The organism is Solirubrobacter deserti, assembly GCF_027587175.1.
GTDB lineage: Bacteria > Actinomycetota > Thermoleophilia > Solirubrobacterales > Solirubrobacteraceae > Solirubrobacter > Solirubrobacter deserti.
The window spans coordinates 110,952-167,191 of record NZ_JAPCID010000008.1; the positions used below are offsets into that span (position 1 = coordinate 110,952).

Genomic DNA, 56,240 nt, shown 5'->3' on the forward strand with positions numbered 1-56,240 from the left:
GCTGTCCGCGGTGATCACGAGTTGGTATGTGCGGGGCGGCTTGCCGATGTAGCCGTCGCCGAGATACCAACCCAAGAGGTAGGCGTAGGCCTCCCGATCAGCCGGCTCCCATGGCACGAACGTATGTTCGCTCGAGCCTCGGACGGATCGACGGCGCGGCGGTCACTACAATGATCGCCCGGCCGGCCCTGGGGGACTGGTGTAACGGGAACATAGGGGTCTCCAAAACCCTTGCTCGAGGTTCGATTCCTCGGTCCCCCGCTCTTCCGGCGCACCTGCGCCACCTTCGCGCACCCTGGCCGTTACGACAGGGTGCATGCTGTTCCAGGACCCGCGGTCGATATACCTCTCGCCGATGGGTGAACTGGAGCCCGGCAGCGTCTTCGCCGGCCACAGGATCGAGATGGTGGCGGGGCGGGGCGGGATGGGCGTCGTCTATCGCGCCACCCAGCTGGCGCTCGATCGCACGGTCGCGCTGAAGGTCATCGCCGCCGGGCTGCTCGAGGACCAGACGGTCCGCGCCCGCTTCGTGCGCGAGTCGAAGATCGCGGCGAGCATCGATCACCCGAACGTGATCCCGATCTACTACGCGGGCGAGGAGCAGGGCATCGCCTACATCGCGATGCGCTACGTCGCCGGGGACGACGTCCGCAGCCTCGTCCGGCGCGAAGGCCCGCTCGCCTCGCAGCGCGCCGCCCACATGGTGGCCCAGACGGCCAGCGCGCTCGACGCCGCGCACGCCGCCGGCCTCGTGCACCGCGACGTCAAGCCCGCGAACGTCCTGCTCGGCCCCGAGGACCACGTCTACCTCACGGACTTCGGCCTCACCAAGCACGCGCTCAGCATCGCCGGCACGACGAAGCCCGGCCACTGGGTCGGGACGCTGGACTACGTCGCGCCCGAGCAGATCCGCGGGGAGCGCGTCGACGCCCGCGCAGACGTCTACGCCCTCGGCTGCCTGCTGCACTACACGCTGACCGGCGAGGTCCCGTACAAGCGCGAGGGGGACGAGGCCCGCCTGTGGGCCCACCTCAACGATCCGCCGCCCAAGCCGTCGGCGCACGGGGCGCCCGCCGCCTTCGACGAGGTCATCGCCAGAGCCCTCGCCAAGGACCCCGAAGCCCGCTACCCGTCCGCCGGGGATCTCGGCCGGGCAGCGAGAGCCGCGGCGGTCAACGACAGACCGCAGGAGAAGGAGCGGCTGGTCGCCAAGGGCGCCGCCGCGCCGGTCGAGTCGCCCACGGTGAGCGCCGCGCGGCCTGCCCCTCAGGCTCAAGACGAGGCTGAGACTCACGTCCAGGACCGCTCCAACCCCGGCGTCAAGCGCCGCCGCGCGCTGCTCGTCACCGCGCTGTTCGCCGCGGCGGGGGCGGGCATCGCGGCCGCGGTCGCGCTCGGCCTCGGCGACGGGGACGGCCCGGTTGCGCGGGCCACGCCGACCCCCACGCCGACCGCGACCCCCACGCCCGCCGGCGACGAGCCGCGCGTCGCGAAGGAGATCACGATCGGCCGTCGCCCGAACGTCGTCCGCGCCTACGGCGACAACGTCTACGTCGGCTCGTTCCGACAGGACCGCATCCGCATCGTCTCGGCCAAGACGGGCCAGGTGCGTTCCTATGCGCCGAAGGTCGGCATCGGCGTCAACGACGGTGCGTTCGGCTTCGGCTCGCTATGGCTGGCGATCGGCCGCGACAACCGGGTGGTGCGGCTCGACCAGCGCACCGGCCGCCCGGACGGCGCCCCCATCAGCGTCCCCGGCCCGCCCGGCGCGGTGGCGACCTCCAAGAACGCCGTCTGGGTCGCGCTCGTCCCGGGCGAGGGCGCGCCGGACCGGCTGCTCAAGCTCAACCCGCGGACCGGCGCGACCGAGGCGAGCGTCGAGTACCCGTACGGGATCGGGTCGCTCGCGGCGAGCCCGAGCGCGCTGTGGGTCGCCGCCCGCCGGCGCGCGCGGGTCCAGCGCGTGAGCCTGGACACCGGCCGGGTCGTCAAGACGATCCGCGTCGGCAACAACCGCAGCGAGGACCTTGCCTACCGCGACGGCGCGCTATGGGCCGCCGTGCCCAAGGACAACGCCGTCTACAAGATGACGACCGCGACCGGCGACCGGATCCCGATCAGCGTCGGCCAGCAGCCGCGCCAGCTCGCGCTCGGCGACGGCGTCGTCTACGTCACCAACTACAGCTCCAGCGACCTCTACACGATCGACGAGCGGAGCTCGCGCGTGGTCGGCGACCCGCTGCGGCTGTCCGTGAACCCGTTTTCGCTGGCGGTCGACGAAGACACGCTGTGGGTCTCCAGCCAGCCCGAGAACAAGCTCAGCCGCGTGGTCACAGGTCGCGGCGGGTGATCACGCCGGTCCGCATCGCCTGAAGCGCGAGCGAGGCGCGCTTCTGGTTCTGCGGCAGCGCGTCCACGCCGAAGACCTCGAACAGCGCCCGCAGCGTCGACTTGACGGCGTCGACCGAGACGACCAGTTCGTCCGCGATCTGCTGGTTGGTCGCGGGCGTGGCGTACGTCGAGTCCTTGAACGGCCGGCACAGCGCGATCAGCACCCGTCGCTGCGCGGGGGTGAGCAGCTCGCCGACGTGCGGACCCATCGCCGTGACGGTGGGCCGTGACACCGACTCGCCCGCGGGCGTGCGGAAGGCGAGCGTCACGCCGCCCACCGCGAGCACGTCTCCGTCCTTGAGCCGCTGCCGCGACGTCACCCGCGTCCCGTTGAGATAGGTGCCGTTGTGCGAGAGGCCGTCGTCGACCACGGTCCAGTCCGCGCCGATCCGCTCCAGCGCCGCGTGCACGCGCGAGATCTCGCTGTCCCAGTCGAGCACGACGTCGTTCGACGGGCGGCGGCCGATCGTCACCTGCTCGGTCCCGGGCGCGAGCTCGACGATCACCTGCAGGTCGTCCGCGTCCCGGTAGACCAGGAACGGCGTGCCGCGCCGCTCGGCGGCGATCCGCTCCTTGAGGTCCTGCGGGGTGGCGACGTGGGCGTCCAGCGGGGAGTCGGGCACGCGTGCAGCGTAAACGGGACGGCGGCGCGCGTGGGGGCCACCAAGGGGTGAATCCGAGCTCCACCTCGGGGGTGGGCGCTTCCACCCTTGGCGAATAGGCACGCCCCCGGGCTTCCGGGATCGTCTGGGTCACTCCCCAGGAAAGGCCCCAACTTGATTCGCTCCCTCTTGGCCGCCCTCGTGGCGGTCCTGCTCCTCGCTGCGCCCGCGTCGGCCATGGACGACGCCGGCTACTTCCGCGTCGCCGACGAACTCCAGCAGACCTTGAACTCCCGCTGGGATGGCGACGCCGGCTACTACAAGCTCGGTGGTGGTGGTGTCGAGCCGATGGCGAACTCGATGCTGCTGCTCACCCACTCGGTCGCGGCGATGAAGGGCTGGACCGGGCCCTCGAGGAACGACGCGCGAGCGCGCGCCCTCGCCGCCCGGCTCGTCAGACCCGGCGGCCCGTACGTGACCAAGCCCGCGGCCGGCCAGGCCCACGCGCCCGGGTGGGTGAACTCGATGAGCGGCCGCGGCGGGCAGCACCTGGTGTTCGACGCGGAGGTCGTCGACGGCCTCGTGTACGCCTATCGCGCGCGGCAGGAGCTCGACCTGCCCGCTTCGACCGTGCAGGGCATCCGCGAGGCGATCCACCGCACCGTGCGCGGGCCGTTCTGGCGCTGGCCGACCATTCGCTTGAATCAGGTCAACTGGTACTCGCTGATGTACGCGGCGGACGCGACCGTGACCGGCGACCGCACCCTGCTGCGGAGGGACATGTCGCTGCAGCTGCGGCGCTTCTTCGCCCAGGCCCGTGCGGGCGGCGCCGGCTCGAGGATCGGCAACTTCGGCCCCGGCATGCGCTTCCACTACCTGCCGCACATGCCGCTCAACGTCGACAAGAACGTCGACAGCGCCGAGTACGCGAACATCGTCCTCACCTTCACGCGCTTCTACGACCAGGCCCGGCGCGCCGGCATGCCGCAGCTGCCCGCCTCCTCGCGCGCGCTCGCGCAGCAGTGGATCAAGCGCGTGATCAGCGGCTACTGGACCCACAGCGGGTACATGAACTGGGACTCCGGCCTCGGCTTCGACCGCTGGCACCAGGGCAAGAAGTTCGGGCTCACGCAGGAGGCGCTGATCGGCGTCGCGACCGGCGCGCAGTCCCTGCTCCCCGGTGCCGAATGGGCGCGCTACGCCAAGTACATGCTCGACCGCGGGCTGGAGTTCTACGTGCGCGAGTCCGAGCGCGCCGGCGGCGTCCCCGACCCGCTGTTCTTCGATGTCAACACGGTGCCGCAGGGCGAGGGCTCCGCCCGGCTCGCCGTCGCTCGCGTGATGGCCAACGCCGCGCGGGCCGTGGACGCCGGCATGGGCGCGATGCGCGCGCAGGAGCCGCCGTCGCTCTACGCGTTCGACCCGGACATCGGCCGCCTCGCCGTGACGACGCCCAAGTACAACACCGCGATCGTCGCCGTCAACCAGAAGGCCTTCCCGTACGGCGGACTGGACCTCGCGCGGCTGTTCGACGGTGAGCAGGACGTGGTGTCCAACATCGGTGGCCGTCCGCCGGCCTCCTTCGGCCTGATGGTCCGCGACGTCGCCGGCCGTCGCGTGACCGCCTCGCAGGTCGGACGGTCGCGCGTGTCGGCCGGCGTGCGACCCCTGACGCTGTTGCGCGCGCCGTCCGGTGCCGGTGCCGTGTCCTCGGCGTCGGTGGGCCGCGCCTACGCCGGTGCGTTCCGCGACCTGCGCGTGACCGGCGCCGTGAGCGCACGCGGTCTGCTGACGCGGGTCACCCACCGCTTCACCCGGGACTGGATCCAGACGTCCTGGACCGCGACCCGCCGCAGCGGCACCGCCCGCTACACCGCCGACGTGCTGTTCCCCTCGTGGGGAGGACGGGACGCCCGAGTGACCGCCGTGCTGCGCGACGGCTCGAAGGTCACGGTGGGCTCACGCCTGGTCCGGCTCACGTCCGTGAAGTACCTGTGGGTGCAGAGCGAGCGGTCAGGCTACGTCGTCGTGCCCGTCGGCACGCGGCCCGCCGGCGCCGGCGTGCACACGTTGCGCGTGAGCGCCCAGAGCTCCGACCCCCGCCCCGGCCCCACCGCCGCGATCCAGATCGCCCGCGCCAAGCGCTTCAGCCGCGCCGCCCTGACCGTCCGCCTCGCCCCCGTCCAGGACGAGGCTGAGGCGGCCGCCACGGCAGCGCAGCTCGGATGACCCGAATGATGGTGCGAAAGCTCCCGTAGACCCTGCCCGGACGTGCCGGTCGTCGTCCCCCTCCTCCCACGGAGGGCGGCGACGGCGTCCGCTCAGCGCTGCGGTGGCTCGACGAGAACCAGCTTCCCCCGGTTCAGCATCTGCGCGATTGCACAGGCCTTCTCGATCTGCGAGTAGGTGTACCGAACGGGGTTATGCAGGGTCTCGATGTGGACGCCAGGGATCTGCATGGACCCATGATTCCCCGAAAGCCCTCCTTCCCAACACGCGCGGCGATATCATGGCGCCCGAGTCGGCCCGCGGGCGAAGTGTTGTGGTTGCACAGGAGCCTTCCAAGCTCTTAGGGCGGGTTCGATTCCCGTCGCCCGCTTCGCTAGGGTCGGCGAACACACATCGGGGAGTGGCGCAGTCTGGTAGCGCACCCGGCTGGGGGCCGGGCGGTCGCAGGTTCAAATCCTGTCTCCCCGACTTGACGAAGGCCGCGCAACCGCGGCCTTTCGGCGTGTCAGAGCCGGTCGCCGACACGGCCGCTGCAAACTGGGTGCAATTGCTGCTCCTCGCCCCTATAAGGGCCATGCCACAACAACACGGCGCCGTCCGTATCGCTTCAAAGAGACCTCGCGTAGCACGCGCGCGCATCGAGGCGTCGAAGAGCTCGTGCTGGTTGCCGCCGGACTCCTTGGCCCGGTGCATGGCAGTGTCCGCATCGCGAATGACATCCTCGGCCGCCGCCGCGCCGTCGGCTGTCAGCGCGATGCCGATGCTGGCGCTGATCGTGAAGGTTCCGGACTCGAGCAGAATCGGCGCCTCGCGCGCGCGGAGCAGCCGGCGTGCGAGATGGACTGCCTCGAGCTCTTGGCCGAGGTCCTCGCACAACACGACGAACGCGTCGCCGCCGAGTCGCGCCAGCGTGTCGCTGCCGCGGGGCGCGGGACTGCAGCCTTTGGGACGACCGCCTCGAGGAGGTCGTCGCCGGCGGCATGGCCGAAGCCGTCGTTGACCGCTTTGAAGCGATAGAGATCCAGCACGAATACACGTGTCGCTCAAGGCGACGCCGGACCGAGGTGCGTCAAGGCGGGCTGACGTCTGTTTACACATGGCGGCGGGCGGGGTAGGTCGTGAGGGTCGAGGGCAGTGAGGTCGACACTCGAACCAAGCGAGTGTCGAACCGTTGACTTCGTCGGACCGATGGCGCCGCACGCTCCGTCCCGCGTCCGCGACTTGCGCTCTCGCCATCCGGCCGGACCGAGTCGCCGGCCCGTAATTGCTGCGACCGCGCGGTCCGCCCCTCGCGACTTTCTTCTCCGTGCCGCATCAGCGACGCGTGTCCGATGTCGCGACGACAACGAAACCCAGGAGGCCGACATGGCCGCAGCACCCGCATCCGAGCGAACCCACACGCGCTCAGACTCCACTTCGGTCCGGCGCAGCACCGAGACCAAGGCCGCGTTCAAGACCACCGAGCTGATCGCGTACGTCGCGGCCGTCGTCGCCGTGCTGATCGCCGCGATGGTGGTCGATGAGAGCAACGCCGGCGGCTTCGGCGCTCAGCAGGCGTGGCTGTACGTGACGCTGCTGACCGTGGGCTACATGATCAGCCGCGGGCTGGCGAAGTCCGGCAGCCGTGACCCGTACACCGCCGACCGCGACCACTAAGCCATGACGGTCACCGACTCGCTGGCCAACGGCACGCGCGCTGCGCACGACGTCGGTCTCGCGGCCTGGCTGGGCGGCGCGATGTTCGGCAAGTTCGCGCACAACCCGTCGCTCGTGAACATCGCGAGCCACACGGAGCGCGGGAGCGTGTCCAACGCGGCGTGGAACGGCTACAACGCGATCAACTCCGCTGGGCTCGGGGCCGCAGCCATCGGTTGGACGGCCGCGCGCCTCACTGAGACCCGGCCGACGAACCTGTCCGCGACCGAACGGACGCTCTCGTCGGCCAAGGACGGCCTGATGGCCGCCGCCGTGCTGACCGGCGTGGCCAGCGGCGTGCAGGGCGCGCGCCTGGCGCGCCAGGCGCCCGACGGTGCGGTGCCGGTCGAGACGGGCACCAAGCCGGCGGCCGAGACGCCGGAGAAGGCCGCGCGCATTCAGCGCAGCCTGGGCGTCCTGGGCTCGGCCAACATCGTCACGGGCGTGGCACTCGTCGCCGTCAACGCGGTCCTAGCGCAGATCAACCACAGCCACCCGGCGAAGAAGCGGGCGTTCTCGCGATCGTCCTCGCCCCGGGGCTCGAACAGCCCCCTATGGGTCGGCGCGGCCGTAAGCTCGGCGGCCGCGGCGCTCGACCAGGCCCGCCGCCGGCGCGCCTGAGCCGGCGCGCATTACCCGGCCCGACGACCGTCGGCCCGTCGCGAATTTCAAGCACAAGGAGGCCACCATGGCCACCACCCAGAACGACGTCCTCAGCTGGCGCGGACAGACCCTGATCGACGCCCATGACGACAAGATCGGCACGATCGAGGACATCTACCTCGACGCCGACAGCAACGAGCCCGAGTGGGCGCTGGTCACCACCGGGCTGTTCGGCACCAAGCAGTCGTTCGTTCCGATCCAGGACGCGAGCGAACGCGACGGCGGCATCCGCGTCCCGTTCGAGAAGGCGACCGTCAAGGACGCCCCGAAGATCGAGCCCGACGGCGCCCTCTCCCCGCAGGAGGAGAGCAACCTGTTCCGCCACTACGGCCGCGAGCAGGACGACGCGTCCACGCGTGCCGGGCGCCCCCTCGACACGGGTGAGCGCGGCGGTCCGGGCCGGGACACGAGCGGCCCGAACACCGACGACGCCATGACGCTGTCCGAGGAAGAGCTCCGCGTCGGCACGACCGAGCGCGAAGCGGGCCGCGTGCGGCTCAAGAAGTACATCGTCGAGGACCAGGTGACCCAAACGGTCCCGGTGCGGCGCGAGGAAGTGCGGATCGAGCGCGAGCCGATCACGGACGCCAATCGCGGCGACGCGCTCGACGGTCCTGACCTCTCCGAGGAGGAGCACGAGGTCGTCCTGCACGCCGAGGAGGCCGTCGTCGACAAGAAGACGGTCCCCAAGGAGCGCGTGCGCCTCGACAAGGACGTCACGACCACGGACGAGACCCTCTCCGACACGGTGCGCTCTGAGCGCGTCGACGTCGACGACTCGCGCCGCTGAGTGAGCATCCGCTCTGACTGGCTGAAGCCAGTCAGAGCTCGCTCGCCCAGGCGATCCGACGAGGGAGCTCGCACCGATGAGGCGATCAGCGTCGCGTCAGCGCGCCGTGCGCCGGCGCTTGACGTCGGTCTCGAATCGGTCGGCCGCCTATGGCACGTGGACGAGCACGCCGGGATCGAGGTCCGACGGACCCAGAACTCGCCTTCCCAGCTGCCGGCGTGGCGCACGCAGCTCATGATCCGCTCGGCGACGTCCGCGTCCTCTGGGCCGACGGTCAGCTCGGCGATCGAGCGGCCCAGGACCTCGGGCCGTATCCAACCGTACAGCCGCTCCGCCGCGAGGTTCCAGCCCGGACGATTCCCTCGAGGTCGGTTCCGATCATGGCGACCGCAACCTCGGGTGGCGCCGACCTCTCCGCCTCCGGAGCGGAACCGGTGTCCGCCGCCAGATACGCGCCCCAGTCGCGCGGCACGTCGAGCAGTTGCGCGGCCTGGTGGCGCACATGTAGGAGAGGCGCGGCGGAGCGACCCTTCGCGGCAGCCCGGCGAGTGCGAATGGCGCGGGCGCGGGCGGCCTGCGCCCCGGCCGCATCGCCCCGACGTTCGGCGCGCTCGGCCAGGCCGGCCACGCCGGCGGCGATGGTCACGGCGCGGTGATACAGCGCGACCAACCCATCCACGGGCAGCACCGCCCGGTCTGACTCGTGGCTCAGGGTTGCTTGCGCTGTTCCGTGCGACGATTCTCACAGGCTTCCCTTTGGGTGACTCGATGGCCGCAGGCATCGTCGGTGCCCTGAGCGCGATCCGCCGTCCTGCGATGCGCTCCACTTCGACGGTTCCGGTCCGTTTGGGGCGAGAGTACTCCGCACAGGTCCTTCTCCACGCGCCCGAGAGCCGTCCCGTGGACTCTTCGCCTCACGTCCTCCACCAGCGCTTGGGCGTCGGCGAGCCTCCCGTGCTGGCGCGCGGCGCCACGCGTGTGCGATAGAACTCGTGCCATGGCTGGTTCGGTTCGCCGCCATGAAGACGCGGCCGCTCGTCACGAGCAGGCGGCCGACAGGCATTGGCGGACGAATCGCGATGAACATGCGCGAATCCGAGCCGCATGCGCCGAACACGTTGCAGGTTGAGTGCGACGCCGCATCGCGTGCTCATGTCTGCCCAGTTGCCAAGCAAATCGCCGCCGGAGCCGTCCGGCCCCAAGTACAACGCGCGGGTTGCGCTGAGTTGCCTGTCCGGCCACGCTCCCGGGCCCGTGCTGCACGCGCTTCAGCAATTGCGTTCGGTAATCGACGACCGACTACGCGAGGAGCTCGGCTCGCGCTATGACCGCCATAGCGCCCAGTCGGTGGGTACCGACAAGCTGACGGTCATCTTCACGCTTCGTGCGGCGTCGTCTGCGGCGGCCATCCGCGCGGCGGGAGTCGCCGCGGCCGCGCTCGTCGAGTTGCTCACCGACAGCGGAGCCGCCATCGACCTCTCAGGCATCGCCCTCGTGGTCCGCGCGCAGTAGCGCACAGGCAACGGTCGAAGCCTCCGAGGCCATGACGTCGGCTGACGGCTGGTGGGCGAGGCTCTGCACCGTACGCTGTTGGCGATGGCGAGCCCAGGCTCAGCACGACTGGATTTCCGCAGCTGATCGCGGCCATCGAGGATGCACCGCCGGTCGCTGCCGTCGACGTCCTCGCGGCGCAGCTGAGAGAAGCGATAGGGGCAGGCGCGGTGTCATTCCTGATCGCTGACTTCAGCGGCCAAGCGTTGGTTCGGCTCGGTCACGCCTCCAGTGAGGCGGCGGACCGGACACAAGGTCGCGAGACCGCTGAACGTTTGCCTCTGACGGGCAGTCGGCAGGGGCGAGCCATGGCCACTCAGGCGACCGAGGTGGTGAGCGGTGGGCGCGAGACCCGCGTGTTCGCTCCCGTGACCATCGAGGCGAAGCGATGGGGGTACTGGAAGTAGCCCTCGCCGAGACCCCTGACGCGGGGACCGTGGCGTTGATCGCCTCCGCCGCGCACGCGCTGGCGTACGTGGTGATCGCCAACCGTCGGTTCACCGACTTGTTCGCCTGGGCCAGCGCTCGGTGCCGTTGTCGTTGGCGGCCGAGATCCAGCATCGTCTGTTGCCCGGGTCCTATACGTGCGAGGCGGGGCAGTTCACCCTTGCGGCGTGGCTCGAACCAACCGGCAACGCGGGCGGCGACACATTCGACTTCGCGCTCGAGCGCGACACGCTGCATCTGTCCATGACCGACGCCATGGGGCACGAGGTCGAGGCCGCCGTGCTCGCGACCGTGCTGGTCGGAGGGCTTCGCAACGCGCGCCGCGCCGGAGCCGGGCTGGCCGCGCAGGCAGCCGCCGCCAATTCGGGGCTTGCGGACTTCGCGCGCAGTGGCGGCTTTGTCACCGGCCAGCTCGCGCGAGTGGATCTGCCTTCCCAGACGGCCACCGTCGTCAACGCCGGCCATCCCCCTCCGCTACGACTGCGTGACGGGCGTGTCGATCGCCTGCAGCTCGCGGCCGACCCGCCGTTCGGGATCGTCGTCGGCCACGAGTACCGCGTGCAAACGCTGCCACTCCAGCCCGGCGACCGGCTCCTGTTGCTCACCGACGGCATGCTCGAGCGCAACGCCGCAGCGTCGACGTCGCCGCGATCCTCGTCGCCGATCGCGACATGCATCCGCGGGAAGCCGTGCAGCATCGGTCCCAGGTGGTCCTCCAAGCCACCGACGGCGAGCTCAGCGACGATGCCACAGCGCTGTGCCTTGACTGGCACGGCGGGCCTTGCCAGCAGAGAACAAGCAACTCCGGCGCCGACGGCTGACCGTTTCGGGTCACCTGCATCCAACCGCACCTCCGACGGAGGCCTCAAGCGGTACGGCACCGTGGCCGGCGCCCCGATGGCCGGACGGGTTCGTGGCGTGACCGCCGCCAGCGCGTTGCGATTCGCTGGACGGGGCAGTACGTCCGTCGATGAGCTGTTCCGATGGTCACGGCCACACGGATCTTGCGGGCGGCGGCGCCGGTCTTGGACAGGAGCTGTTCGAGATGAGCGGGAGCGAAGGCGGCTGTGGCTGAGCGCGGCGCTCGTCCGCGGGTGCCCGCGGTGCGTCGCCGGCTGTTGCGGGCGGCGCGTGTGTTCTTCACGCCGTTGCTGCCCGACGACTACCTGGAGTTGATCGATCCGCTGTGGTCGAGCCGGGAGCTCCGCGGGCGCATCGAGGCGATCACGCGCGAGACGGCCGACTCTGTGACGGTGACGATCCGGCCCGGGTGGGTGTGGGAGGGGCATGAGCCGGGGCAGTACCTGCGCGTCGGGGTGATCGTCGACGGCGTTCATCACTGGCGCGCCTATTCGATCACCTCGGATCCCGGTCGCGCGGATGGCTTCATCTCGATCACCCCGAAGCTCGTTGAGACGGGCAAGGTGACGCCGTATCTGGTCCGGAAGGCGCGCCCGGGCACGATCGTGCGATTGGGTGGGGTGGAGGGCACGTTCACGCTGCCCGACCCGCTGCCCGAGCGGCTGTTGTTCATCAGCGCCGGCAGCGGCGTCACGCCGATCATGAGCATGTTGCGCGACCTCGCCAGGCGCGGGGCGCTCCGGGACGTCGCGCACCTTCACTCGGCGCGGACGCCGGAGGCGGTGATCTTCGGTGATCAGCTTCGAGGGCTGGCCGACCGGCATGACGGCTACCGGCTGCACGTGCAGCACACCGGCGAGTACGGGCGGCTCGCGCCGGCGGATCTGGACCGCTTGTGCGCGGACTGGCGCGAGCGCGAGGCGTTCCTGAGCGGCCCGGGTCAGATGCTCGACGCGATGCACGCGCACTGGGACGAGCACGCGGACGTCGCGCGCCTGCACATGGAGCGCTTCCAGCCGGTCATCGGGGGTGACGCCGCGGGCGGGGGGGGCGGCGTGATCACGTTCCGGGCGAGCGGCGAGACGGCGCACGCGGACGGGGGCACGCCGATTCTCGTCGCCGGAGAGGAGGCCGGCGCCGCCCTGCCGTTCGGTTGCCGCATGGGCATCTGCCACACCTGCGTGGGTCGCCTGTGCTCGGGACGGGTACGCGACCTGCGGACGGGGAAGGTCTCAGGCACGGACGGCGAGATGATCCGCACCTGCATCAACGCGCCCGAAGGCCCGGTCGAGATCGACCTCTGAACCTGAAGCGAGGACGCTGTGGACACCATGATCGAGAGCCCGCTGGCTCGTCTGAGTGACGACCAGCTCGAAGACCTCGCACGCGAGCTCGACGCCATCCACGACGAGGTGTTCGCCGAGCTCGGCGACCGCGACCGGCGGTACATCACAAGCATGATCGAGATGCATCGCCGCCTGGCGGTGCTGGGCCGGGTGCTGCTGTTTGCCGGGCGTTACAAGCCCGCGTGGTTGGCGGGGACGGCGACGCTGTCGCTGGCCAAGATCCTCGAGAACATGGAAATCGGCCACAACGTCATGCACGGCCAGTGGGACTGGATGCAGGACCCCTACATCCACTCCTCCTCGTGGGACTGGGACTCCGCGTCGACGCCCGAAGCCTGGAAGCACTCGCACAACTACATCCACCACACCTACACCAACATCCGCGGCAAGGACAAAGATCTGGGTTACAAGATCATGCGGATCGACCCGCACCAGAAGTGGGTCCCGATCTACCTGTTCCAGCCCGTCTACAACGTGCTGCTGATGGCGTTCTTCGAGTGGGGCGTGGCCTTCCACGACCTTGATCTGGACGCGATCAAGAAACGCGAGAAGTCCGTCAAGGCGCTCAAGCGCGAGCTCAAGGGCATGGCCCGCAAAGCCGGGCGACAGATCGCCAAGGACTACATCGCCTACCCCCTGCTGTCGGGCCGCAAGGGCTTCAAGAGCACGCTCGCGGCCAACGTCACCGCGAACATCATCCGCAACACGTGGGCGCACGCGATCATCTTCTGCGGCCACTTCCCCGACCAGACCTACACGTTCAGTGAGGAAGAAGTCGCCGGCGAGACGCGCGGAGGGTTCTATGTCCGCCAACTGCTGGGCGCGGCGAACATCGAGGGCAGCCCGCTCTTTCACGTCATCAGCGGCAACCTCGGCTACCAGGTCGAGCACCACCTCTATCCCGACATGCCCAGCACGCGGTACGCCGAGATCGCGCCGCAGATCAAGGAGATCTGCGAACGCTACGAACTGCCCTACAACACCGGGCCGTTCCTCAAGCAGTGGGCCACCGTCCAGCGCACGATCCTGCGCCTCGCGCTGCCCGGCGGCCGCCCGCGACCAAAGCCCGGGCCGTTCCGCCGCGGATCCGAGAACGGCGGCGCGGCGTGGCATCCCGACGACGCCGAACGCCGGCGGCGGGGCGCAACCGCGAGGGGGCCCGAACTCCCCCTCGACGGCGTCCGCGTGACCATGCCCGAGCAGCCGTAGGGCGCCGCCGCAGAGGCGGCCAGACATTTGCGTCACTCACCGCGCCGAGTCAATCGTTGTGCGGCCAGCACGGGCGGACCCATCAGCTCGGGCCAGTGAGCCGCTCTAGCCAGTCGCGCATGAGCGCGACCTCGGTCTTCGACAGTGGGCCGGGGTCAAGCGCCAGCGCGGCCGGCAACGTGATCGCGGCTGTCGCCGGGCTCGCGGGAGCGGTATCGGCTGGAGCGCCGGTGACACTGGCGAGGATCACGTCGCGCGCGGTGGGCGAGAGGTCGGCGTCGCGGTGCTCGGGCGCGCGCGTGAGCAGTGTGAGGATCACGCCGCTGCTGGCGGCGACGATGCGGTCGCCGCGGTGGAGGGTGGCACGACGAGGTGGCCGGCGGTCTGGCGCTGCTCGAGGTAGTCGCGGAATCCGTGGCCGACGACGCGCTCGAGCAGGGCCTGCTTGCTTCCGAAGTGGTGGTACAGCGTGGGTGCCTGGGCGCCCGCCAGCTTGTGGAGTTAGCGCGTCACCGAGTCCGGAGGTCTTCGTGTCTTACCGCACTTCTCGTCTGACGTTCACGCGCTCGTTCGGCAAGTCGGACCCGATCGACGCGCTCGGTCGCGCGGGCGGCGCTGCGCGAGCCGGACCTGCCGGAGGCGTGGCTGGCCGGTCCGGAGCGCGAGTTGCGGTTGTCAGCGATCACCGCCGGCTGGGGGATCACCGCAGCTCGCATCCTGGCCGAGGTCGATGGCATCGGGCGCTTCGCCAACGAGGCCAAACTCGCCAGTTACCCGGCGTCGCGCCCCTCGATGCATCCTCCGGTCGACAGCAACGCCATCGCCTGAACCGCGCCGGCAACCGCCGGCTCAACCGCGCGCTCTACACGATCGCGCTCACGCAGATCGGGATCTTCCCGCCCGCTCGCGAGTACATGGCCCGCCGCGCCGCCGAAGGCGACACGCCCCGCGAAGCCATGCGCACCAAGCCCACGCCGATCAGAGCCGGTCTCTCTATCTCAAGATTGACGATCAACGACATAGGAGCCACCGAGGTGCCCGATCGTCCAACCGCGTACTCCGCGCCGAAGCGCGTGAGCGTGCCGTTCGGCATCGGCGACGAGTCGCCATCCACATCCCGCGCCGGCAATCCCCACCTACATACGAGGCCCGGCTGACCGAGCGGTTGCGCGTCGAGTGGACGCCCGTGCGCAATGGCATCGCCGACATCGAAGGCATGCCGAAGGAAGTGCATTGAAGCGGATGACTCTGCGCTCGCCGAGCGCTCAAGTTCGGGCGGCGCGGGACGATCTCCTGTACGTGGCGCGCCGTCGCTCTGCTTTATTCACGATCGCCGTCTGGGGCGGTGTGCTGGCTGTGCTGGCCATGGCCTGTGTGCTGGTGATCGGCGCGCGCGGGGCCGCCGACGCGTCGCGCCAGGCGTCGGCCAGCGACCGCGTCAGCTCCGCCTATCGCGAGGCATACGTCGCGCACAGCCGTGAGCAGAGCGCCCTGCTGACGCGCGACGCGACCGCGCACGCGCGTGCCGCGGCAGACGTCGAGGCGGCGCTGGCTCAAGCCGGCGCGAGCGCGACGAGTCTGCGGGCCGAGCATGCCGCGTACCGGCGCTTCGCGGAGCCGGTGTTCGCTGACGCCGCGAGCGCGGACGTGGCGCGCGCACTGGCCGCGTACCTCAGCAACGCCCTGGCCCGCGAGACCGACATCGCGGCGGACCGGGCGCGCGGCCTCGGTGAGCACGCCAGCGCACAGTTGGACGCCGTCATTCGCGGCGCGCTGATCGTGATCGTGGCGGCGGCGTGCATCTTCACGGTGCTGGGTTTGATGCTCCGCGTCCAACGGCGCCGGCTCCAGGCGGCTCGCGCCCAGGAGCTCGAGCAGCTCGCGCAGATGGCGAGCTCGGACCCGCTCACGGGGCTGCGCAACCACCGCGTGTTTCACGAGGACCTCGCGCGCGAGTTGCAGCACGCCGGACGCACCGGCCTGCCGCTGGCTCTCGTGCTGCTCGACCTCGACGACCTCAAGACGCTCAACGACACGCACGGTCACCAGGCGGGGGACAAGCGCATCCGCGCGCTCGCTGACACGGTGCGCTCGATCATGCGCGGCGCCGATCAGGCCTACCGCATCGGCGGCGACGAGTTTGCCGTCATCCTCCCGGACACGCGCGCGTGGGGCGCTCTGGAGTTCGCGCAGCGACTGCGCGCCGCGCTGCCGGGCTTCTCCGCCACCGCGGGCATTGCCGAAGCCGAGGCGCTGCGCCCGCGCGACGAGGTCATCCGTGAAGCCGACATGGCGCTGCTGCGCGCGAAGGCCCTGCGTCAGCACGCCGCCATCTACACGCTCGAGATGGACCCTGACGGTGACGCCCCTGGGGTTGACGAGCGGCACACGCAGACGCTCGCGTCCGCCCTCGCGCGCGCCGTGGATGCGAAGGACTCCTACACGCGCAGCCACTGCCAGACCGTCTCCGAGCTCGCCGCGTTGATCGCCACCGAGCTCGGCTTCACCGGCGACCGGCTGGTCCGCATGCGGCTCGCGGGCCTCTTGCACGACGTCGGCAAGATCGGCGTGCCGGACATGATCCTCAACAAGCCGGCCGCGCTGACCGACGACGAGTACCGGGTCATGCAGGCCCATTCAGTGCTCGGCTACGAGATCGTGCAAGCCGCCGGCCTCTCCGAAGAGGCGCAATGGGTGCGCCACCACCACGAGCGCGTGGACGGCCGCGGCTACCCCGATGGGCTCGTCGGCGACGCCATCCCGCTCGAGTCGCGCATCATCCTCGTCGCCGACGCCTACGAAGCGATGACGTCCGACCGCCCGTACCGCCCGGCGCCGGGGCAGGCGTTCGCGGTCGAGGAGCTGCAACGGGGCGCTGGAACGCAGTTCGACACGCGCGTCGTCCAAGCGCTGCGCCGCGTCCTTGACCGGCTCGCCACACCGACCACCTGCGCGAGCGAGGCGGTCGTACCGACCGCGACCGGCCCCATCTCGCGCTAACAGCGACTCGCTCTCGAGCGCGACGGACGGCCGGTTCGGGCGCGCACGGATCGGCGATTCTCGACGCGTTGCTTGGCTCGCCGCGCGGGTAGGACACGAGCGTGTTGACCGCGCTGCTCTACGGGCTTGCGGCGTCCAGCGCCCTGGCGATCGGCGCCGCGATCGGCTCGTACGTCACGGCACCCCGGCGAATCACCGGTGTCCTGCTCGCCTTCGCCAGCGGCGCGCTCATCTCGGCGTTGGCCTTCGAGCTCTTCGAGGAGGCCTTTGAGCTCGGAGGAGCCGTCCGTTCGGGACTCGGGCTGCTCGCGGGAGCGGCCGCGTTCGTCGCCCTCGACACCGGTCTGGACCGCTACCTCGCCGGCAAGTCCGGCCCGGACGAGCGCGAAGTCGCGGCTTCCGGCGCCCGCGGCGGCGTCGGCTTCGCGCTGCTCGCGGCCGTGACGCTGGACGGGGTCCCGGAGAACCTCGCCCTCGGCGTCTCGCTGGTCGAAGGCGCATCGCTGACCCTGCTCGTCGCCATCTTCGCGTCGAACCTGCCGGAGTCGCTGGTCGGCGCGCAAGCGATGCGCGAGCAAGGGATCAAGGCCCGCACGGTCATAGCCACCTGGCTCGCCTGCGCGCTGCTGCTGACCGTGGCCGTCGTGCTCGGACGCGCACTGGGCGGCAACTTGAGCGAGCACGTCCTCGCCATCGCGCTCGGTTTCGCCGGCGGCGCGGTCCTCGCGTCCCTCGCCGACACGCTCATGCCCGAAGCCTTCGAACACGGACGCCCCCTCAACGCCTTCGCGACGGCGGCCGGCTTCTTCCTGTCCTTCGTCCTCGCAGCCTGAACGCCCTCGAAGGGCCAGCAGAAAGCTGACATAGACCCGCCCGCGCGGTGCCAACTCGCACCTCGCGCGTATCGCGCCGAGCGCAGCCGGACAGACCAGACGAAACAGCTGTGGTGGCTGCGTGGAGGAGGAAGTGATGCTTGGTCCACTCAAAGATCTCACTCGGGTACCGAACGCGATTCTCGGGGTCGCCGGCACGACGGTGGAGGCGGCCAGGAACCTCCGGACGCTTGAGCGCATCGTGACCGACAGGCTGGCCTCGCTCGATCAAGGCCTGCGCGAAATCGTTGCCGTCCTGCCCGCGGTGGCCGACGACCTCATGCGCGTGCGTGCCATCGTCGAGCCGCAACACGAGCGAGTAGCCGCCATCGAACGCGACGTCGGTCGACTCGACGAGCGCCTGGCCAGCCTGCAACACACGCTGTCGCTCCTCAAGAGCGAAGTCACGGACGCCACCGAGCTCCTCCCCGACCCCGACGCGCCTGGACCCATCGCCCGCGCTCGTGAAGCACTCACGAGCCGAGCCTGAAGCTCGGAACCACACCGACCCCGGCGTGGGCCAGCGCTGCACCGCGTAAACGGCCTTAACGGAATCTGTATGCCGAGGGCCGCGTTCTGTACGCGGCCTTTGCGCGCGAAAACCAGCATGGATGGCATGGATTTCGTCGCCGTCGCACTGGCCCTGCTGGCCTTCATCGCGCTCTACGGCCTGATCGCGCTGGTGGACCGCATATGAGCGCCGCCGACACGCTGGGCCTGATCGTCGCCGTCCTGCTGGCGGCGTTCCTCGGCTATGCGCTGCTGCGCGGGGAGCGCCTGTGATGGGGGTCGTCCAGATCATCGTCTTCTGCGCCGTCCTGCTCGCGATCGTGCCGCTGTTGGGCGGCTACATGGCTCGCGTGTACACGAGCGAGCGCATCCGCCCCGTCGAACGGCTCGTTCTGAAGCTGCTCCGGGTGGAACCCGCCTCTCAGACCTGGAAGACCTACGCCGCGAGCGTGGTGCTGTTCAGCCTCGTTTCGTGGCTGCTGCTGTACCTGATCCTGCGCACGCAGACCGCGCATCCGTTCAATCCCAACGGGTTCAACTCCGGGACGTGGGATCTGTCGTTCAACACCGTGTCCTCGTTCGTGACGAACACGAACTGGCAGTTCTACGGCGGCGAGACGACGCTGTCCTATTTCAGCCAGATGGCCGGTCTGGCCGTGCAGAACTTCGTGTCCGCCGCCGTTGGCATCACCGTGTTGATCGCGCTCATCCGCGGCATCGCGAGCAAGCCGCTCGGCAACTTCTGGCAGGACCTGACGCGCACGGTCATGTACGTGCTGCTGCCGATCAGCGTCGTCGGCGCGCTGCTGCTGGCGTCCCAGGGCGTCGTGCAGTCACTCTCGGACTGGGGGCCGGTGGCCTCGCAGGAGATCATCAAGCTGCTCGGCACCAACGGCGGCGGCTTCTTCAACGTCAACTCGGCGTTCCCGTACGAGAACCCGAACGGGTTCACGAACTTCGTCGAGATGCTGGCGATGCTCGCCATCCCCGCCTCGCTCACGTACACGTACGGGCGGATGGTCGGCTCCCGCCGCCAGGGCTGGACCGTCTTCGGCGTCATGTTCACGGTGTTCGTGATCGGCGTCGTCGCCGTCTACCTGGCGGAGTCGAGCGTCACCCCGGCACAGCAGGCCGCCGGCCTGACGGGCGCGAACCTGGAGGGCAAGGAGCTGCGCTTCGGCACCGGGGGCACCGCGCTGTGGACCGTCGTCACCACGGCCACCTCGACCGGCGCGGTGAACGCCGCGTTCGAGTCGCTGACCGGCATCGGCGGCCTGATCCCGATGGTCAACCTCGGCTTCGGCGAGTCGATCTTCGGCGGCGTCGGCACCGGCCTGTACACGATGCTGCTGTACGTCCTGCTCGCCGTGTTCATCGGCGGCCTGATGGTCGGGCGCACGCCCGAGTACCTGGGCAAGAAGCTCGAGGCGCGCGAGATCAAGCTCGTCGTGCTGGCACTGCTGGCCACGCCGCTGCTCGTGCTGGTCACGACCAGCCTGGCGCTCGGCACCGGGCACGGCGGACCGTCGATCTACGCGTCCGGCCCGCAGGGCTTCAGCGAGACGCTCTACGCGTACCTGTCGCAGGCCAACAACAACGGCTCCGCGTTCGCGGGCTACACGGGCTACCTGCAGCCTGAGGCCGGCAACCTCGGCGCGAACGGCGTCACGTTCGCCGACCTGCTCGGCGGCTTGACGATGCTGATCGGCCGTTTCGTCCCGATCGTCCTCACTCTCGCCCTCGCCGGCGCGATGCGCAACAAGCGCGCCGCTCCCGCCGGCCTGGGGACCATGCGCACCGACACGCCCACCTTCGCCGGCCTGACGGTCGGCACGGTGGTGATCGTCGGCGCGCTCACGTTCCTTCCCGCCTTCCTCCTCGGGCCCGTCGTCCAGGGCCTCACAACGCAGCTCTTCTAAGCCATGAAACGAAACCTGATCACGTCCGCGATCGCGGTCGTCATGTTCACCCTCGTGCTCGGCCTGGCGTATCCGCTCGTGGTCACCGGGGTCGCGCAGGTCACGTTCGGCGACAACGCGGACGGCAACCCCGACCTGATCGCCAAGGACACCAAGGCGGATCCGCGCTACTTCCAGCCGCGCCCGTCCCAGACCGAGTACGACCCGGAGGCCACGTTCTTCTCTAACCGCGGCCCGAACTCGAGCGCGGCGCGCTCCTTCTACCGCGACCAGCTCGCGGCCTACATCGCCCTCAACGGCCAGTACAACCCGGGGCTGACCAACGACAAGGTCCCCGCCGACGCCGTGACCACGTCCGGCTCGGGCGTGGACCCGCACATCTCCGCGCAGAACGCCGCCATCCAGGCACGCCGCGTTGCCGCCGTTCGAGGCATCGCGCCCGAGCGCGTCGACGAGCTCGTCGAGCAGGCGACCGACGGCCGCTTCCTCGGGCTCTTCGGCGAGCCAGGCGTGAACACCACCAAGCTCAATGAGGCGCTTGACCGATGACCGCCATCGCTGAACCCGAAACCCCGCAGTCGCCGCAGCGCGAGTCCAGGTCCCTGTTCACGCCGGACATCCTGTGGCCGGCGATCGGGGCCTCGCTGGAGAAGCTCGACCCGCGGGTGCAGTTGCGCAACCCGGTGATGTTCGTGGTCGAGGTCGGCGCGGTGATGACGACCCTGGCGGCCGCGGCCGGGTGGGGCGAGGACCCGCGCTGGTTCTCGGTCACCATCGCGATCTGGCTGTGGCTGACGGTCGTCTTCGCCAACCTGGCCGAAGCACTGGCCGAGGGCCGAGGCCGGGCACAGGCCGCGGCGTTGCGCTCCATGCGCACCACGACCACCGCCAAGCTGCAGGACGGATCGGAGGTCGCGGCCTCCGATTTGGCCAAGGGCGACGTCGTCGTCGTGGTGGCCGGCGAGGTGATCCCGGGCGACGGCACGGTGATCGAGGGCATCGCCTCGGTGGATGAGTCCGCGATCACGGGCGAGTCGGCACCGGTGATCCGCGAGTCGGGTGGGGACCGCAGCGCCGTGACGGGCGGTACGCGCGTGCTGAGCGACCGGATCGTGGTGGAGATCACGCAGGAGCCCGGCAAGTCCTTCCTGGACCGCATGATCAATCTGGTGGAGGGCGCCGAGCGGCGCAAGACGCCGAACGAGATCGCGCTCAACATCCTGCTCGCCGGCCTCACGCTCGTGTTCCTGGTCGTCGTGGTCGCGTTGCGGCCGTTCGCCGACTTCGCGGGTACGGACGTGTCCTTGACGACGCTGATCGCGTTGCTGGTCGCGCTGATCCCGACGACGATCGGCGCGCTGCTGAGCGCGATCGGCATCGCGGGCATGGATCGCCTGGTGCGGCGCAACGTGCTCGCGCTGAGCGGGCGCGCGGTGGAGGCGTCCGGCGACGTGGACGTGCTGCTGCTCGACAAGACCGGCACGATCACTCTCGGCAACCGGCAGGCGGCGGAGTTCGTGCCGATGCCCGGGGTGGAGGAGATCGAGCTGGCGGAGGCGGCGCAACTGGCGAGCCTCGCCGACGAGACGCCCGAGGGGCGCAGCGTGGTCGTCCTGGCCAAGCGCTACGGGATCCGCGAGCGTGAGCTCGGTACGCACGAGTTCGTGCCGTTCACGGCCGAGTCGCGGATGAGCGGCATCGACCATGACGGTTCGCGGCTGCGCAAGGGCGCGGGGGAGGCCATCGTCCGCTTCGTCGAGGGCGAGGGCGGCCAGGCGCCGCACGAGTTGCAGAGCGTGCTGGACAAGATCTCGCGCGAGGGCGGCACGCCGCTGGCGGTCGCGCGCGACGCGCAGGTGCTCGGCGTGATCCATCTCAAGGACACGGTCAAGGAGGGCATGGCCGCGCGCTTCGAGCAGCTGCGGGCGATGGGCATCCGGACGATCATGGTCACCGGCGACAACCGCCTGACGGCCGCGAAGATCGCCGAGGAGGCGGGCGTCGACGACTTTCTGGCCGAGGCCACGCCGGAGCGCAAGCTGCAGCTGATCAAGGAGGAGCAGGCGAACGGGCGGCTGGTCGCGATGACCGGCGACGGCACCAACGACGCGCCCGCGCTCGCGCAGGCGGACGTCGGCGTGACGATGAACACCGGCACGCAGGCCGCCCGCGAGGCCGGGAACATGGTCGACCTGGACTCCAACCCGACGAAGCTCATCGAGATCGTCGAGGTCGGCAAGCAGCTGCTGATCACGCGCGGCGCACTGACCACGTTCAGCATCGCCAACGACATCGCCAAGTACTTCGCGATCCTGCCCGCGATCTTCGTCTCCACCTACGCGGCGGCCGGCGAGTCCGAAGGCCCGTTGGCGCAGCTGAACCTCATGGACCTCGGCACGCCGCAGTCGGCGATCATCTCCGCGATCGTCTTCAACGCGATCGTGATCCCGCTGCTGGTGCCGATCGCGCTCCGCGGTGTCAAGTACAAGGCCGCCGGCGCCACTGCACTGCTGCGCCGCAACCTGCTGATATACGGCGTCGGCGGCCTCGTGGCGCCGTTCGTCGGGATCAAGCTGATCGACCTGATCGTCCACAACCTGCTGGGGGCGTGAGAGGCACGACCGTGCAGGAGTTGGACCTGCGCGGGAGCACCGTCAGTCGGGTCGGGCGGCCTCACGCGCGTCTGAGACCGAGCTGTAGACGTCGAAGACCCGCATGAGCCCGGTGAGCTCGAGGATCTTGGCGACGTTGCGGCCCGTGCTGACGAGGACGAGGTCCCCGCCGCCGGCTTGGGCGCGTTTGCGACCGCCGATGAGAATGCCGAGACCGGCCGAGTCGATGAACTCGAGGCCTTCGAGGTCGGCGATGATCCGCCCGTCAGGCTGGCGCTCGATCGCCTCCATCAGCGCGACACGGAGGTCGGGAGCGGTGCCGATGTCCAGCTCACCGCGCACGGCGACGACGACGGTGTCCTCTATGTCACGGCGGTCCACGGCGAAAGGCATCGGTCATCCCGTCCTGCGCAGCAGCGCGAGGCTGCGCGCGTCGATCTTGGTGGTCTGGCCCGCTTCGACGGCCTCGCCCTCGTTGAAGGCGTCCGCGGTGTCCAGGACGCGGACCCAGCGGGCGCCCCAGCGCTCCTCGGGCATGGTGACCTCCAGCGGCTCGTGGTGGGCGTTGAACAGCAGCAGGAACGAGTCGTCGAGGACGCGTTGACCGCGTGCGTCCGGGCTGGGGATCGTCTCGCCGTTGAGGAAGACGCTGAGCGCCTTGCCGAAGCCGGACGCCCAATCCTGCTCGGTCATCTCGGTGCCGTCGGGTCTGAACCAGGCGATGTCGGGGCCTGCGGCGCCGAGTGACTCGCCGTGGAAGAAGTGCCGGCGCCGGAAGACGGGGTGCGCTCGGCGGAAGGCGATCAGCCGCTGGGTGAACGCGAGCAGGTCGCCGTCCCGGTGCTCCCAGTCGAACCAGGAGATCTCGTTGTCCTGGCAGTAGGCGTTGTTGTTGCCGCCCTGGGTGCGGCCCATCTCGTCGCCGCCGAGCAGCATCGGGATGCCCTGCGAGAGGAGCACCGTGGCGAGGAAGTTGCGCTGCTGGCGAGCGCGGATCTCCAGCACCTCAGGATCGTCGGTCGGACCTTCGACGCCGGAGTTCCAGGAGCGGTTGTGGCTCTCGCCGTCGGCGCCGCCCTCGCCGTTGGCCTCATTGTGCTTGTCGTTGTAGGAGACGAGGTCGTGGAGCGTGAAGCCGTCGTGGGCGGTGACGAAGTTCACGCTGGCCGAGGGCTTGCGCGCGTCGTCCTCGTAGAGGTCCGAGCTGCCGGTGAAACGCGCGGCGAACTCGCCGAGCGTCTGCGGCTCGCCGCGCCAGTAGTCGCGCAGCGTGTCGCGGTACTTGCCGTTCCACTCCGACCACAGCGGCGGGAAGTTGCCGACCTGGTAGCCGCCCTCACCGACGTCCCAGGGCTCGGCGATCAGCTTCACGCGCGAGACGACGGGGTCCTGCTGGATCAGGTCGAAGAACGCGGACAGCCGGTCGACCTCGTGGAACTGGCGGGCGAGGGTGGAGGCGAGGTCGAAGCGGAACCCGTCGACGTGCATCTCGGTCACCCAGTAGCGCAGCGAGTCCATGATCAGCTGCAGCACGTGCGGGTGGCGCATGTTGAGGCTGTTGCCGGTGCCCGTGGTGTCGTAGTAGAAGCGGCGGTCGTCGTCCACGAGCCGGTAGTAGGCGGCGTTGTCGAGGCCTTTGAACGACAGGATCGGACCGAGATGGTTGCCCTCGGCGGTGTGGTTGTAGACCACGTCGAGGATCACCTCGATGCCGGCCGCGTGCAGCTGCTTGACCATCCACTTGAACTCCTGCACCTGCCCGCCCGGCTGCGTGGACGCGGCGTAGTCGTTCTGCGGCGCCATGAAGCCGATCGAGTTGTACCCCCAGTAGTTGCGCAGCCCCCGGTCGGCGAGATGGGAGTCGTGGATGAACTGGTGCACCGGCAGCAGCTCGACGGCGGTCACGCCCAGGTTGAGCAGGTAGTCGATCGAGGCGGGATGCGCGAGCCCGGCGTAGGTGCCGCGCAGGTTCTCGGGAACCCCCGGATGCTGCTGCGTGAAGCCCTTGACGTGCACCTCGTAGATGACGCTGTCGTCGAGCGGGGTCCGCGGCGGACGGTCGTGGGCCCAGTCGAAGTACGGGCTCGTGACCACCGCCTTGGGCATGGACGGGCCGCTGTCGTCGTCGTTGAACGAGTTCTCGGGGTCGTCGAAGCGGTAGTTGAACAGGGACTCGTTCCACTGCACTTCGCCGTCGATCGCGGTGGCGTACGGGTCCAGCAGCAGCTTGGACGGGTTGCAGCGCAGGCCCTGTCCGGGGTCGTAGGGACCGTGGACCCGGTACCCGTACCGCTGGCCCGGGCCGATGTCCGGTGCGTACCCGTGCCACACCCACGCCGCCATCTCCGTCAGCGGGATCCGCGTCTCGGTGCCGTCGGGCTCGAACAGGCACAGCTCGACGCGCTCGGCCGCTTCCGAGAACACGGCGAAGTTGGTACCCACCCCGTCATACGTGGCGCCGAGCGGGAACGGCGAACCTGGCCAGAACTTCATCGCTGGTCGCCTACCCAGCCGGTGTCGAAGGAACGCGCAGCGGCTTCAGCGAGCGGCCACGGCGAGCGCTTCACGCAGCCGCTGCGGGAGCTCGTCGCCGGGGCAGGGGCGAGCGAGTGCGTACCCCTGTGCGGCGTGGCAGCCGGCATCACGGACGGCGCGCAGCTGGGCCATCGTCTCGACGCCTTCGGCGATGACCCGGATCTCGAAGGCGGAGGCGAGGCCGACCACCGCTTCCAGGATGCGGGCGCTCGCGGTGTCGTCGGGCAGGCCGGCGATGAACGTGCGATCGAGCTTGAGGGCGTGCACGGGCAGCCGGTGCAGGTACGAGAGCGACGAGTAGCCGACGCCGAAGTCGTCGATCTCGAGGTGGACGCCGAGCGCGCGCAGGCGGTTGACGACCGCTTCGCTCTGGAACATGTCGTCCATCAGGACCGTCTCGGTGATCTCGAGCGCGAGCCGCTCTGGGGGCAGGCCGCTGGCTTCGAGGGCGCCGGTCACGTCCGCGACGAGTTGATCGGGGCGTGCCAGCTGGCGCGCGGAGACATTCACGGCGACCCGGATGTCGGCGTCCCAGCGCGCGCACCGCTGGCAGGCGAGGGCGAGGACCGCGCGCCCGATCGGCGCGATCAGCCCCGTCGCCTCTGCGACGGAGATCGCGTCCGAGGCTGGGATGGCGGGGCCGCCCGGACGCTGCCAACGCAACAGGCTCTCGACGGACGGCGGCTCGCCGTCGAGCGCGATGATCGGCTGGAAGTGCAGGTTGAGCGCACCCTGACGCAATCCGGCGCGCAGCTCCGCTTCGATCTCGATGCGTTCTTGCAGGCGCTGACGCAGCGCGTCGTCGAAGACCTCGACTGCGCCGCCACCGAGCGCCTTCGCGCGGTACATCGCGGCGTCGGCGGCCCGCAGCACGCGCTCGGGATCGTCGCTGTCATCCGGGCCGACGACAGTGACGCCGATCGAGGCCGACGGGTGCACGCGCTCGTCGTGAGCCAGCGGCGTCGACAGCGCCTGGCAGAGCCGCGCCGCGACGGTGGTCGCCTCCTCGCCGGCCTCCAGGTCGTCGCAGATGATCGCGAACTCGTCGCCGCTCAGGCGGCTGACGATGTCGCTGGGACGGACGACCTGCAGCAGCCGATCCGCGACTTCACGCAGCAACGCGTCGCCCGTCGCGTGCCCGAACCGGTCGTTGACCGACTTGAAGTCGTCGAGGTCGACATAGAGGATCGCGGCGCAATGCCGCCGGCGCGCGAGGATCTCGTGTAGCCGCTGCAGGAACACGGTGCGGTTCGGCAGGCCCGTCAACGGATCCTCGAACGCGGCGCGCCGCAGCGCCTCCTCCGCCGCCATGTGATCGGACAGGTCGTCGACGACGCCGATCCACTCTTGGACGACGCCGTCTTGAACCACGGGTACGCCGTGAATGCGCAGGTGAAGCCAGTGCCCATCGGCGTGTCGCAGCCGGAACAGGTGATCGAACTCCTCACCGCGCTCGAGCGCCCGGCGCCACACATCGCCCAGGCCCGCAGCGTCCTCCGGGTGGACCACCTCGGCCCAGTTCGGCTCGCCGGTTGTGCTCACGGGGTGACCGGTCAAGGCCCCCCAGTCGGTCGCGTGCGTGGGGCGGCCGTCCGCGCCGGCCTGCCAGACGACGCTGCTCAGTGCGTGGCTCAGCACCCGGTACCGGCGTTCGCTGCGTCCGAGCTCGAGCTCGGTGCGCTTGCGCTCGCTGACGTCCTGCAGGATGGCCACCAGGTGGGTCGGCGTCGGCTGCAGCCGTGCCTCGAACCAGCCGTCGAGCGGCGCGATCGACCCCTCGAAGGTGACGGCCACCTGCTCACGCAGCGCATGCACGCACGCGTTGTGCAGCGCGGTACCGGCTGCGTTCGGGAACAGCTCGAGCAGGTTGTGGTGCAGAACCGCCTCGGGAGGCCGTGCGAGCCGGCGGGCGGCGCTGCGATTCAGATACACGCAGCGGAACCCGTGATCGAGCACGATCAGCGCCTCACTGATGCGCTCGAGAATCCCGCGCAGGACCGGCGTGTCATCCACGCTCAGGGGCTGGTCCGGCCCTACCGCTCCTCCGCTTGAGCGCGCCATGAACGCAGATCTTTCCCAGCGCGCCGTCTGGACAGGCATGGTGCAGCCGCCTGGCGGTTCGGCGGCCTCGCTGCGGTGACCGTCCCGGTCGGTTGACGATTCGCCCGCATTCGTTTCGTGTCTCGCGCGATCAGGGCAGGGTCGGAGTGGCACCGCGACGTTCACTCCCGCGCGTGCTCCCTTGGAAGGCAGCCGTTGGTCGTTCTCGATACTTCGGATTCAGTCTGAGGGCTTTCCAGCCCAATCGAAGGATCATCATGAGTACCCACAGCGAGACTCGCCGCGACCGCGGCGCTACGACTGCGCGCGACCTCGAGGGGCACCGTCCCCGTCGGCTGAGCACGGAGACCAAGGCGTCGTTCAAGACGACGGAGTTCTTCGCCTACATCGGCCTGTTGATCGCGTTGCTGATCGCGGCGGCGGTGGTCGACGAGACCGACGCCGGCGGCTTCGGGGCGCAGCAGGTCTGGCTCTACGCCACCCTGCTGACCATCGGTTACATGGTCAGCCGCGGACTGGCCAAGTCCGGCAGCCGCGATCCTTACGACGCGGACGACCGCTGACGCGTGCCGCTGAGCTCGCGATCGGACCGCGGAGGCCGCCGGCGGGCCGGCGGCTCCCGCGGGCGGGCCGGGTTTCGCGGCCCGTTCCCGTTCTACTCGCGGCAGACCCGCCGGGGCACACGTGTCAGCGTGACCGGCTGCTGTCTTCCCATCCCGCTCGCTCTCTCTATGGCAGCCCTGCTCGGCGCTCGCGCGGCGATGCGTCGCTGAGCCCGCCGAGGGCGTCCGGAATCTCGACGAGCGCGCCGGGATCGAGGTCGATGGAGACGCCGACGACGCCGACCGCCTGTCCGTTGGGGCCGTGGACGAGCGCGTCGTGCACGTACGCGAGAAACCGCGTCCCGTCATCACGAAGGACCCAGAACTCGCCCTCCCAGTGACCCGTTCGGCGGACGCTGTCCATGATCCGTTCGGCGAGCTCGGCGTCCTGCGGCCCGACGGTCAGCTCCCCGATCGCGCGGCCGAGCGCTTCCCGCTGCGGCCAGCCGTACAGCCGCTCGGCCGCCGCGTTCCATAGCCGGACGGTCCCGTTCAGGTCCGTACCGATGACGGCGGCCGCGAGCTCGGGCAGCGCCGGGTGGCGGCGCGCCTCATCGGCGACGAAGTAGGCGTCCCAGCCGCGCGGCGCGCCGAGCAGCCGCGCGGCCTGCCGGCGCACATGCGCGCGGCGCAGGATGGACCGGCCCTCCTCGGCGTCCCGGCGGGCACGCACGGCGCGCGCGTGTGTCGTCTGCGCGTACGCCGAATCGGCGTGCCGTAGCGCACGCTCGGCTTCGCGCTCGCTCACGCCCGCCACGTCGACGGCGACCGCCACAGCCCGCTTGTACAGCGCGACAAGCGCATTCTCGGCCTCTGAGTCGCCTGGTGCGCGCTCGCTCGATGTCGGCATGCTCGGGGACGCTGCCTGATCGGCGCCGGCTGTCGCCGTGGGCAGTCGGCGCAATGACAGTGAGCTCGTCGGCTCTGCCGTCGGCGCGCCTTCAGTGACCGACGCGGTCGACCTTGCGGTGGAAGTGGGTCCCGGCCTTGCCGCCGGCGACCGCGGCGATCAGCGTGCCGACGACGATGGCGGCGAGCGCGATGATGCCGCCCGTGCTGATGGTGCCCTCGTCGACCGGGATGCGCGGCAGGTTCAGCTGGCTGAGCACGTTGTACTGCGCGCCCAGCACGGCGCCGGCCACGGCGAGGACGATGGTGACCACTAGACCGATCACCCAGACGCCGAGACCCTGCTTGGGGCCGTTGAAGCGCGCCATGCGTCCGGCGACGTAGCCACCGGCGTAGTAGGCGATGGCCAGGACGAGCAGGACCAGGATGCCGCCGACGATGCCGACGGTCTCGGCGTTGGAGGTCGCGTCGTCGGTGCTCGCCTGCGTCAACCCGACCGCGGCGCCGGCGGCGCTGAGGATGGCGATCAGCAGCACGGCGATGCCGACGGCCACGAGCCAACCGAAGAACGCGCTGCCCCAGTGCAGTCCGCCGAACTGCTCGCGCTGCCGTTCCTCGGTCGACCGCAGCCGCTCGCTGCCGCCGTCGCCTCGTCCGAACCGACCTTTCCGATCGTCCCCGATCTCCTCTGCGGAACGGCTGCCCGGTTTCGCTGTGTTCGCCATGGTGATGCTCCTCGGAAGTGGCCCGCGGCGGCGCCGCGGGCTGACCGAGCCTGCCCAGGGGCCCTTCACCGAAACACGAGCCAGATGAAGGTGGGACACGAATGAGCGCTGAGGGCGGACGACATGGGACGTCGTCCGCGCCTCGGGACGGTCAGAGCACCGTCTGAGGGAGCAGCCGGCGCTCGTCGCCGCCGCGCCAGCGGACGAGCACGGCGGTCGCGTCGTCGCGCAGGTCGGCGCGCTCCCGTCCGAGCATCGCGTGCCGGAAGCGCCGCAGCGTCTCGGGGACGGTCTGTCCCGCGGTGGCCTCGCGCGCGATGTACCGGCCGACGTCCTCGAGCGTGAAGCGCATGCCGTTGCGGTCGTGCGCCTCGACCAGTCCGTCGGTGTAGAACAACAGCAGATCTCCGGGTTCCAGCGACTCGCTCATCATCGTCGGAGCCGCGGCGCCCAGGCCGGTGCCGAGCGGTGGTTCGGGAATCGACTCCAGCTCGCGGACGTGGCGGCCGTCCCGGATGACCAGCGGTGGCGGGTGCCCGGCGCAGATCCACGTCAGCTGTCCCGAGTCCAGCTCGAGGCGTGCGATCAACGCGGTGACGAACCGCGAGTCGGGAAACTGCTCGCCGACGGCGGCGTCCATCGCGGCGGACGTCTCCATCAGGTTGCTGCCGGCACGCCGGCGGTTGCGATACGCCGCCAGCGCGAAGGCGGCCACGCCGGCCGCCGGCAGCCCATGCCCCATCGCGTCGAAGATGCCGAGATGCAGGACGCGTTCGTCGACCGCGTAGTCGAAGGCGTCGCCACCGTTGTCGTAGGCGGGCTCGAGCACAGCCGCGAGGCTCAGGTCGTTCGTGGCGAAGACCAGCGGTGGAGCGAGGCTCCAGACCATCTCCGACGCGATCGTCATCGGTTGGCGTCGGCGGGCCGTCTCGATCGCGTCTCCGTAATTCCCCTTGGTCGCCATGAGCGTCGCCACGAGGTGCGCGTAGCGCTCGAGCAGCGTCACGGTCGCCTCTGACAGAGTCCCAGTGACAAGTGTCATGGCGAGTACACCGAGGCGCTCGGTGCCGTCGAGCAACGGCAACCAGAGCCGCTCACCGTGGGGCGCCTCGGTCGGCGTGCGCAGGATCGACGTCGTGCTGAACGCGCGCCCGGCGATCGTCCCGGCCACCGACAACACTTCACCGCCATAGCGAGCGCCCAACGGCACCAGGGTGGCCTGCTCGAAGTCGATGACGTACACGACGACGTCCGTTGCCCCGATCAGCGCAGCGGTCTCCGCGATCACTTCCGCAAGGTCCGAAGGCGCGCTGAGATGCGTGCGGCGCAACAGCTCGAGCAGCAGCTCCGCGTTCGTCCCCGCGGGCCGAGGGTCCAAGTTGGTGGACTCAGCATCGGCGGCCATCGCGCCTCTTTACCCGCTTCAGCCCTCGTCACTCTCGAGCCGCCACAGACGGGGTGAGCGGTTCACAGCAAGGGTCCGGCCTGCCGCACCTGCCGGTCGTAGTACCTCCCCTTGACCGGGCCGGCCCGAGCGCAGAGAATCGGCTGAGTGGAGGGTGAGAAGACCGAGACCACGGCCGGACCCGCCACTGCGATCGCGGCGCCCGCCGCCGTCCCGGATCGAGCGCCGGAGGTCGGCGCGGCCCTGCGCGCGCCGTCCGTCGGGCCGATGGGCGTGGCGAATGTGCTCGCCCTGCAGCGCACCGCCGGGAACGCCGCCATCGCTCGCGCGATCGCCACCGGCGCGATCCGTCCGGCCGCGCCGCAGCTCATGCGCCAGCCAGCGGCCGCTCCTGCCCCCGCGCCCGACGCCGCCAAGGACGCGGACCGCAAGAAGGAAGCCGAGCGGTTGCGCGGTCACATCGAGCGGCTCAACGGAGTGGCCGCCGCCGCCACCTCCGCGCACGGCGCGCTGCGATCCGCGACCACCAGCTCGCTGGCGAGCGTGGACGCGATCGCGTCGACCTTCTCCGAGGCGACCGAGCACTTCCGCATGGCGTACGGGTCCCATCAGCGGGTGGTGGCGCGGGCCGAGCAGGCCGCCGCCGAGGCGGGCGCGATCCGCGACGCGATCCTGGGCGTCGCGATCGGCGTGGTGGCGGCGTTCAAGGTCGTCCCGATCATCGAGGCGATGACGGCCCGCAAGCTGCTGGTGGAGACGGGCGGCGAGCTGGCGGAGCTGGGGATCTCGAAGGGCCTGGACGCGGGTGCCGAAGCGGTCGGGGGCGAGCAGGCGAGCCCGCCTTCCTTGACGCCGGAGGCGATGGAGCTCGAGCAGGCCCGTGAGCTGGTCGCGCTGTATCGGGATCTCGCGAAGCTGCAGACCGGTCCGGACGCAGCCTCGATCGCGCTGGCCTGCAAGGACGTGATCATCGAGATCGAGCGCTACGAGGACGGGCGCAGCCGCTTCTCGGCGGCGAAGATCGACCGCTTCGTCTCCGCGCTGGCCGAGAAGGAGAAGCAGGCCGGCGAGGTCAAGGAGAAGTCGGCGGCGTTCCAGAAGGAGGTCGCGGCGAAGCTGCGCGAGGTGCGCGGCAAGAACAAGGTCTCCGGGCCGCGCGACATGCTCGAGGACATCTGGACGCAGTGGCTCGCCGGCGGCGGCAACCCGTATCACCCGATCATCGCCAAGGAGCTGATCGAGCTCGGGATCCTGTCGAAGGAAGGCGAGTTCGCCGACCTGCAGTACCGCAAGAGCGACGTGCTGACCGACGACGCCGCGATGGCTGCGTCGGTGCGCGCGATGCGCGGCAAGACCGGGGTGGCGCACACCGACCTCAAGCCGGGTGGCAAGGTCGAGGTCGAGGGGCAGCTCTGGCAGGCGGTCTCGACGTCGGAAATCACCGCCGGGACGGCGGTTCGGGTGAGTGGCGTGTCACGGCCGGACGAGCGGCTCGCGGGGCACGGCAATTGGGTGGCGAGCCAGACGACGATCACCTTGACCGTGACGTCGGACGCCGACTAGGGCGCGCCGATGGTCACCGGTCGGTCGAGGCGGCTCGGTCGCGATCCTCGCTGAGCCCGACCTCGAAGAACGCCAGCGCGAGCGCGAGCACCGCCGCGACGCCGACCACGCCCCAACCGATGGTCTGCGCCACGCCGTCCGTCGTCAGGACGAGCGTGACGCCGGCGAGCGCGACGACGATGACCACCGCCAGGCCGCGAGCGAAGGTGCTGCTGACGGAGACGTGCCAGGGCCCGACGGCCAGCGTCACGAGCGTGACCGCAAGCACCGCCGCGACGAACAGGCCGAGGCTCGGCCCGCCGAGCGCGAAGGCGAGGACGATCGGGACGGCCACCGCGAGCGGGTAGCCGATCGCGGCCCACGAGGGAAGGCCTGAACGGGCGGAGCGCGGCGTACGGCTGGTCGGCATGCCTTCGCGCTACCCCAGCACGAACGCGTGCGACGGAGCCCGTCTGCACGCCGACAGTGAACGCGCGACCAGGCCGCGGGTCACGAGGCGCACGTGGAGCCGACCGCGAGCAGCTCCTCCAGGGCGTCCCAGGACTCGACGACCTCCGCCGCTCCGGCTTCCAGCAGCGCCGTGGTCCGCTCGGCGCGCTCGTGCTCCTCGACGAAGTGCAGGTTGCCGACGACCGGGATGCCGGCCGCGACGGCGGACTGGACGCCGGCCACCGCGTCCTCCACGGCCAGCGCACGCTCGGTCGGCACGCTGCACTGGTGCGCGGCGAACGCGTACACCGCCGGGTCGGGCTTGCTGGTCGGGATCTCGAGGCTGTCCTCGGCGCTGATGCGCGCGTGCGGCGGGAACAGGTCGTCGAGCCCCGCGGCCGTGAAGCACGCGGCCAGGCGCGACAGCGCGCTCGAGCTGACGACGGCCAGTTGGTAGCGGTCGCGCAGGCGCCGCAGCGGGCGTTGGACGCTGAGGTCGGGGGTGAGCACCCGCGACAGGTGTTCGATGACCTCCAGGCGCTCCTGGGCGACGAAGCCGTCCAGCCGCTGGGGTTCGATGGCGGCGCCGTGCCGCGCGGCGAGCCAGACGGCCGTGGCGCGGAAGTTGCGGCCCATCGCTTCGCGGCGGAGCTCGTCCGGCTCGTAGCGGCGATCGATCCCGAGCTCGGCGAGCAGGCGGTTCGTCACGCTCGCCGAAGCCTCGAAAGCCGGCTCCTCGGACCGGAACAGGTTGCCGTCGGCATCGCAGAGCAGCACCTCGACGGCATTCGGGCTCAGCGTCATGCGGCCACTTTCCGATCGTGGACGGACAGGCGGTCGGCCAGCGCGGCACGCGCGCCGTGGGTGTCGAGCGAGCGCAGATCGCGCTCGACGGCGAGCGCGAACGCGGCGTCGTCGGCGAGCGCGCCGAACACGTCCCGCTCGGCGAGCACAGGGCGGGGGTCGGCGCCGCCGCGGCGCGCGAGCGCGCGCAGCCGCTCAGCCCGCGGGTCCTCGATCGCGAACCCCTCGCCGCGCTCGTCGGCGCCGCGCAGATAGCGCAGCCATCCGGCCACCGCGAACGTCAGCAGCGGATGCGGCCGGCCGCCGTCCCGGGCCTCGGCGATCGAGCTCAGCACGTGTAAGGGCAACTTGGCGGAGAGGTTGCGGCACAGCCGGCCGAGGTCGTCGGCCAGCGCCGGGTTCGCGAGCCGCGCGAGCAGCGTGTTCCGGTACGTCGCCGGGTTGATGCCGTCCACGAGCGGCAGCAGCGGCTGCACCTCGTCCGCCATCAGCCGCTCGAGGTACGCGCGGAACAACGGGTCGGCCAGCGCCTCGGAGGCGGTCCGGTGCCCGGCGAGGAACCCGAGCGGTCCGAGCGCGCAGTGGCTGCCGTTGAGCAGGCGGGTCTTGATCAACGCGTAGGGTCGGGCGTCCCGCACGAACCGGACGCCCACCTGGTCGAGCGGCGGTCGGCCGTCGGCGAACTCGTCCTCGATCACCCACTGCGAGAACGGCTCGGTCATCACCGGCCAGCGGTCGTCGACACCGAACTGCTGCGCCAGCCGCTCCCGGTCCGCGGGCGTCGTCTTGGGCGTGATGCGGTCGACCACGCTGCTCGGGAACGCGCCTTCGGTCGCGATCCAGTCCGCGAGGCCCTCGTCGCGCTTGCGCGCGCAGGCCAGGACGGCCTCGCGAGCGAGCGCGCCGTTGTCGGGCAGGTTGTCGCAGGAGAGCACGGTGAACGGCGGGAGCCCGTCGCGGCGGCGGCGTGCGAGCGCCTCCACGAGGAGCACGAGGGCTTCCGGGTCCTCGCCCGCGTAGCCGTGGGCCGTGATGGTCAAGGTGACCAGCCGGGTGCGGGCGTCGGCCAGCGTCGCGACCACGCCTCCCGACTCCTCGGGCGCGAACAGGTAGCGGCGGATCACGCCGACGACGCGCGCCTGATCGCTCGCCCCGCCGCGGGTGACGACCGTGTACAGGCCGTCCTGCGGCGTCAGCGCCTCGCGCATCTCGGGCCGGTGCAGGCCGACGCCGACCAGGCCCCAGGCCGTCGTGATGCGGCGCTCGGCGAGCTCGTCGAAGTACAGCGCCTGGTGGGAGCGATGGAAGGAGCCGACGCTGATGTGCACCACGGACGGCGTCAGCGCGGTCCGGTCATAGGTCGGCACGGTCACGCGCAGCGCATGCTGCCCGAGCGACCCGGTGTTCAGTGGCGCGATTAGCACGACGCACCCCCGTGGTAGGTGCACTCAGGATGCGTTTCGTCTACAACAGCTTCGCCGGTCGCTTCTCGGACAGTCCGCGGACCATCTTCGAGGCGCTGGGGCCGGAGCACGAGCACCTCTGGCTCGCCGACCCGGTCCACCGCAGCTCGTTCCCGGAAGGCGTGCAAACGGTCGATCTCGGGTCGGCGGAGAGCATCGCCGCGCTCCAGTCCGCCGATGTCGTCGTGGCCAACACGCACACCGAGGTCGAGTGGACCAAGCCGGCCGGCACCGTGTACCTGCAGACCTGGCACGGCACGCCGCTCAAGCGGATCCACTGGGACGTGCTGTGGGCACCGGAAGGCCGCCTCGAGCGCCTGCAGCGCGACGTCGACCGCTGGGACCTGCTGGTCTCGCCCAACCACGCCAGCACGCCGCTGCTGCGGCAGGCCTTCCGCTTCGAGGGCGAGGTGCTCGAGACGGGCTATCCCCGCAACGACATCCTCAGCTCGCCCGGCCGTGACGCCGTCCGTGCTCGCGTGCGCGAGCAGCTCGGCATCCCCGACGGCGCGCGCGCCGTCCTGTACGCGCCGACGTGGCGTGACGACTTCGTCTTCAGCGGTGGCGCCGCCCCCGTGGAGCTGGCCCTCGAGGTCGAGCGCGCGCTCGACGCGCTCGGCGAGGACCATTTCCTGCTGCTGCGCCTGCACTACATGCTCACGGGCCGGCTGGCGCCGATCGACCATCCGGGCGTCCGTGACGTCTCCGCGCATCCCGACGTGAGCGAGCTCTACCTCGCCGCCGACGTGCTCGTGACGGACTACTCGTCGGTGATGTTCGACTTCGCCGTGACCGGCAAGCCGCAGCTGTTCTTCACCTACGACCTCGCCGCCTATCGCGACAACCTGCGCGGCTTCTACTTCGACTTCGGGCCGGTCGCGCCCGGCCCGCTGCTCGAGACCACCGACGAGCTCGTCGCTGCCCTGCGAGGGCTCGACCAGGTGACTGCGGACTATCAGGACCGGTACGTGGCGTTCCAGGAGCGCTTCTCTCATCTCGAGGACGGCGCTGCGACGGAACGGGTGATCGAGCGCGTGCTCGGCACCGCCACGGGGCGGTAGCCCATCGCGCCCGCGACGAGCGCTTCAGCCTCCATGCGGTGGCGGAAGCGCTCGTCGGACAGGATCGTCCAGCGGTCGGGGCGCAGCGCCGGCCCGGCCTGGACGGCGTCCACCAGTTGCGCGGTGGTCAGGCCCACGTCGTCCGGGCGCAGCGGCAGGCCGAGACGCAGGTAGAGGCTCTGCAGAGCCGGGAGGAGCGCGGAGTTGTGCGCGGCCGCGGCGACCAGGGTGCCGAGGGCGACCTGCTCGCCGTGCAGGGCGGCGCCGCGCCCGAGGCGGGCGTCCAGCGCGTGGGAGATCAGGTGCTCGGCGCCGCTGCACGGGCGGCTCGTGCCGGAGGCGGCCATGGCGAGACCGCTGAGCAGCAGCCCCTGCGCGAGCACTTCGTGCGACGCGCTGGACGTCACCTCGTCGAGCTCCAGCGCCGGCCGCGCCGCGCTCTCGGCGATCATGGCCGCGTACGCGTCGTACTGCTCGCGCCCTTCGCGGTCCGCGAGCCGCCAGTCCAGGCAGGCGGTCAGGTTGCTCACGAGGTCGCCGACGCCGGCGCGGATGGTCGCGGGCGGCGCGCTGCCGATCGCCGCGACGTCGACGACGATGCCGCAGGGCATCCGTGCGGAGTGCGTCGCGCGGGCGCCGTCCTTGCCGACCAGCGAGGCGACGGGCGAGCTGATGCCGTCGTTGGAGACCGCCGTCGGGACGCTCACGAAATCGACGTCCGTGCGGGCCGCCGCGAGCTTGACCGTGTCCAGCACGCGGCCGCCGCCGACGGCCACGGCCGCGGTCACGCCCTCCTCGATGATCGTCGACGCGATCGATGCGGCCTGGTCGAGCCGGCCGGCGAGCTGGGAGACGACGACGACGCGCACGTCGGCCCGGCGAAGCCCTTCGACGACCGCCTCGGCCAGCATGCGCGACGCTCCGCGGCCGCTGCCGACCAGCACGCAGCGCAGGTCGAAGTCGTGGTCGGCCAGCAGCGGGCCGACATCCCGCAGGCAGCCCGTGCCGACATGCAGCAGGCGTGGGATCAGGACCTGGCGGGCGCTCACGCCGCCGCTCCTAACGCTTCGGCGGCGGACAGGTCCCGGTCGTCGTCGATCTCGACCCAGCCGCCGGAGCGCACGGGCCACACGCGCCAGGGCACGCCTTCGCCCGCGCCGCGACCGATCGCACCTTCGTACCACTCGTTCTCGCACGCCGGGTCGGCCGTGAACGCCTCCAGCTGGTCCCGGAAGGCGCGCAACGTCGCGCCCTGCGCCATCAGCATCCCGACGTACTCGCCGGCGGGGGCGTCGATGCCGACCTTGCCGATCTTGGCGATCGTGCCGTCGGCGCGCAGCTCGACCTTCATGGACTCGTCGGTGACGCGCTGCTCGAGGTCGACGGCCATCAGCCCGTCGTCCCGCGGGCCGCTCAGGAACGAGGCGATCTGCTCGGGGTCGATCAGCAGGTCGGCGTTGAGGATCGCCACGGGGCCGTCCTGCGGGAGCTCGCGCAGGGCCAGCAGCACGGACCACCAGTTGTTGCGCGTCTCGAACTGCGGGTTGCGGATCACGCGCACGCTGCCGTCGAGCGTGTCCTCGATCACCTCGGCGGCATGGCCGACGACCACCGACACCGAAGCGACGGCCTCGCCGGCTGCGCGTATACCGGCGAGCTGACGGTCGGCCAGCGTGCGGGCGCCGACGCGCAGCAGCCACTTCGGTGTGGCGTCGCCCAGCGCGCCGAGCCGGCTACCACGGCCGGCCGCGAGCACGACCACATGAACAGGGCCAACAACAGATGAGCGCACGAGAGGACTCCGGATCGAGAAAGACGAGCCGAGTCCGGCAGCGCGCTCGGCTTGCGCTCGCGTGCCGTCCTTCGGAAGTGGATCCGTCCTGTCCAGATGTGAACCGGTGGTGAACGCTCGGTGTACGAGCGACGACCGCGGCTCACCGTCACCTGGATGACTCCGCGGTGCCAGGTTGGCCTCCGAAAGCGCGTGCGTGCAGGGATTTCGGAGGCGACGCGGTGCGTGTCATCGCCACCGCGAGCGGCCAGCGCGGCGCGCGCGTCGGCCAGCGGGTCACGGTCGGTGGGCGTGACGCGGTCCCGCTGCGGTCTCTACGGTGGCACGCGATGGTCCCACTCGGCCGCGCCACGCTCGCCGCCTGCGCGGAGCGCATCGCCACCCCCAGCTACGACCGCGCTCGGCTGACCGAAGGGGTCGTGCACATCGGCGTCGGCGGGTTCCACCGCGCGCATCAGGCCATGTACCACGAGCGGCTGATGAGCCGCGGTGAGGCGCTCGACTGGGCGATCCGCGGGCTGGGGGTGCTGGAGGCCGACCGGCGCATGAAGGACGTGATGGACGCGCAGGACGGGCTCTACACGCTGATCGTCAAGCACCCGGACGGCACGTTGGAGCCCGCCGCGATGGGCGCGATCGTGGGCTACGTGCTCGCGCCCGACGACCCGCAGGCGGCGATCGAGGCGATGGCCGCGGCCTCGACCCGGATCGTGTCGCTGACGGTCACCGAGGGTGGCTACAACCTGCACCACGTCACGGGCGAGTTCGACGCAGACGCGCCTTCGATCGTCGCGGACCTGAGGCCCGGAGCCACGCCACGGACGACGTTCGGTCTCGTCACCGAGGCGCTGCGGCGGCGCCGGGACCGCGGGCTGGGTGCCTTCACGGTGATGTCGATGGACAACCTGGAGGGCAACGGCCACCTCGCCCGCCGCGCGTTCACCGCGTTCGCGCGCCTGCGCGATCCGGCGCTCGGCGCCTGGGTCGGGGCCCACGTCCGGTTCCCGAACTCGATGGTCGACCGGATCACGCCGCAGACCACCGACGCAGACCGCGAGGCGCTGCGTGAGCGCTTCGGCGTCGACGACCGGTGGCCCGTGGTGTGCGAGCCGTACACGCAGTGGGTGCTGGAGGACGACTTCGCCTGCGGGCGCCCGCCCTACGAGCACGCGGGCGTGCAGGTGGTGACCGACGTCCGTCCGTACGAGCTGATGAAGCTCCGGCTGCTGAACGCCGGCCACCAGGCGCTCGGCTACTTCGCGTACCTGGCGGGCTACCGGTACGTCGACGAGGCGATGCGCGACCCGCTGCTGCGGCGCTTCGTGCGCGCGTACCTCGACGAGGAGGGCACCCCGGCGGTGCCGCCGGTGCCGAGCATCGACCTCGATGAGTACAAGGACGCCCTGATCGAGCGCTTCTCCAGCCCGGCGGTACGCGACACGATCCCGCGCCTGTGCGCGGAGAGCTCGGATCGCATCCCGAAGTTCCTGCTGCCCGTGGTCCGCGAGCGGCTCGCGGCGGGTGGGGAGATCAAGCGCTCCGCCGCGGTGCTGGCGGCGTGGGCCCGGTACGCGGAGGGCGTCGACGAACAGGGCGAGCCGATCGCGGTCGTCGACCGGCTGTCGGATCGCCTGACCGCGGCTGCGCGCCGTCAGCGGGAGGACCCCGACGCGTTCATCGCGGACCGCGAGCTCTTCGGCGGCCTCGCCGACGACGAGCGCTTCGTCGCCGCCTACCGCTGGGCGCTGCGCTCACTGTACGAGCGCGGCGCGCGGGCCACGCTCGAGCGGATGGGCGCGCCTGACGACTCCTGAAGCGCGGGCGCGCGGCGCGCCGATCGGTCAGAAGGCTGTCGAGATCATCGTTGCCGAGCGCCTGCAGGCGGTAGGGGCACTGCGATGAGCTCTCCTCGCATCCTCGTCGTCGGCGCCGGGCTGACCGGCTGCACGCTGGCGCACTGCTTCGCTCGCGCCGGCCTGGAGACGGTGCTGCTCGAGCGCGACGTGGTGCCGGGCGGGTTGATCCGATCCGAGCACCTGAACGGCGTGCTCTATGAGCCGCACGGCTCGCACATCTTCCACACCGAGGACGAGGAGGTGTGGGAGCTCGCCAACGCGATGACGCCGTTCAACGACTACCGCCACCGCGTGGACATCCTCGCCGACGGCAAGATCCTCAACTGGCCGATCCTGCTCTCGGACATCGACCGCCAGTCGCAGTCGCAGGACATCCACGCGCAGCTGGAGGAGCGCCGCGGCGTGGACGCGGCCGCGCGTGCGCAGGCGGCGAACTTCGAGGAGTGGTGCCTCGAGCTGATGGGGCCGATCCTCTATGAGCGCTTCATCCGGCCGTACACGGAGAAGCAGTGGGGACGCCCCGCGCGCGAGCTGTCAGCGCAGTGGGCGCCCCGGCGCGTGTCGGTGCGCTGGGACAACGACCCGTACCTGTTCCCGGACCCGTTCCAGGGCTGGCCGGCGGGTCCGAACGGGTACACGGACCTGATCGACGGCCTGCTCGACGACCCGCGGATCATGCTGCACGTCAACGTCGACGTGACGCAGGAGAACCTCGACGCACACGCGCGCGAGCAGCGTGCCGACTGCATCGTCCTCACCTGCCCGCTCGACGTGTTCTGCGGCGAGCGGTTCGGCCGGCTCGACTGGCGCGGCATCGACGTGCGCAGCGTCTACGTCCCGCACAAGGACCTCGCGCAAGGCGCGATGGTCGTCAACTATCCCGGCGCCGAGTTCCCGTTCATCCGCATCCACGAGACCAAGCACGCCTCCCGCCAGCGGTGCGAGGGCACCGTGCTCGGCTTCGAGTTCACCGGCGCGCCGACGCGCTACTACCCGATCGAGACCGAGCGCAACAGGACGCTCAACGACCGCTATCAGGCCGAGCTGCGCGAACAGGTGGGCGGCGAGAAGCTGTTCTTCGCGGGCCGGCTCGCGAACTACCGGTACATCGATATGGACGACTGCATGCGCCAGGCCATCGACGCCTCCGCCGAGGTCTTGGAGGCAGTCGGCGTGCATGCCTGACGCGGGCCGGACGTTCGTCAACCCCGTCATCACGGACGACCGTGGCGCCGACCACGGCGACCCGTTCGTGATCCGGCACCTGGGTGAGTACTTCCTCTACCACACGACCGACGACGGCGACCTCGGCGTGTCGGTCTGGCGCTCGGGCGACCTCGTGGACTGGGAGTTCGAGGGGCACGCGCTCGAGCCCCAGCCCGGCACCTGGGCCGAGACCGACCTGTGGGCGCCCGAGGTGAGGTACCACGCGGGCACGTTCTACATGTACGTGGCCGGCACCCGGATCCGGCCCGACGGGCACGGCGTCGAGAGCGCGCGCCGGCAGGGCGTCGCGCGTGCGGACAACCCGCTCGGGCCGTTCGTGCTCGACGACGCGCCGCTGGTCACCGACGTGTGGTCGATCGACGGGCACCCGTTCCAGGATGAGGACGGGTCGCTGTGGCTCTTCTACAACATCCGCACGGGCGCTACGCGCTTCGGCGACCAGCCCGGCAGCGGCAACGTGGTGGACCGCCTGGTCGGTCCGGCGGAGCTCGAGGGCAACCCCACGCCGGTCGCCTTCCCGAGCCAGCGCTGGGAAGGCTCGGCGGCCGGCGACGCCTACTGGAACGAGGGCTCGTGGGTGCTCAAGCGCCGCGGGCGCTACCACCAGCTGTACTCCGGCTCGCACTACCGCGACGCGACGTACGGCATCGGGCTCACCTCCGCGCGCACGCTGCGCGGGCCGTGGGTGAAGGACCCCGACCCGATCCTGCGCAGCGGCGAGCGGATCACCGGCCCGGGCCACCACAGCGTGATCCTCGCGCCCGACGGCGTCACCACCTACGCCGTCTACCACGGCTACGACCGCGGGCAGCCCGGCCGCAAGGTCCACCTGGACCGCGTGCATTGGTGTGGAGACCGGCCCGTGATCGGCTCCGGCGCCGCCGTCGGGCACCCGACCGAGGACCCGCAGCCCGTGCCGCCCGGTCCCGTGCACGACGCGGCCGTGCCCTTCTGGCACGCCGACCTGTTCGTGCAGGGGCCGCGGCTGTCGATCGGCGAGCTGACGCTCGACCTGGACCCCTCGCCGCGCCCGTGGCGCGTGCGCATCAGCCAGGGCTGGCTCGGCATGCGGGTGTGGGTGGACGGCCGGTTGCGCCTGCAGACGCGCGGGCTGCACACGCCCGACCTGGCGTGCGACGGCGAGTTGCTCGAGTGCCGGGTCACGTCCCACGTGGAGGACGAGGCGGTGCGGTGGCTGACGCCCGGAGAGGAGTTCGCGTGGCCGTGGGGTGGCACTGGGCCGTTCGAGCTGTCCCTGGCGGTCCGCGGCTCGGCGCGCGTGGTCGCGGGTGACGCGTCCACCGAGATCACGAGCCCTGTGGAACGCTTCGCCCTTGTCCGCCTGAACGTGCCCCGCGGCGCGGATGAGGTCGTCGTCACGGGGCTCGACCGCGGCGCGGAGGTCACGGACATGGTCGTCACCGCCCGCTAGCTGAGCTCCTTGCACGGGGGTGCCGCCGCCGCGCGCGGGATCGTATAGTGATCAGGCTTCGTTCAGCGATCGCGGGTTGCAAAGGAGCGTGGCTCGATGGGGAAGGACGTCGAGCGGATCGACGGGGCGCGGTCGCCGACCGCGGACTCGGACGCTGCGCGTGCTCTCGACGCACCCGCGCGCTGGGCGCCGGGGCTGCCTCTCCTGCCCGCGCAGGTGCTGGCGCTGCAGCGCACCGCGGGCAACGCAGCGGTCTGTCGGATGATGGCCCCGGAGGCGACGAGGCGCATCCTCGTCGAAGAGAACGGGGAAGTGAGCGAGCGCGTCGTCGCGGAGGACGACATGGGCCGGTATCGCCCGGTGAGCGCGCAACGGTGGAGAAGTGCTTTCCTTCCGGCCGCTCTCAACACCAACCTCGGCCACGTCTACGAGGAGATCCCACGCGCTGAAGTAGGAGATGCGTCGCAAATCGGCGGCACGGAGCGGACCAGCCTGCACCTGAAATGGGTGGATCTGGTCGCCAACAAGAACCAGTGGAAGGCGCTGCTGGCAATGCGGCAACTCGAGCGACTCGAGCTCAGCCATTGCACGCTTCCCGCGGAATGGCCGGCGGCGATGCTGCAGCTGCCGAAGCTGACCTATCTGGCCGTGTACTCGCCGAAGAAGGCTGCGACGCCGAGCGACAACCTCGAGTCCCTGCGGTCCCTGCCGCTGCAGGTGCTGCGTCTGGTGCAGTGCTCGTTCATGACGGTCGAGTGCTACCGAGCGCTCACGGGGATGAACCTCGCCTATCTCGATCTCAATCGCACGGTGACCAAGGAGAAAGCGCCCGGCACGAAGATCGAGCAGAAGACCGAGGGCGGGGAGATCGTCAAGATGCTCGAGCCGGGTGGGCTGGACCGAGGCGTCATGGAGGCCCTGAAGGCGTTGGCCCACCGGCTGGAGACGCTCAACGTGAAGGCGTGTTCCGCGCTGACGGAGCAGGACAAGGCCGAGCTGCAGGCCGGCAAATGCCAGGTCGAGTTCTAGTGCCACGCAGCAGCGGGCACGCGCGTCGGCGCTCGCGCGCCTGCGCTGAAGTGCCCACGGCGTGGCGAGCAGCGCTGCTCGCCACGCCGGGGCTCGATCCCGTGACGGCTACGGCAGTTGCAGGTGCGCCTGCACGGGCAGGTGGTCGCTCGGGAACTGGCCGTTGCGCGCGTAGGTGTTGATCGACGCGGCGCGCACGGTCACGTACGGCGTGGCCAGGATCCAGTCGATCCGGTCGCCGTCGGGCGTGAGCGGGCGGTAGCCATGGAAGGTGCCGAACAGCGGGCTGCGGCGCTTGGCCAGGTCCCACGTGTCCTCGAACGGCCCGTTGGTCACGAGCGTGTCGTAGACGGTCAGGCCGGGCTTGGCGGCTTCATTGAAATCGCCCGTCGCGATCACGGGCACGTTCGGCGCGAACTGCTCGGTCATCTTCTGCAGGACGAGCCGGGCCGAGTTGGCGCGGGCCGTGGCGTCGAAGGCCTCGAAGTGCGTGTTGAGCAGGTAGAACTGCTTGTTCGTGCGCTGGTCGAGGAACTTGATCCAGGTGACCATGCGCGGGCAGCAGCCGGGCCAGGTCTTGGAGCCGACGACGTTCGGCGTGTCGGACAGCCAGTAGTGGTCGTACTCGAGCGGCTCCAGGCGGCGCGAGTCGTAGAACACCTGCATGGCCTCGCCACGCGAGCCGCCCTCGCGCCCCAGTCCGATCGAGTCGTAGTGGGTCGGCAGGTCGACCTGGATGTCGCGCAGCTGGCGGTACAACCCTTCCTGCGTGCCGATGATGTCGGGCTTCTCGGCGCGCAGCAGCTCGCGCATGACGGGCCGGCGATCGGCCCAGGGGTTCGGCGGGGTATCGCTCGCGTAGCGCAGGTTGAACGACATCACGTGCAGCTCGTTGGCACGCTGCGCGGACGCCACGGACGGGATCGCGAGCAGCGCTCCCAGCAGCGCCGCAGCCGCGAGAACGGTGCGAAGTGCAGACATGTTGCCTCCCGGGACATGTCGGTATGGACGGTGCGCGGCGACCGTAGCCGCGACCCGTCGCGGTAGATGTGAGAGCTGTGTGATCGGTCAGATCACGACCGCTGGTCCGCGTCAACAGAAAACCCCAGGGTGCGGTCCCGATTGGCGGGGTGCCGTCCACCAGCTACGGTTGCTTCGCGGCTGTTTTTCAGGGTAACCTGATCGCGTTTGAAGCCATTGGCGACGAGGAGTTATTGATGAGCACCACCGAGTCTGCAGCGGACAACGGCGTCAACACCCAGGCGCTCCTGGACGCCCGCGCGGCGCTCAGCGACGCGCCGGAGGCGGCCAAGTTCACCTGGCGCGCGACGAACGAGTGGCTGCGCGGCACGCACAGCCGCACGACGATCCAGCAGTACAGCGGGCTCGGCGCCGACCACAACCACAAGTCGACGTTCGAGTACGACGCCGACCATCCCGAGGTCTTCGCGGCCGAGGATCAGGCGCCGACGCCGGTCGAGTTCCTGCTCGTCGGCCTGTCGAGCTGCCTGACGGCGGGTGTCGCGGCGGTCGCGCAGAACCGCGGCATCCAGCTCAACTCGGTCAAGGCGACGGTCGAGGGCGACATGAACATCCTCGGCATCCTCGGTGCCGATCCCGAGGTGCGCAACGGGTACAACAACATCCGCGTCAACTTCGAGATCGACGCGGACGCGGACGCCGACGAGGTCGCGGCGCTGGTCGCGCAGTCGCAGAAGCGCTCGGCCGTGTTCGACGCGCTGACGAACCCGACGAACGTGTCGGTGACGGTCAACTGAGCGTCGCGCGCATCCCCGTCGTCATCGTCGGGGCCGGGCACTCTGGCCTCGCGGTGAGCCGGGTGCTGTCGGAGCAGTCGATCGAGCACGTCGTCCTGGAGCGGGGCGAGGTCGCGAACACGTGGAAGACCGAGCGCTGGGACTCGCTGCGTCTGCTCACGCCGAACTGGCTCACGCGGCTGCCCGGGCTCGCCTACGACGGCGAGGACCCGGACGGCTTCATGGCCGTCTCCGAGCTGGTCGAGTTCCTCGAGCGCTACGCGGGGCACGTCGACGCGCCCGTGCGCACCGGCACGACCGTCACGCGGATCTTCAGCGACGATGACGACTACCGGGTCGAGACGGACGCGGGCACGTGGGCCGCGTCCGCGGTCGTGCTCGCCAGCGGCGCGTTCAACCGGCCGCACGTGCCGGCGGTGGCGGAGTCGCTGCCGGCTCAGCTCGACCAGGTCACCCCGCTCGACTACAAGCGACCGGAGCAGCTGCGCGACGGCCGCGTGCTCGTGGTCGGCGCGTCGGCGACGGGCCTGCAGCTCGCGGACGAGCTGCTGCGCTCCGGGCGCGAGGTGACCGTCGCGGTCGGCGAACACGTGCGCATGCCGCGGACGTACCGCGGCCGGGACATCATGCATTGGCTGGACCAGATCGGCCGGCTGGACGAGCGCTACGACGAGGTCGACGACCTCATCCGCGCGCGGCACGTGCCGTCCCCGCAGCTGGTCGGCACACCCGACCGTGCCGACCTCGACCTCAACGCGCTCACGGACCGCGGCGCGGCGCTCGTCGGCCGCCTCGGCGCGGTCAACGACGGCAAGGCCGCGTTCGCCGGCTCACTCGGCAACGTGTGCAACCTCGCCGACCTCAAGCTCAAGCGCCTGCTCAAGACGATCGACCAGTGGGGCGGATTCGACGAGGGTGAGCGGCCCGAGCCGACCCGCGTCGACGCGACGCCGCGCGTGCTGATCGACCTCGTCGCGGAGGGTTACGACACCGTGCTGTGGGCCACCGGCTTCCGCGCCGACTACTCGTGGCTCGACCTCGACGTCCTCGACCGCAAGGGTGAGATCCGCCACGACGGCGGCGTCGTCCGCAACGCGCCCGGGCTCTACCGCGTCGGCCTGAACTTCCTGCGCCGGCGCAAGTCGAGCTTCATCCACGGCGCCGAGGACGACGCGCGCGAGCTCGTCGACCACCTGCTCGCGACCAGCCTCAGCAGCGCTTCTGCGGCGTAGAGGCTCCCAGGGGCAGGCACATGGTGCGCTGCCCCGGGATCCGCCCGCGCCGGATCACGTAGCGGGACACCTTCGCGATCGCGTTCGGCGCGCTGACGATGACGTCGAGCGTGACGCCGTCGCGCAGGCGCTTGCGGAACAGCTTGGTCAGTGAGACTTGGCCCTCGGCGTCGACCGTGCGCGTTCGCTGCTTGAACGGGCAGCGCCGGCCGGTGCAGATGACGTCGACCTGAGCCCCGGGCGGCGCGTCCTGCACGCGCAGCAGGTTGACCTTGGGGCTCGACCGGCGGCTCGCGAGCGAGAACTTGCTGCGCACCAGCGCGGTCACCTCGCCGGGCTGGTCGCCGCCCGCGCAGTCGTCGTCGATGCCGTTGCCGGGGACCTCGGGCGCCCCCGGGTGGACCGTGTTGTTGACGTCCGAGCAGTCCGTGGTGGCGGGGAAGCCGTCGGCGTCCGTGTCCACGAACGGGTTCGGGGCGGGGGTCGGGGTCGGTGTCGTGCCCGGCGGCGTGCCCGGGGTCGTGGGCGTGGCGGGGGCGGGCGGACGCGCGATCGTGTGCGTGGCGCACTTGCCGTCGGAGCGGCAGAAGTCGTACTGGATCGCCGAGATCGCGTGCGGGCTGGTGTCGACGCGGCGGTCGATGTTCTTCCACACGCCCTGTCCGTCGCTGACCCCGTAGGAGGTGAGCCTCTGCCCCGACGTGCCGAGGATGGTCATTGTCATCCGCACGTTGCAGCAGTCGTTCGGCGCGGCGTCGCGCAGGCGCCCACGGGGATAGACCTGTGTGGCGGGGAGCAGCGGCCCGCCGCTGGGGTCGTTGAACGGCGTGTCGGCGACCGTCGCGTCGCCCCACTCCTTACCGAAGTCGTACCCCTGCGCCGCGGGTGCCGCCAGAAGCACCGTCACCGCGACCAGAACCATTCCCGCCACTGCCCGCATCGCGCTCACCTTGCCAGGATCCGGCTGACCGCGTCGCGGTTCACTGGCGCCGGCCGAAGACCCCGCGGCGCTTCGGCGGCTCGGGCTCCTCCTGGTACGGCGCCGCGCTGCGGGTTGAGGCTCATGGACTTCAAGCGGCCCAGCTCGTCGACCTCGAGCGTCGCGCTGCGGTCGCTGCCCGCGGGCTCGAGGATCAGCTGGTTGCCCTCGCGGTCGGCGGCGCCTCCGCGTGGGCGCGGATGTAGCCTGCAGGGGGTGCCCGAGTTCACGCGCTACGCGCCTCCGGCCGGCTCGTTCATCCGCACCGCGCAGCTCGGGAAGACGCGGCAGTGGATCGAGCCGTTCATGGCGCAGATCGAGCCGTACCTGGCGAACGCCCGCCAGCAGTCGAACTACATGCCGCTCGGCGTCAACGTCACGGTCGCGCTGCCCGACCACCAGGAGCTGCTGATCGGCAACTCGCTCGTGGACCTGCTCGAGCCGCTCGCGATCGCGTTCCAGCTGCCGCACCTGCGCTACGTCGCCGCGACGAAGGTCCATGGCGACGCGTGCTCGCTGTGCATCGGGCCGGTCGGCATCTCCAACGAGGGTCCGCACCGGTGGCGCACCGCGCGCGGGCGGCTCTCGCACGTGAGCGTGAAGGCGCAGCGGGAGTTCGGGTACCAGATCGCGAGCCAGATCCAGCCGTCGCGCTGGGGCCCCGGTCATCTGGACCTCGCGATCCGGACCGGGATCATGCGCGACTGGATCGTCACGTGGCGGCCGCTGGTCGACGCGCTCGTCACCGTCCTCGGCCGGCGGCGGGAAGGGGCGCGGCGCGAGTTCGACGTCGAGGACGGGCGGGTCGTGTCGCTGGCGCTGCACCACGACGTGGACACGATGCTCGGCAACACGGTCGAGGTCGACGTGCGCTGGCGTCTGGTCGGCCACGCACACGGCCCTGAGCTCGACTACGCGGTCAAGCACGCCGAGCCGCTCCGCGCGTAAGTCGATAAAAGCGATCGAGAATGGTACTTTCCGCCGGCGCGCGTCCGGCGCGCGTCCGGCGCGCGCTCGCACGGCCGCGGACGGACGTTCTAGAGCAAAATGTAGAAACCCGATCGGATTCGTGTAGATTAAGCCTCCGCGGCAGTTGCGCCGGGTCGAACGGAGGGGCAGACAGCACTATGAATTGGGATTGGCCGTCGGTGGCGACGCTCGCCGCGGTGGGGCTCAGCTGGGCCGCTATCTGGTGGATGCGCAAGCGCGCGCTGAACTTCAGCGTGATCGCGCTGTTCGCCTTGGCCATCGGCATCCCGATCGGCGTCGTCGCGGAGCAGCACGTGGCCGCGGTCAACCCGATCGGGCGCATCTACATCAACGTGCTGCTCGCCACGGTCGCGCCGCTGGTGCTGGTCGCGATCGTCTCAGCGATGACGTCGCTCGGCACGCTGGCGAAGCTCAAGAGCATCGGCCTGCGGTCGACGTTCTGGCTGCTGTTGAGCAACGCGCTCGGCGTCATCCTCGCGCTGGCGCTGGCCTTCATCTTCCGCCCCGGGGAGGGCACCGACGCCAAGCTCGGCGCGGTTCCCGCGGACACGATCGCGGGGCAGGTGCAGGCGTTCAGCCAGGTGGTGGTGAGCTTCTTCCCGACGAACGTCGTCGGGAGCTTCAGCTCCAACGCGATCATCCCGATCATCCTGATCGCGGTCACGATCTCGGTGGCCTATCTCTCGCTGGCCGAGAAACAGGGCGAGAAAGTCAAGCTCTTCGCCGACGGCATCGAGGCGATCAAGCTCGTCGTCTTCAAGGTCGTCAGCTACGTCATCCGGCTCACGCCCTACGCGATCGTCGCGCTCACGGCCCACATGGTCGGGACGAGCGCGGACCTCGGCAAGAGCTTCACCTCGCTGCTCGGCCTGCTCGCGCTGGTGTGGGCCGCGTGCATGATCCACACGTGGGCGATCAACGCCGTCATCCTGCAGGCGTTCGCGAACGTCGCGCCGGTCGCGTTCTTCCGCAAGATCTTCCCGGCCCAGCTCACCGCGTTCACGACACAGAGCAGCATCGGCACCCTGCCGGTGACCACGGGGCAGCTCACGCGCAAGGTTGGCGTGCACTCGGAGATCGCGCACTTCACGGCGCCGCTCGGCGCCAACATCGGCATGCCGGGCTGCGCGGGCATCTGGCCGATCCTGATCGCCGTCTGGGGCATCAACGCCTACGGGCTGGCCTACTCGGCGGGTGACTACCTGCTGCTGACGGTCCTGAGCATCGTCGTCTCCATCGGCGTGGCCGGCGTCCCCGGCGCGGCGACGGTTTCCGCCGCCACGGTGATGTCGGCGGCCGGGTTGCCGCTCGAGTTCGTCGCGGCGACGATCCCGATCGGCGTGATCGCCGACATGGCGCGGACCGCCACCAACGTCACCGCGGCCGCCGTCAGCGCGACCGTCGTGGCCCGGCAGACCGGCCTGCTCAACGACGCGATCTTCAATGGGCAGGCGGTGTACGTCGAGGACGACCGGCAGGCACCGCAGCCGGCGCCCGCCGCCCCCGCATGGCCGCCGCAGCCGGCGCTCGCCGCGGCCGCATGGCCGGCTCAGGCGCAGCCCGCGGCCGTCGCCGCGTACGCGTACCCGGGCGCGCCCGTGGCGGCGCCCACGCCACCCGTCTTCGCACCCGCTCCCGAACAGCAGCTGGTGCGCAGCTGATGACCAGACGACAGGAGAACAAGACAGTGCACGTATCCCGCGGTCGCACCCGCGTGGCGACCGCCGTCCTCAGCGCTGCCGTCGCAGGGCTGGCCCTTGCTCCGGCGGCCCAGGCCCAGGGCGTCACGAACCCCGCCGACAACCCGTTCCCGATCTCGGTGACGATCGACGGGCAGACCTACAGCGACGGGCGGGACACGCTCCCCGGGTACGACGACGTGGCTTGCACGCCGATCCCGTACGTCTCCTACGACTTCGGCCAGAACGCGATCCTCTACTACGACGCCGACGGGCAGCTGCTCAAGACGGCGAAGTGGACGGAGTGGTCGCGGATCAGCTCCTACCAGGCGTGGGTCGACGACCAGAAGACGCCGACGCCGACCGCGACGCCGACGAACACGCCCAGCGCGACGGCGACCGCGCCGCCGACGAACGGCGGGGGCGGCAACCCGCAGACCACGACGACCACGACGACCAACCCGGCGGCGACGACCCAGCCCTCCACGACGACCACCAAGAGCCCGTCGACCCGGACGCAGACGACGAGCAAGTCCCAGACGACGACCAAGTCCTCGAACAAGACGCAGTCGACGAAGACGTCGTCGAACAAGACGGAGTCCACCAAGTCCACGACGCCGAGCCCGTCCACGACGAGCACGTCATCGACGACCAACTCGTCCACGACGCGCACGTCGACCTCGGGCAGCTCACCGTCCTCCTCGGGCTCCGCGTCGTCGTCGAGCGCGAGTGCTTCGACGGCCGGGTCGGACGCCGCGCCAGACACGGCGGTCACCGCGAGCACCGATGCTGCGGCCGGCACCGCTGCGGTCGACGGCGCGGCGCCAGTGGTCGACGCCGCCCCGCAGGTCCCGGGCGGTAGCACCGAGGTCGCCGCGAACGGCGCGCCGGCCGGTGGGCCGGGAACGGGCGTCGTGCCGGGCGCGGTGGCGAACGTCGCCGACACCACGAAGTACGAGTTGGCCAGCCAGGCCGCAAGCCACGTGGGTGACACCCGCCTGGCCGGCGTGGGGATCCTCGTGGCGCTCGTCGCCCTCGGCTTCTTCTGCCTCGCGTTCGGCGAGGTGCGTGAGCAGCTGTTCGGCCGCCGGCGCACCAAGCACAACTGAACGTGCCGGTCTGACCTCGCCCGTGTGAGTCCGGGCGGGGCCACCGCGAATTCAACATCGCAGCACCCGCCGCTCCCCGCCGGCCGCCAGGGCATCCGGTCAGGGGGAGCGTCGATTCCCCCTGCGCCGGTCCGCGCGGGGGTGCAGCACCCACCCCAACGAGAGCAAGTGAGGAAGAGCGTGACCCTTTCATCCCGATGGAGGCGCGCGGCGGCCGCGGCGGTCGCGGCCGCCACGGTGGTGCCGTTCGCGGCGACCGCCGACGCGGCGCCGCTGCGCACCGCCACCACCACCTCCTACCAGCGCGCGGACTTCCTCCAGCGCACGCTGGGCGTTCCCGCCAACACGGTGATCGACTCGGTCACCTACGACCGCTTCCAGCATCTGCTGCGTCAGCCGGGCACCTTCGCGCTGCTGATCGGCGATCCCTCGACCGACGCCACGTTCGCGGCGCGGGCCGTGGCCGTCGACGCGGCCGCGCGCGCCGCCGGCGCGCAGAAGGTCTATTGGTTCAACCCGAACTTCTCGGGTGGTGTCAACGTGGGTGCCGCCGAGGTCCCGGACCTCGACATCCGCAAGGCGGACGCCTTGAAGCTGATCGAGTCCTCGCGCATCCGCTTCCGGGACGCGTGGCAGAACCTGCTCGCGCAGTCGCTGGGCAACGGCGTCAAGGCCGACCGCAAGTTGCCGGGCGATCAGGGCCAATCGGTCGACACGACCGTCGGCCACGCCACCGAGGTCAACGACAGCGTCAACCCGCTCTACGACTACACGTCCGGCACGGCTCCCGCGGACGTCGCGGACAGCTTCTTCGTCGTCTACAACACCAACAACAGGGACGGCGCGGCCAACGACAAGGTCGTCGACTGGGTCAACCTCACCGACGACGCGCAGGCGGCGGCGAAGGTCGCGACGGCGATCGCGAACAAGCCGTTCGCGACCGTCGGCCAGTTCGAGTGGTGGCAGGAGGAGGCCAACGAGCGCCAGCGCGTCGCCACCCAGGGCAACGCCTCCCGGATCGGCCCGGACGTCCTCACGGCCGCCGACAACGCCGCCGCGGACGGCGGTTGGCGCGTGAACCAGGTCACCTACCCCGAGATCGTCGACATCCTCGAGCACTCGACGGACGCCGACGCGGCGATCCTGTTCGGCGGCACCTGGTGCCCGAACACGCGCGCGGTGCTGCCCTTCGTGAACAAGGAGGCGCAGAAGAACAACGTCACGGTCTACAACTTCGACACCGTCCTCGACGGTGGCAAGGTCGGCGGCAACCCAACGGGCGCGACCCCGAACCCGCTGCAGACGCGCAATCCGGAGCCCGCCGCCGACGCGCAGGGCAACGGCCGCTTCGCCAGCTACCTGTACGGCGAGCTCGTCAACCAGTACCTCGGCAATTTCGTCACCGAGTACCTGCCGACCGACACCAACGCGATCACGTACTTCCCGCACGGTGACACCAGCCAGGCGCGCAAGAGCAAGGCGCGACTGCAGGTCCCGTATCTGTTCGCCTACAAGGGCAAGAGCGGCGCCGGGGCCCAGGACGGGGTGACCCGTCAGTGGATTCACAAGGGCAACGCGCAGCCGCCGCGCACGCACACGGAGTACATGTCGAACTGGTTCTTCACCCAGCCGCAGCCGAACAAGGTCAACCTCGGCTTCTCGACGGCTCTCCCCGCCTGGCAGAAGATCAACGCCGCGATCGCCGGCTTCACCTGGCAGACGGACGTCAACACGGTCAAGCCGAGCCAGTCCGTGTACACGGATGCCGGTGACTACCTGGGCAACGAGACGGCGACCGTGGGCACCAACGCCCAGGGCAATGTGACGGTCACGTCCGGCGGCCCGACCGACATCAGCCCGGCGGCCCTGTCGGCCGCGCTCGCGGCCCTGGGTGCGAATGCGCCGAAGACGCTCGCCGAGGCGCGGACCGCGTGGCTCGCCGACAAGACGAACCCGAACCTCACCACCGTTGCCGGGGCCTGGGGCACGGTCGACACGCGCAAGGGCCAGGTCCGCACCGCGTTCGGCGACGCCGCCACCCCGAACAGCATCGCCGGCGCCGCGGCCGCCAAGCACGCGCTGGACGTGTTCTTCGGCGGCCTTCCGGGTGCGGCCGTCGCGACGCGCAAGGTGACGGCCGCACCGGTCAAGCAGGGCACCGCGGCGACGATCTCGCTCGAGGTCTCCAACTACTACGAGCGCACCGTCTCGGGTGACGTCGCGCTCGTCCTCAAGCAGGCCGGCACGACGGTCGCGTCGCCCACGGCCACGCTCGCCAACGGGGTCGCGACGTTCGCGCTCGGTGCGCTGCCCGCGGGAACGTACGACTACACGCTCACCTACGCGGGCAACGACCAGCTGCTCGGCTTCACCGAGACCGGTTCGCTGACGGTGACGGCGCCCGATCCGGTCGTCACCCCCGATCCCGTCGGGACCCCGGGCCCGACGCCGATCGCCAACCCGGGCCCCGGCCCGGCGGTCAAGGTCAAGGTGAAGGCCAGCAAGGTCGCGGGTGCCGTCTCGAAGGCGCCGACGAGCAAGAAGGCCGGCAAGTACAAGGTGACGATCACCACCGCCACGGGGCTGACCAAGGCCACGGGCAAGGTCACGCTCACGCTCAAGAAGGGTAAGACCACGAAGAAGGTGACCGGGACGCTCAAGAACGGCGTCGTGACCGTGACGGTGCCCAAGCTCGCGCGCGGCACCTGGAAGGTCTCGATCTCCTGGCCGGGCGACGGCAACTACCTGTCGGGCAAGGCCTCGGGCAAGTCGATCAAGGTCACCAAGTAGCCGGATGACCGCCACGCACACTCATGCCGGCGGCCGGTTGCTCGAGCTCGTCGGTGGCGATCTCGACGTGCCGCTCGTCGGCGGTGAGTGGGTCCGCTACGCGAACCTCGACAACGCGGCCAGCGCTCCGGCGCTGTGCCGCGTCGCGGACGCGGTCGCGGAGCTGGCGCCGTATTACGGCAGCGTGCACCGCGGGGCGGGCTTCGCGTCGCTCGTGAGCACCGAGGCGTACGCACGGGCGCGCGAGGTCGTGGGGGCGTTCGTCGGCGCTCGTCCGGACGACGCCGTCGTCTTCACGCGCAACACGACGGACGCGTTCAACCTGCTCGCGGGCGTGCTGCCCGCGGGCACGACGGTGCTCACCTTCACCGGCGAGCACCACGCGAACCTGCTGCCGTGGCGGCGGGGCGACGTCGTCGATCTCGGGTTCCCCGCGAGCGCCGCGGAGGCGCTCGCGGTGCTGGAGGCGGCGCTGCGCCGTGTCGGCGGCGCAGCGCTCGTCTCCGTGACGGGTGCGTCCAACGTCACGGGCGAGGTGTGGCCGGTCGCGGAGATCGCGCGGCTCGCCCACCGCTACGGCGCGCGGGTCGCGCTCGACGCGGCGCAGCTGGCGGCACACCGGCCGCTGGACATCGCGGCCTGGGACGTCGACTACGTCGCGTTCTCGGGCCACAAGGTCTACGCGCCCTACGGCGCGGGCGTGCTCGCGGGCCGCTCCGACTGGCTCGATGCCGGCCGCCCGTACCTGGCCGGCGGTGGTGCGGTGCGCCGCGTGACGGCCGACGATGTCGTCTGGACGACCGGCCCGGCGCGCCACGAGGGCGGCACGCCCGCGGCGCTCGGCGCAGTCGCGCTGGCGGCGGCGGTCATGGTGCTCGAGGAGACCGGCTGGGAGCGGATCCGTTCCCACGAGGACGAGCTGCTCGAGCGGCTCGTGGCCGGGCTGGACGCCGTCGGCGCGCGGCGGCTCGCATTGTGGGACGGAGGCGACCGGGTCGGCGTGGTCAGCTTCACCGTGGACGGCGTCGAGCCGGGGCTGCTGGCGGCCGCGTTGAGCGCCGAGCACGGGATCGGCGTGCGCGACGGCGCGTTCTGCGCGCACCCGCTGATGGCGCACTTCGGCGTGCCGCGCGCGGTGCGGGCGAGTCTCGGCGTCGGGACGAGCGCGGACGACGTCGACCGGCTCCTGGACGGCGTCACGCGGATCGCGTCCGACGGACCGCGGTGGGACTACATCGCGCGCGGCGCTTCGGTCGTGCCCGACCCGGACCCGCGGCCGCGTCCGTCGCTCGGCGGGCTGCTCAGCGCAGGCGCCGGGCGAGCGCCAGCATCTGCGCCTTGCTCAGGCTGAGCGTGAGCGTGTTGGACACCCAGGCGGTGCCTTCGGCGGTGCGCAGCGCGACTCGCCGGAGGCGCTTACCGTCGTAGTAGAGGTCGTACGTGCGGCCGCCGACGGTGCGCTGGCCGTCCGGTGCGGCCAAGATCGGCGGCTCGCTCCAGTCGGTGGTCTGGATGCCGTAGAACTCGCCCGGCCCGATCCGCACGGACACGTGCGACGCGCGGTGCTTGGCGCCCTGCTCGTCCTCGAGCGTGTACTCGCGGCGCGTCTGCACGCCCGTGGGGACGCGCACGCGTGACGTCTTGCGCTTCGCCGACGAGCGCTGCTTCGGGGCGGCGCTCTTCGTGACCGGGTGCAGGAAGCGACGGACCGCGGCGCGCAGCTCGGGAGGGGAGGCCGTCACGTAGGACGGGCCGATCGTCGCCGGGAAGCGCACCTGGACCACCGGCTTGCGCGCGCCGTCGAGCGCGAGCTTGACGAGGGCCGTGACCTCCTTGGTGCCGCGGATGTCGGTGCGCGTGTACTTGCCGAGCGCCCGCAGAAGCGCGTGCCGGTCGCCGAGGAGCTGCGTCACGCCCGCCTGCGCGCGGGCCTGGCGCAGGAACTCCTGCTGGCGCGCGGCGCGCACGAGGTCGTTGTCGCCGTGGCGGTAGCGCACGTAGTCGAGCGCGTCGCGGCCGCACAGCCGCTGGTAGCCGGCCTGGATGTCGATCGAGGCGTAGTTGGTCGCGGCGGTGCCAACGTTGCGGTTGAAGTAGCGGCGGTCGACGTCGGTGTAGACGCAGTCGAGCTGGTCGACGAGCGCGCGGAACCC

Annotated in this window: 52 protein-coding genes, 3 tRNA genes and 4 pseudogenes (2 of these 59 cut by a window edge); 35 read left to right on the top strand and 24 right to left on the bottom strand. The window is 70.7% G+C overall.

What is annotated here, in order from left to right; all coding sequences use genetic code 11:
* Positions 1–75 carry the 5' end (the start) of a hypothetical protein gene (locus OJ962_RS07035; protein ID WP_270006258.1) on the bottom strand. 483 nt of this gene lie to the left of the window's left edge, so the window shows 75 of its 558 coding nt (coding positions 1–75); it begins with the start codon at positions 73–75; the stop codon falls past the left edge of the window.
* 115 nt (positions 76–190) lie between these two features.
* On the opposite strand from OJ962_RS07035, the gene OJ962_RS07040 reads away from it, so the two are divergent.
* Positions 191–261: transfer RNA gene (locus tag OJ962_RS07040), tRNA-Trp, on the top strand.
* A gap of 94 nt (positions 262–355) precedes the next feature.
* On the top strand, positions 356–2,350 hold the full coding sequence (locus tag OJ962_RS07045; protein WP_202957090.1) for a serine/threonine-protein kinase: 1,995 nt from the start codon (positions 356–358) through the stop codon (positions 2,348–2,350).
* Here the strand turns inward: OJ962_RS07045 and OJ962_RS07050 are convergent.
* Positions 2,331–3,014, bottom strand: a complete 684-nt coding sequence (locus OJ962_RS07050) for an FHA domain-containing protein (protein WP_202957089.1) — start codon at positions 3,012–3,014, stop codon at positions 2,331–2,333. The two genes, OJ962_RS07045 and OJ962_RS07050, sit on opposite strands and share 20 nt — an antisense overlap.
* Before the next feature lie 168 nt (positions 3,015–3,182).
* Here OJ962_RS07050 and OJ962_RS07055 point away from each other — a divergent pair, with 168 nt between their 5' ends.
* Positions 3,183–5,222, top strand: a complete 2,040-nt coding sequence (locus OJ962_RS07055; RefSeq protein ID WP_202957088.1) for a hypothetical protein — start codon at positions 3,183–3,185, stop codon at positions 5,220–5,222.
* A 92-nt stretch (positions 5,223–5,314) separates the two neighbouring features.
* Here the strand turns inward: OJ962_RS07055 and OJ962_RS07060 are convergent, their stop codons facing one another.
* A complete protein-coding gene (locus OJ962_RS07060; RefSeq protein ID WP_202957087.1) occupies positions 5,315–5,452 on the bottom strand; it encodes a hypothetical protein in 138 nt (45 codons plus the stop codon).
* Between the two features lie 69 nt (positions 5,453–5,521).
* Between OJ962_RS07060 and OJ962_RS07065 the strand changes: the two genes are divergently transcribed.
* Both OJ962_RS07065 and OJ962_RS07070 read left to right on the top strand, forming a co-directional pair.
* Positions 5,522–5,592 (top strand) — tRNA-Gly (locus OJ962_RS07065).
* 24 nt (positions 5,593–5,616) lie between these two features.
* A tRNA-Pro gene (locus OJ962_RS07070) sits at positions 5,617–5,690 on the top strand.
* A gap of 195 nt (positions 5,691–5,885) precedes the next feature.
* Here the strand turns inward: OJ962_RS07070 and OJ962_RS34335 are convergent.
* Positions 5,886–6,134: pseudogene (locus OJ962_RS34335) on the bottom strand (diguanylate cyclase domain-containing protein); the annotation flags it as partial.
* A gap of 47 nt (positions 6,135–6,181) precedes the next feature.
* Positions 6,182–6,250, bottom strand: a pseudogene (locus OJ962_RS34340) (diguanylate cyclase domain-containing protein); the annotation flags it as partial.
* 337 nt (positions 6,251–6,587) lie between these two features.
* Here OJ962_RS34340 and OJ962_RS07075 point away from each other — a divergent pair.
* The 3 genes from OJ962_RS07075 (at position 6,588) to OJ962_RS07085 (ending at position 8,370) form a co-directional block, all read left to right on the top strand.
* On the top strand, positions 6,588–6,878 hold the full coding sequence (locus tag OJ962_RS07075) for a hypothetical protein (protein WP_202957086.1): 291 nt from the start codon (positions 6,588–6,590) through the stop codon (positions 6,876–6,878).
* Between the two features lie 3 nt (positions 6,879–6,881).
* A complete protein-coding gene (locus tag OJ962_RS07080; RefSeq protein WP_202957085.1) occupies positions 6,882–7,538 on the top strand; it encodes a hypothetical protein in 657 nt (218 codons plus the stop codon).
* Positions 7,539–7,605: 67 nt separating this feature from the next.
* Positions 7,606–8,370 carry a DUF2382 domain-containing protein gene (locus tag OJ962_RS07085; protein WP_202957084.1) on the top strand — a complete coding sequence of 255 codons (765 nt, stop codon included), beginning with the start codon at positions 7,606–7,608 and terminating at the stop codon, positions 8,368–8,370.
* Positions 8,371–8,564: 194 nt separating this feature from the next.
* Here OJ962_RS07085 and OJ962_RS34345 read toward each other — a convergent pair.
* Positions 8,565–8,696 (bottom strand): annotated as a pseudogene (locus OJ962_RS34345) (hypothetical protein); the annotation flags it as partial.
* Positions 8,645–9,016 (bottom strand): hypothetical protein, encoded by a 372-nt coding sequence (locus tag OJ962_RS07090; protein ID WP_238932268.1) that lies wholly within the window; start codon positions 9,014–9,016, stop codon positions 8,645–8,647. The gene OJ962_RS07090 and the pseudogene OJ962_RS34345, both read right to left, overlap by 52 nt.
* Positions 9,017–9,522: 506 nt before the next feature.
* Here OJ962_RS07090 and OJ962_RS07095 point away from each other — a divergent pair.
* From OJ962_RS07095 to OJ962_RS07110, 4 genes and pseudogenes are all read left to right on the top strand, one after another.
* The gene (locus tag OJ962_RS07095; RefSeq protein ID WP_270006259.1) at positions 9,523–9,882 is read left to right on the top strand and encodes a hypothetical protein; all 360 of its coding nucleotides are present in this window, start codon (positions 9,523–9,525) and stop codon (positions 9,880–9,882) included.
* Between the two features lie 122 nt (positions 9,883–10,004).
* Positions 10,005–11,189 (top strand): annotated as a pseudogene (locus OJ962_RS34350) (PP2C family protein-serine/threonine phosphatase).
* A gap of 246 nt (positions 11,190–11,435) precedes the next feature.
* Positions 11,436–12,533: a ferredoxin reductase gene (locus OJ962_RS07105; protein ID WP_407697499.1), complete on the top strand. Its 1,098-nt coding sequence runs from the start codon at positions 11,436–11,438 to the stop codon at positions 12,531–12,533.
* Positions 12,534–12,560: 27 nt separating this feature from the next.
* Complete coding sequence (locus OJ962_RS07110; RefSeq protein WP_202957081.1) at positions 12,561–13,784, top strand: fatty acid desaturase family protein; 1,224 nt, start codon at positions 12,561–12,563, stop codon at positions 13,782–13,784.
* A gap of 82 nt (positions 13,785–13,866) precedes the next feature.
* Here OJ962_RS07110 and OJ962_RS07115 read toward each other — a convergent pair whose 3' ends face one another.
* Positions 13,867–14,103, bottom strand: coding sequence for a hypothetical protein (locus OJ962_RS07115; RefSeq protein WP_202957080.1), 237 nt, complete (start codon positions 14,101–14,103; stop codon positions 13,867–13,869).
* Positions 14,100–14,276 (bottom strand): TetR family transcriptional regulator, encoded by a 177-nt coding sequence (locus tag OJ962_RS34355; RefSeq protein WP_202957657.1) that lies wholly within the window; start codon positions 14,274–14,276, stop codon positions 14,100–14,102. Before OJ962_RS34355 ends, OJ962_RS07115 begins: the two co-directional genes overlap by 4 nt.
* A gap of 180 nt (positions 14,277–14,456) precedes the next feature.
* Here OJ962_RS34355 and OJ962_RS07120 point away from each other — a divergent pair, with 180 nt between their 5' ends.
* Complete coding sequence (locus tag OJ962_RS07120; RefSeq protein WP_238932267.1) at positions 14,457–14,612, top strand: hypothetical protein; 156 nt, start codon at positions 14,457–14,459, stop codon at positions 14,610–14,612.
* Between the two features lie 34 nt (positions 14,613–14,646).
* Here the strand turns inward: OJ962_RS07120 and OJ962_RS07125 are convergent, their stop codons facing one another.
* The gene (locus OJ962_RS07125; protein WP_238932266.1) at positions 14,647–15,018 is read right to left on the bottom strand and encodes a hypothetical protein; all 372 of its coding nucleotides are present in this window, start codon (positions 15,016–15,018) and stop codon (positions 14,647–14,649) included.
* Positions 15,019–15,083: 65 nt separating this feature from the next.
* Here OJ962_RS07125 and OJ962_RS07130 point away from each other — a divergent pair, with 65 nt between their 5' ends.
* From OJ962_RS07130 to kdpB, 8 genes are all read left to right on the top strand, one after another.
* The gene (locus OJ962_RS07130; protein WP_270006261.1) at positions 15,084–16,784 is read left to right on the top strand and encodes a bifunctional diguanylate cyclase/phosphohydrolase; all 1,701 of its coding nucleotides are present in this window, start codon (positions 15,084–15,086) and stop codon (positions 16,782–16,784) included.
* Between the two features lie 101 nt (positions 16,785–16,885).
* Positions 16,886–17,617, top strand: a complete 732-nt coding sequence (locus tag OJ962_RS07135) for a ZIP family metal transporter (protein WP_202957077.1) — start codon at positions 16,886–16,888, stop codon at positions 17,615–17,617.
* 121 nt (positions 17,618–17,738) lie between these two features.
* Entirely contained in the window at positions 17,739–18,146 is a 408-nt protein-coding gene (locus tag OJ962_RS07140; RefSeq protein ID WP_202957076.1) for a hypothetical protein, read from the top strand.
* Positions 18,147–18,215: 69 nt separating this feature from the next.
* On the top strand, positions 18,216–18,353 hold the full coding sequence (locus OJ962_RS07145; protein WP_270006262.1) for a hypothetical protein: 138 nt from the start codon (positions 18,216–18,218) through the stop codon (positions 18,351–18,353).
* Complete coding sequence (locus tag OJ962_RS07150) at positions 18,350–18,439, top strand: potassium-transporting ATPase subunit F (RefSeq protein WP_202957075.1); 90 nt, start codon at positions 18,350–18,352, stop codon at positions 18,437–18,439. Before OJ962_RS07145 ends, OJ962_RS07150 begins: the two co-directional genes overlap by 4 nt.
* Positions 18,439–20,085 (top strand): potassium-transporting ATPase subunit KdpA, encoded by a 1,647-nt coding sequence (kdpA, locus tag OJ962_RS07155; RefSeq protein ID WP_202957074.1) that lies wholly within the window; start codon positions 18,439–18,441, stop codon positions 20,083–20,085. The genes OJ962_RS07150 and kdpA overlap by 1 nt, the downstream gene beginning before the upstream one ends.
* A 3-nt stretch (positions 20,086–20,088) precedes the next feature.
* Positions 20,089–20,634 carry a potassium-transporting ATPase subunit C gene (locus OJ962_RS07160; RefSeq protein ID WP_202957073.1) on the top strand — a complete coding sequence of 182 codons (546 nt, stop codon included), beginning with the start codon at positions 20,089–20,091 and terminating at the stop codon, positions 20,632–20,634.
* Complete coding sequence (gene kdpB / locus OJ962_RS07165; RefSeq protein WP_202957072.1) at positions 20,631–22,697, top strand: potassium-transporting ATPase subunit KdpB; 2,067 nt, start codon at positions 20,631–20,633, stop codon at positions 22,695–22,697. Before OJ962_RS07160 ends, kdpB begins: the two co-directional genes overlap by 4 nt.
* A 42-nt stretch (positions 22,698–22,739) precedes the next feature.
* Here kdpB and OJ962_RS07170 read toward each other — a convergent pair whose 3' ends face one another.
* From OJ962_RS07170 to OJ962_RS07180, 3 genes are read right to left on the bottom strand one after another with little or no spacing between them, the layout of a single operon-like run.
* On the bottom strand, positions 22,740–23,090 hold the full coding sequence (locus OJ962_RS07170; protein ID WP_202957071.1) for an STAS domain-containing protein: 351 nt from the start codon (positions 23,088–23,090) through the stop codon (positions 22,740–22,742).
* Positions 23,091–23,093: 3 nt separating this feature from the next.
* A complete protein-coding gene (gene glgX / locus OJ962_RS07175; protein WP_202957070.1) occupies positions 23,094–25,190 on the bottom strand; it encodes a glycogen debranching protein GlgX in 2,097 nt (698 codons plus the stop codon).
* Between the two features lie 45 nt (positions 25,191–25,235).
* The gene (locus tag OJ962_RS07180) at positions 25,236–27,245 is read right to left on the bottom strand and encodes a putative bifunctional diguanylate cyclase/phosphodiesterase (RefSeq protein ID WP_202957069.1); all 2,010 of its coding nucleotides are present in this window, start codon (positions 27,243–27,245) and stop codon (positions 25,236–25,238) included.
* A 305-nt stretch (positions 27,246–27,550) separates the two neighbouring features.
* Between OJ962_RS07180 and OJ962_RS07185 the strand changes: the two genes are divergently transcribed.
* On the top strand, positions 27,551–27,856 hold the full coding sequence (locus tag OJ962_RS07185) for a hypothetical protein (RefSeq protein ID WP_202957068.1): 306 nt from the start codon (positions 27,551–27,553) through the stop codon (positions 27,854–27,856).
* A gap of 166 nt (positions 27,857–28,022) precedes the next feature.
* Here the strand turns inward: OJ962_RS07185 and OJ962_RS07190 are convergent, their stop codons facing one another.
* The 3 genes from OJ962_RS07190 to OJ962_RS07200 form a co-directional block, all read right to left on the bottom strand.
* The gene (locus tag OJ962_RS07190) at positions 28,023–28,670 is read right to left on the bottom strand and encodes a PAS domain-containing protein (protein WP_270006263.1); all 648 of its coding nucleotides are present in this window, start codon (positions 28,668–28,670) and stop codon (positions 28,023–28,025) included.
* A 166-nt stretch (positions 28,671–28,836) separates the two neighbouring features.
* Positions 28,837–29,469, bottom strand: a complete 633-nt coding sequence (locus OJ962_RS07195) for a hypothetical protein (RefSeq protein WP_202957066.1) — start codon at positions 29,467–29,469, stop codon at positions 28,837–28,839.
* 151 nt (positions 29,470–29,620) lie between these two features.
* The gene (locus OJ962_RS07200) at positions 29,621–30,874 is read right to left on the bottom strand and encodes a PP2C family protein-serine/threonine phosphatase (RefSeq protein ID WP_202957065.1); all 1,254 of its coding nucleotides are present in this window, start codon (positions 30,872–30,874) and stop codon (positions 29,621–29,623) included.
* A gap of 147 nt (positions 30,875–31,021) precedes the next feature.
* Between OJ962_RS07200 and OJ962_RS07205 the strand changes: the two genes are divergently transcribed.
* Positions 31,022–32,437 carry an NfeD family protein gene (locus OJ962_RS07205; protein ID WP_202957064.1) on the top strand — a complete coding sequence of 472 codons (1,416 nt, stop codon included), beginning with the start codon at positions 31,022–31,024 and terminating at the stop codon, positions 32,435–32,437.
* 13 nt (positions 32,438–32,450) lie between these two features.
* Here the strand turns inward: OJ962_RS07205 and OJ962_RS07210 are convergent, their stop codons facing one another.
* The 3 genes from OJ962_RS07210 to OJ962_RS07220 all read right to left on the bottom strand — a co-directional run bounded on the left by OJ962_RS07210 (position 32,451) and on the right by OJ962_RS07220 (position 35,094).
* On the bottom strand, positions 32,451–32,846 hold the full coding sequence (locus tag OJ962_RS07210; RefSeq protein WP_202957063.1) for a hypothetical protein: 396 nt from the start codon (positions 32,844–32,846) through the stop codon (positions 32,451–32,453).
* An 80-nt stretch (positions 32,847–32,926) separates the two neighbouring features.
* The gene (locus OJ962_RS07215; RefSeq protein WP_202957062.1) at positions 32,927–33,670 is read right to left on the bottom strand and encodes an HAD family hydrolase; all 744 of its coding nucleotides are present in this window, start codon (positions 33,668–33,670) and stop codon (positions 32,927–32,929) included.
* Entirely contained in the window at positions 33,667–35,094 is a 1,428-nt protein-coding gene (locus OJ962_RS07220; protein ID WP_202957061.1) for a mannitol dehydrogenase family protein, read from the bottom strand. The genes OJ962_RS07215 and OJ962_RS07220 overlap by 4 nt, the downstream gene beginning before the upstream one ends.
* A gap of 29 nt (positions 35,095–35,123) precedes the next feature.
* Here OJ962_RS07220 and OJ962_RS07225 point away from each other — a divergent pair, with 29 nt between their 5' ends.
* Entirely contained in the window at positions 35,124–36,194 is a 1,071-nt protein-coding gene (locus tag OJ962_RS07225) for a CDP-glycerol glycerophosphotransferase family protein (RefSeq protein ID WP_202957060.1), read from the top strand.
* On the opposite strand, the gene OJ962_RS07230 is transcribed toward OJ962_RS07225, so the two are convergent.
* A complete protein-coding gene (locus OJ962_RS07230) occupies positions 36,125–37,243 on the bottom strand; it encodes an iron-containing alcohol dehydrogenase (RefSeq protein ID WP_202957059.1) in 1,119 nt (372 codons plus the stop codon). The two genes, OJ962_RS07225 and OJ962_RS07230, sit on opposite strands and share 70 nt — an antisense overlap.
* On the bottom strand, positions 37,240–37,956 hold the full coding sequence (locus tag OJ962_RS07235) for a phosphocholine cytidylyltransferase family protein (RefSeq protein ID WP_202957058.1): 717 nt from the start codon (positions 37,954–37,956) through the stop codon (positions 37,240–37,242). The genes OJ962_RS07230 and OJ962_RS07235 overlap by 4 nt, the downstream gene beginning before the upstream one ends.
* Positions 37,957–38,315: 359 nt before the next feature.
* Between OJ962_RS07235 and OJ962_RS07240 the strand changes: the two genes are divergently transcribed.
* The 4 genes from OJ962_RS07240 to OJ962_RS07255 all read left to right on the top strand — a co-directional run bounded on the left by OJ962_RS07240 (position 38,316) and on the right by OJ962_RS07255 (position 43,530).
* A complete protein-coding gene (locus OJ962_RS07240) occupies positions 38,316–39,800 on the top strand; it encodes a mannitol dehydrogenase family protein (RefSeq protein WP_255526214.1) in 1,485 nt (494 codons plus the stop codon).
* An 84-nt stretch (positions 39,801–39,884) separates the two neighbouring features.
* Positions 39,885–41,027: a UDP-galactopyranose mutase gene (locus OJ962_RS07245; RefSeq protein WP_202957056.1), complete on the top strand. Its 1,143-nt coding sequence runs from the start codon at positions 39,885–39,887 to the stop codon at positions 41,025–41,027.
* The gene (locus tag OJ962_RS07250; protein ID WP_202957055.1) at positions 41,020–42,501 is read left to right on the top strand and encodes a glycoside hydrolase family 43 protein; all 1,482 of its coding nucleotides are present in this window, start codon (positions 41,020–41,022) and stop codon (positions 42,499–42,501) included. Before OJ962_RS07245 ends, OJ962_RS07250 begins: the two co-directional genes overlap by 8 nt.
* Before the next feature lie 96 nt (positions 42,502–42,597).
* Positions 42,598–43,530, top strand: coding sequence for a hypothetical protein (locus OJ962_RS07255; RefSeq protein ID WP_202957054.1), 933 nt, complete (start codon positions 42,598–42,600; stop codon positions 43,528–43,530).
* 108 nt (positions 43,531–43,638) lie between these two features.
* Here the strand turns inward: OJ962_RS07255 and OJ962_RS07260 are convergent, their stop codons facing one another.
* Complete coding sequence (locus tag OJ962_RS07260; protein ID WP_202957053.1) at positions 43,639–44,511, bottom strand: endonuclease/exonuclease/phosphatase family protein; 873 nt, start codon at positions 44,509–44,511, stop codon at positions 43,639–43,641.
* Positions 44,512–44,747: 236 nt separating this feature from the next.
* Here OJ962_RS07260 and OJ962_RS07265 point away from each other — a divergent pair, with 236 nt between their 5' ends.
* Both OJ962_RS07265 and OJ962_RS07270 read left to right on the top strand, forming a co-directional pair.
* Entirely contained in the window at positions 44,748–45,308 is a 561-nt protein-coding gene (locus OJ962_RS07265) for an OsmC family protein (protein WP_202957052.1), read from the top strand.
* A gap of 23 nt (positions 45,309–45,331) precedes the next feature.
* Positions 45,332–46,540, top strand: a complete 1,209-nt coding sequence (locus tag OJ962_RS07270; protein ID WP_270006270.1) for an NAD(P)-binding domain-containing protein — start codon at positions 45,332–45,334, stop codon at positions 46,538–46,540.
* Here the strand turns inward: OJ962_RS07270 and OJ962_RS07275 are convergent.
* The gene (locus tag OJ962_RS07275; RefSeq protein ID WP_270006264.1) at positions 46,518–47,447 is read right to left on the bottom strand and encodes a putative metal-binding motif-containing protein; all 930 of its coding nucleotides are present in this window, start codon (positions 47,445–47,447) and stop codon (positions 46,518–46,520) included. The genes OJ962_RS07270 and OJ962_RS07275 overlap by 23 nt on opposite strands.
* 288 nt (positions 47,448–47,735) lie before the next feature.
* Between OJ962_RS07275 and OJ962_RS07280 the strand changes: the two genes are divergently transcribed.
* From OJ962_RS07280 to OJ962_RS07300, 5 genes are all read left to right on the top strand, one after another.
* On the top strand, positions 47,736–48,467 hold the full coding sequence (locus OJ962_RS07280; RefSeq protein ID WP_202957048.1) for a hypothetical protein: 732 nt from the start codon (positions 47,736–47,738) through the stop codon (positions 48,465–48,467).
* Positions 48,468–48,667: 200 nt separating this feature from the next.
* Positions 48,668–50,170: a dicarboxylate/amino acid:cation symporter gene (locus OJ962_RS07285; protein ID WP_270006265.1), complete on the top strand. Its 1,503-nt coding sequence runs from the start codon at positions 48,668–48,670 to the stop codon at positions 50,168–50,170.
* A gap of 53 nt (positions 50,171–50,223) precedes the next feature.
* Entirely contained in the window at positions 50,224–51,297 is a 1,074-nt protein-coding gene (locus tag OJ962_RS07290; RefSeq protein ID WP_270006266.1) for a hypothetical protein, read from the top strand.
* Between the two features lie 180 nt (positions 51,298–51,477).
* A complete protein-coding gene (locus OJ962_RS07295; RefSeq protein ID WP_202957045.1) occupies positions 51,478–54,087 on the top strand; it encodes an Ig-like domain-containing protein in 2,610 nt (869 codons plus the stop codon).
* A gap of 4 nt (positions 54,088–54,091) precedes the next feature.
* The gene (locus OJ962_RS07300; RefSeq protein WP_202957044.1) at positions 54,092–55,438 is read left to right on the top strand and encodes an aminotransferase class V-fold PLP-dependent enzyme; all 1,347 of its coding nucleotides are present in this window, start codon (positions 54,092–54,094) and stop codon (positions 55,436–55,438) included.
* On the opposite strand, the gene OJ962_RS07305 is transcribed toward OJ962_RS07300, so the two are convergent.
* Positions 55,389–56,240 carry the 3' portion of an LCP family protein gene (locus OJ962_RS07305; RefSeq protein WP_202957043.1) on the bottom strand. The gene runs 465 nt beyond the window's last position, so only the last 852 of its 1,317 coding nucleotides appear in the window; its start codon lies beyond the right edge, outside the window; its stop codon occupies positions 55,389–55,391. The genes OJ962_RS07300 and OJ962_RS07305 overlap by 50 nt on opposite strands.

What these genes read in the sequence shown, in the direction of transcription:
- OJ962_RS07260 (WP_202957053.1), bottom strand. Translation starts at nt 44,511, where the DNA reads ATGTCTGCACTTCGCACCGTTCTCGCGGCTGCGGCGCTGCTGGGAGCG.
- OJ962_RS07110 (WP_202957081.1), top strand. Translation starts at nt 12,561, where the DNA reads ATGATCGAGAGCCCGCTGGCTCGTCTGAGTGACGACCAGCTCGAAGAC.
- OJ962_RS07200 (WP_202957065.1), bottom strand. Translation starts at nt 30,874, where the DNA reads ATGGCCGCCGATGCTGAGTCCACCAACTTGGACCCTCGGCCCGCGGGG.
- OJ962_RS07250 (WP_202957055.1), top strand. Translation starts at nt 41,020, where the DNA reads ATGCCTGACGCGGGCCGGACGTTCGTCAACCCCGTCATCACGGACGAC.
- OJ962_RS07215 (WP_202957062.1), bottom strand. Translation starts at nt 33,670, where the DNA reads ATGACGCTGAGCCCGAATGCCGTCGAGGTGCTGCTCTGCGATGCCGAC.
- OJ962_RS07300 (WP_202957044.1), top strand. Translation starts at nt 54,092, where the DNA reads ATGACCGCCACGCACACTCATGCCGGCGGCCGGTTGCTCGAGCTCGTC.
- glgX (WP_202957070.1), bottom strand. Translation starts at nt 25,190, where the DNA reads ATGAAGTTCTGGCCAGGTTCGCCGTTCCCGCTCGGCGCCACGTATGAC.
- OJ962_RS07240 (WP_255526214.1), top strand. Translation starts at nt 38,316, where the DNA reads ATGGTCCCACTCGGCCGCGCCACGCTCGCCGCCTGCGCGGAGCGCATC.
- OJ962_RS07060 (WP_202957087.1), bottom strand. Translation starts at nt 5,452, where the DNA reads ATGCAGATCCCTGGCGTCCACATCGAGACCCTGCATAACCCCGTTCGG.
- OJ962_RS07150 (WP_202957075.1), top strand. Translation starts at nt 18,350, where the DNA reads ATGAGCGCCGCCGACACGCTGGGCCTGATCGTCGCCGTCCTGCTGGCG.
- OJ962_RS07145 (WP_270006262.1), top strand. Translation starts at nt 18,216, where the DNA reads ATGCCGAGGGCCGCGTTCTGTACGCGGCCTTTGCGCGCGAAAACCAGC.
- OJ962_RS07225 (WP_202957060.1), top strand. Translation starts at nt 35,124, where the DNA reads ATGCGTTTCGTCTACAACAGCTTCGCCGGTCGCTTCTCGGACAGTCCG.
- OJ962_RS07170 (WP_202957071.1), bottom strand. Translation starts at nt 23,090, where the DNA reads ATGCCTTTCGCCGTGGACCGCCGTGACATAGAGGACACCGTCGTCGTC.
- OJ962_RS07210 (WP_202957063.1), bottom strand. Translation starts at nt 32,846, where the DNA reads ATGCCGACCAGCCGTACGCCGCGCTCCGCCCGTTCAGGCCTTCCCTCG.
- OJ962_RS07095 (WP_270006259.1), top strand. Translation starts at nt 9,523, where the DNA reads ATGTCTGCCCAGTTGCCAAGCAAATCGCCGCCGGAGCCGTCCGGCCCC.
- OJ962_RS07125 (WP_238932266.1), bottom strand. Translation starts at nt 15,018, where the DNA reads ATGCACTTCCTTCGGCATGCCTTCGATGTCGGCGATGCCATTGCGCAC.
- OJ962_RS07080 (WP_202957085.1), top strand. Translation starts at nt 6,882, where the DNA reads ATGACGGTCACCGACTCGCTGGCCAACGGCACGCGCGCTGCGCACGAC.
- kdpB (WP_202957072.1), top strand. Translation starts at nt 20,631, where the DNA reads ATGACCGCCATCGCTGAACCCGAAACCCCGCAGTCGCCGCAGCGCGAG.
- OJ962_RS07045 (WP_202957090.1), top strand. Translation starts at nt 356, where the DNA reads ATGGGTGAACTGGAGCCCGGCAGCGTCTTCGCCGGCCACAGGATCGAG.
- OJ962_RS07075 (WP_202957086.1), top strand. Translation starts at nt 6,588, where the DNA reads ATGGCCGCAGCACCCGCATCCGAGCGAACCCACACGCGCTCAGACTCC.
- OJ962_RS07265 (WP_202957052.1), top strand. Translation starts at nt 44,748, where the DNA reads ATGAGCACCACCGAGTCTGCAGCGGACAACGGCGTCAACACCCAGGCG.
- OJ962_RS07185 (WP_202957068.1), top strand. Translation starts at nt 27,551, where the DNA reads ATGAGTACCCACAGCGAGACTCGCCGCGACCGCGGCGCTACGACTGCG.
- kdpA (WP_202957074.1), top strand. Translation starts at nt 18,439, where the DNA reads ATGGGGGTCGTCCAGATCATCGTCTTCTGCGCCGTCCTGCTCGCGATC.
- OJ962_RS07085 (WP_202957084.1), top strand. Translation starts at nt 7,606, where the DNA reads ATGGCCACCACCCAGAACGACGTCCTCAGCTGGCGCGGACAGACCCTG.
- OJ962_RS07160 (WP_202957073.1), top strand. Translation starts at nt 20,089, where the DNA reads ATGAAACGAAACCTGATCACGTCCGCGATCGCGGTCGTCATGTTCACC.
- OJ962_RS07245 (WP_202957056.1), top strand. Translation starts at nt 39,885, where the DNA reads ATGAGCTCTCCTCGCATCCTCGTCGTCGGCGCCGGGCTGACCGGCTGC.
- OJ962_RS07195 (WP_202957066.1), bottom strand. Translation starts at nt 29,469, where the DNA reads ATGGCGAACACAGCGAAACCGGGCAGCCGTTCCGCAGAGGAGATCGGG.
- OJ962_RS07255 (WP_202957054.1), top strand. Translation starts at nt 42,598, where the DNA reads ATGGGGAAGGACGTCGAGCGGATCGACGGGGCGCGGTCGCCGACCGCG.